Here is a 57671-nt window from a genome sequence, read left to right on the forward strand (position 1 = left end):
GGGCCTTGGTGGATGAAGGCATTGTGCGCACCGACCAGAACAACATCATCGACGTGAACGGCGTGAATGCACCCGACGGCGTAGTTGGTCCGCACCGCGAGAAGGAGGGCAGCTTCTACGCGCTGCGGGAAATATTCTCGCCCATCAAGATTGATATGAAGGAACTGCCTGCCAAGTTCAAGGGCACGATTCCGGTGGAAAACCGCTACCACTACAACAACCTGAATGAGTGCTTTTTCCAGTGGGAACTGGTGAACTACCGCCAGCCTGGCGAAGTATTCACCGGCTCGACCACCATGCAGAAAAGCCGCGCCACTTCGCCGGCCGTAGCGCCGCTGGGCCGGGGGGAGTTGAAGCTGAAACTGCCCAAAAACTGGCAGGATTACGACGCGCTGGTGCTGTCGGCTTATGACCCGCAGAAAAATCTGGTGTACAAGTGGAGCTGGAAAACCGGTACCAACACCCGCTTGCTCCGTGATATTCTGCCCGCCGCCAGCAAGCAAAGCGCGTCCGTAGCCGCCACTGAAACCGACAGCACGCTTACGCTGCAAGCGGCTGGTATTACGGTGAGCTTCAACAAGAAAACCGGCGAAATCCAGGACGTGAAAGGCAACAGCGGCGACAAGCTCAGCTTTGGCAAAGGTCCGGTGCTGGTGAGCGGCAACGCCACCTTCACGGGCCTGAAGCACCGCACCGAAGCCGACGGCGAAGTAGTGGAAACAAGCTATCAGGGCGACCTGAAAACCATGCGCTACAAGATGGACGGCAACGGCTGGCTGCGCCTCGACTACGAGTTTGCCGCGCAAGGCGACCTGCCGTTCACCGGCATCAGCTTCACTTATCCCGAAAACTACGTGTTGGGCGCCAAGTGGCTCGGCAAAGGCCCGTACCGCGTCTGGAAAAACCGCCTCCAGGGCGTGACCGAAAACGTGTGGGAAAACGCCTACAACAACACCCAAACCGGCGCCGCCCCCTGGATTTACCCCGAGTTCAAGGGCTATTTCGCCGACATCACCTGGCTGGAAATGAACACCGTGGAAGGCAAATTCCTGGTCGCCAGCCCCGACAAAGGCTTGTTCGTGCGGCTGTTCGATTTCTACGGCTTGTCGGGGGTGAAGCCCTCACCGGCCCTGCCCGTCGGCAACCTGTCGTTCCTGGAAACCATCCCGCCGCTCGGCACCAAACTGGCCCTCAACATCGACGCCAACACCAAAAACCTCGGCCCCAACAGTGAGCTAAACCACGTCAACGGTCTTTCAAAACGCACGCTGTATTTCTTCTTCGGCCTGCCAAAGTCCAGCGCCGCCCCGCAGCCCTACAAGGCTCCGGCCAAGGACGAGCTGTTCTGATGGTGTCATGCTGGCGGGGCCTCACCCCCCGGCCCCCTCTCCTAGGGGAGAGGGGGTGCGTTCAACGAAATACTACTTTAGAACAGTCTGTCAATCGGCTGGCTCCCCCTCTCCCTTAGGAGAGGGGGCCGGGGGGTGAGGCCCCGCCAGCACGACTACCCGTTCAACCCGCACAGTACAGGACGGCCAGCGCAACCGGATTTTCCTTCTTGAGTCTCTGAACTCAGCGGCCAGTACCAGTTCCATTGAATCCACCCCTATTTCCTATGTCGAAAGCACCTGAACCAGTCTTGAAAACCCAGAATCCGCGTTGGAAGGCCTTGTTGCTGGGGGCGTTGCTGACCACCTCCGTGACCGTCGCTACCCAGGCCCAGAAGATGCCGAAGAAAAAGGCCGTGCTCAAAACCATGCGCCTCACCAATAGCTACTTCATGAAGAAGTGGCCGGATACGGGCAAGGAAATTGTAACCAACAAAGCGCGCCCCAGCCACATCTGGACGCGGGCCGTGTACTACGAAGGCCTGATGGCGCTCTATGGCATCGACAAGCAGAAGCCCTACTACGACTACGCCGTGGACTGGGGCACCAAGCACCAATGGGGCCTGAACAACGGCGTTTCCACCCGCAACGCCGACAACCAGTGCGCGGGCCAAACCTACATTGCCCTCTACGAAATAGACCCTCAGCCTGAGCGCATCCGCGACATTAAAGCCAGCATCGACCTGATGGTGAACAGCCCCAAGGTGGATGATTGGTGGTGGATTGACGCCCTGCAAATGGCCATGCCCGTGTACGCCAAGCTCGGCGTGATGTACAAGGATACTGCCTACTACGAGAAGATGTACCGCATCTACAACTACTCGAAAACGGTACACGGCGGCAACGGCCTCTACAACCCGCAAGACCAGCTCTGGTGGCGCGACAAAGACTTTGTGCCGCCCTACAAGGAGCCCAACGGCGAGGATTGCTACTGGGGCCGCGGCAACGGCTGGGTGGTAGCGGCCCTGGTGCGCGTGCTCGAAATCATGCCTAAAGACGCCCCGCACCGCGCTGAATACGAGCAGATGTACCTGAACATGATGAAGGCCCTGCCGCCCCTCCAGCGCCCCGACGGCTACTGGAACGTGAGTTTGCATGACCCCACGCATTTCGGGGGCAAGGAAGTAAGTGGTACCTCGTTGTTTATCTACGGCATGGCCTGGGGAATCAACAACGGCTTGCTCGACGCCAAACAGTACCAGCCCCTCATTGCCAAAGCCTGGACCGCCATGGCCAAGGAATGCGTGCACCCCGACGGTAAGTTGGGCTATGTGCAAGGCACCGGCAAAGAGCCCAAAGACGGCCAGCCCGTCAGCTACACCAGCACCCCCGATTTCGAAGACTACGGCCTCGGCTGCTTCCTGCTCGCCGGCAGTGAGATTTACAGAATGAAGTAAGGCCAAGCTCCAGCTTGCTGAATCGTTGCTGAAGCTGGAATTAGAGCTAAAACTAGAAGACTAGTTCCCCTCCTCAGATGAGGAGGGGTTAGGGGTGGTTGAAACATCAGAACAACCCATCATAGCCTATCTAGCTCTAGCCTTTTAGCTCTAATCATACCACCCCCAACCCCTCCTTGAAAAAAGGAGGGGAGCTAGTTTCCTAGCTTATAAGTACCCACAGTCTTTCCAACCTATGAAAAATTCCCTCGCGCTTTCCCTGCTTTTCGCCGCCGCGCTAACCCAAAGCAATGCCCAAGCGCAGGCGCCAAAATGGCCGGAAATCACCCAGCAAACCAAGCCCTGGACGCGCTGGTGGTGGCAAGGCAGCGCCGTGAATAAGCCGGACCTGACGCGCCTGCTCACCCAATACCAGCAGGCCGGGCTGGGCGGCGTGGAAATCACCACGATTTACGGCGTGAAGGGCGCGGAAGACCAGTTCATCAACTTCCTGGAGCCGAAGTGGATGGATATGCTCGGGCACACGCTCACCGAAGCCGGCCGCCTGGGCTTGGGCGTAGATATGGCGCAGGCTTCCGGTTGGCCGTTTGGCGGGCCCTGGGTGAGCCAGGAAGACGCCTGTAAGTACGTGGCCTCCCAAACCTACTCGGTGAAGGGCGGCGAGCAACTGAAAGAGCCGGTGCGCTTCGTGCAACAGCCGTTGTTGCGCATGATTGGCCCGCGGGTCGACATCAAGCAGCTGGTCGAGCCGATTGTGAAGAACCCCGATTTGCAGCTCCGCGCCTTCGACCAGGTGCGCTTCGAGAAGCCGCTGCCCTTGCAGGCGCTCATGGCGTATTCCGACAAAGGCCAGACGCTGGATTTGACCAGCAAAGTTGCCGCTGATGGCAAGCTGAACTGGACCGCACCGGCCGGCAACTGGACCCTCTATGGCGTGTTCCAGGGCTGGCACGGCAAGATGGTGGAGCGCGCCGGCCCCGGCGGTGAAGGCGACGTCATCGACCACTTCTCGAAAACCGCCACCGACAACTACCTGCGCCACTTCGACCAAGCCTTCAAAGGCCGCGACGTGAAACCCATCCGTGCCTTCTTCAATGATTCCTATGAAGTAGACGACGCGCAGGGCGAGGGCAACTGGACGCCGCAGCTGTTTGCCGAGTTCCAGAAGCGCCGCGCCTACGATTTGCGCCAGCACCTGCCCGCCTTGTTCGGTAAGGCCTCCGACGACGAAAACAAGCGGGTGCTGTCTGATTACCGGGAAACCATATCGGAGCTGCTGCTCGAAAACTACACCAAAACCTGGGCCACCTGGGCCAAAACCCACGATGCGCTAATCCGCAACCAGGCCCACGGCTCCCCGGCCAACATCCTTGACCTCTACGCCGCCACCGACATTCCGGAAACGGAAGGGGAGGACCTGGTGCGTATCAAATTTGCCTCGTCGGCGGCGCACGTTACGGGCAAGCCGTTGACTTCGGCCGAGTCGGCCACCTGGGAAAACGACCATTTCCTGTCCAAGCTCTCGGATGTGAAAAAGGCCATGGACCGGATGCTGCTCGGCGGCGTCAACCACACGTTCTACCACGGCACCAACTACTCGCCGCAGGCGGCGGCGTGGCCCGGCTGGCTGTTCTACGCCGCCGTGCATTTCAACCCCAACAACACATTCTGGACTGATTTCGGCCAGCTCAACAAGTACGTGGCGCGGTGCCAGAGCTTCATGCAGGCCGGTAAGCCCGCCAACGACGTGCTGGTGTACCTACCCATCTACGACTCGTACGTGCGGCCCGGCAAGGTGATGTTGCAGCACTTTGATGGCATCGAGCACGGTTTCAAAGGCCTGCCTGTGGAAGAAGCCAGCCAGGTGCTGCTCAAGCGCGGCTATGGCTTCGACTACATTTCTGATAAACAGCTGCTCGGCGTGAAAGCGGCGGGCACTACGCTGCAAACCGGCGGCGCCAGCTACCGCACCATCCTGGTGCCCGATGCCAGCCTGATGCCGCTGCCCACCCTGCAACAGCTCGTGAAGCTGGCCGAAGGCGGGGCTACCATCGTTATGGAAAACCAGCTGCCCACCGACGTGCCCGGTCTCGGCAGCCTCGACAGCCGCCGCAGTGCCTTCCGCAAGCTGCTAAGTGAAATCAAGCTTACGGCCAGCAAACAGGCGGGCGTGCAACAGGCCACGGTGGGCAAAGGCCGCATTCTGGTGGGCAAAGACGTAGACCAGCTGCTCACGCAAGCCGGCCTGAAGCGCGAGAAAATGGTGGATAGCGGCCTGGAGTTCGAGCGCCGCCGCCACGCCAAGGGGCACTACTACTTCGTGGCCAACTGGGGCGACAAGGCCATGAACGGCTGGCTGCCGCTGCAAACCGCGGCCAAGTCGGTGGCCCTCTACAACCCCATGACCGAAAAGCTCGGTATGGCTTCCGTCCGCCCGGCGGCGGGCGGCCTGCCGGAAGTGTACGTGCAGCTGGCCCCCGGCGAATCGTGCATTCTGGAAACCAACGAAGCGGGCACCACCGGCCCCGCGTATGCCTACCAGAACCCAACCGGTGCGCCGCAGCCGCTCAATGGCACCTGGAACATTCAGTTTGTGTCGGGTGGCCCAACGCTGCCCGCGCCCATCAAAACCCAGAAGCTGGACTCCTGGACGACCATAGCGGGTGAGGCCGGCCAGAAGTTCTCGGGTACGGCCACCTACACTACCACCTTCCCCACGCCGCAGGGCAGCAGCAGCGGCTACCTGCTCGATTTGGGCCGCGTAGCGCAGAGTGCCCGGGTGCAGCTCAACGGCAAGGAACTCGGCACGCTCATCGGGCCGGTGTATCAGGTGTTTGTGCCGAAAGAGCAGCTGCAAGCCACCAACAACCTCACCGTGACGGTGAGCAACGGTATGGCCAACCGCATCATCGACATGGACAAAAACCACGTTGAGTACCGCAAATTCTACAACGTGAACCTGGCCGCCAAGCTCAAGGAAAACCGCAACGAGCAGGGCCTGTTCACCGCCGAGAAGTGGACGCCCCAGGAGTCCGGCCTGCTCGGCCCCGTCACCCTGACGCCTACCGCCGCCCAGCCGCCGAAGGTGCAGTAGAATTACTATGCCAGAAGCCCGCAACTTTCGCGGGAACTATCATCCACCCAACCTCCCTGACAATGGAAGAAATAGCCTTCACCATGCAACTCAAACCGGGCAATCTGGCTGAGTACGAGCGTCGGCACAACGAAATCTGGCCGGAACTGACCGAGGCTTTGCAAGCCGCCGGTATCTACGACTACTCCATCTATGTAGACTCGGCCAGTGGCACCCTATTTGCCGTGCAGAAGCGTACTCCCGGCCACACGGCCGACGAGCTACCGACGCTACCCATTATGCAGAAATGGTGGGCCTACATGGCCGACTTGATGGAAACTAACCCTGACAACTCACCAGTAGTAAAACCATTGGAGCGGCTGTTTTATCAAGCTTAGTGAAAAAAAGTAAGTACTAACTTTTTTTCTAAATATCAGGAGGGTGCGGGAGGGTTCCGCAATGAGGTTTCGACAGCTTTGGATGTGAGTGAAGATTATTTCAACTGACGCGTGGCGAAACTGGGAATTGCGGCCGTGGGAATCCGTCTTACCCTGAGATGCCACGCGTCACGTTGAAAATTATAGCGCGGCTGAATGCTATGCTCACTCATTAGAGGCTGACATAGGTGGTTTTGTACCGGTAAAATGTTCTGCGTCAAGTGCTAATGCATCAGGAAATCGGTAATACGGTCAAAAGATATAGAAGACTACTAGCTGCGCTGTATAACGCCAGCATAGGATTTTAAGAGTGAAGAAAAGTGAGTTGAAGAAGCTACTCCCGCTTGGGAGTAGCTTCTTTTTTTAACAAGTAAGGGAGTACAGAGCGCATGATCTACGCTCCATACTCCCCCTATCAAAATTCTCTACTTACTACTTAGTACAGCAATACCACCAAGCTGCGCGCCCCGTGCGCCCCAATCACCAACGACTGCTCGATGTCGGCCGTTTTGGAGGGACCCGCCACGAAGGCCCCGTAGCCCCCGGTGGATGGCAGTTGCGCATACGCCTGGTGCATGGTGGCTACAATGCGCCGGTGGTCGAGCACCAGTACCAAATGCTGCGTAATGGTAGGTAGTGCGCGGTGCATCATGTTGGCCTCGGGCAGCCAGATGGCCCCGTTTTCGGCCACTCCAATTTCGCCCGCCAGCACTGCCAAATCCACATCGGCTAGCACTTCGGTGGTTGTCAGCGCATCCACGGGCAGCGTGCCGGAAAATAGGGTAGAGGCCGAAATGCGAGACTCGGGGAATAGCTGGGCCAACACTGGCTGTAGCTGTTCGGGGCCGTCGAGCCATATTACCTGGCCGCCAATGCCGGTTAGCACTTCCGTAAACCGCTCGGCCGAGGCATCACCGCCAAAGTCGGGGACGGTGGGCAGCAGGGTTTCCTCTGGTTTGTTGGCGCGGGCCGCCGCCAGAATTTTCTCGCGTGAACTACTCAAGGGGGTAGTGAAATTGTGAGGTGGTGAGATGGTGAACTGGTGAGTTTGACGTTCGGTTTGCGCAAATAGTGCCTCTTAAACATCAAACTCACCAATTCACCATCTCACTATTTCACCTCTTGTTGCTGATACCATTCGTGGAAGCTTTGCTTGGGTGGCTCCGGCAGCTCACGGGCCACGGCCCACACATTGAAATGGCGGGCGTGGGTGAGGCTGTAGGGCAGAAACTTGATGCCGTGCCGCGCCAGCTTACCGCCGATGCCGAGGGCGCGGGGGCTGGTCAGGAAGCGGCCCATCAACTTCATGCTCCACTTCTTGGAGGCCGGTATTTCGTTGGCTTCGGCCAGCACCTGCCGCCACTTGTAGAGCTGCGTATGAATGTCAATCTTGACCGGGCATACATCCGAGCACGAGCCGCACAGCGTGGACGCAAACGGCAACGAGCTGTGCTTCTTCATGTCGATGTTCGGCGACAGGATGGATCCAATCGGGCCGGGCACGGTGGCATCGTAGGAATGGCCGCCGCTGCGCCGGTATACCGGGCAGGTATTCATGCAAGCGCCGCACCGGATGCACTTCAACGACGCCCGAAAATCAGGCCGCCCGAGCTGCTTGGTACGCCCATTGTCCACGATGACGATGTGCATCTCCTTGCCGTCGGCGGGCTTGGTGTAGTGCGAGGTGTAGGTGGTAACCGGCTGCCCGGTGGCACTGCGCGCCAGCAGCCGCGTAAACACCGACAAATCGGAGAGGCGCGGAATCAGCTTCTCGATACCCATGGCCCCAATGTGCACGTGGGCCAGGTTCACGCCCAGGTCGGCGTTGCCTTCGTTGGTGCAAATGACGATGCCACCGGTTTCGGCCACCGCAAAGTTGACGCCCGAAATGGCCACTTCCGCCGCCAGGAACCGCGCCCGCAAGTGCTGGCGGGCAGCCTCAGTCAATACCTGTGGGTCCACTTCGCCTTTGGCGGTACCGAGGTGCTGAAAGAATGTTTCGCCTACATCTTCCTTCTTGAGGTGAATGGCGGGCAGGACCAAGTGGCTCGGGGCCTCGTCGCGCAGCTGAATGATTCGCTCCCCCAAATCGGTATCCACCACCTCAATGCCGTTGGCAATCAGGTGCGGATTCAGGTGGCACTCCTCGGTCAGCATCGACTTGCTCTTGACGATGCGCGTGGCGTTGTGCTGCCGGATGATGTCGAGGATGATGGCGTTGTGCTCATCGGCATCGGCGGCCCAGTGCACGTGCACGCCGTTGCGTTTGGCTTGCTCCTCGAATTGCTCGAGGTAGAAATCCAGCTTGCTGAGCGTGTGGTTTTTGATTTGGGAAGCTAGTTCGCGCAGGTCCTGAAACTCGGGCACGGCGTACACGGCCTTGTCGCGCTTGGTGCGCACAAACCAGAGCGTTTCGTCGTGCCAGGTGGTCCGGTCGGCATCCCCAATAAACTTAGCGGCGCGGGTGGCGTGGTTCATGAGATGGTTCCGTTAAGAATTTCGGCGGCGTGCATCACGCGCATCGGCAGCTTGCCGCGCCGTACTATGCCTTCCAGGTGCATCAAACACGACATGTCGCCGCCGGTAAGCACGCTGGTGCCGTTGCGCAGGTGGTCGGCTACCCGGTCCTGGCCCATGCGGGCCGAAATGGCGGCTTCCGACACGCAGAACGTACCGCCAAAGCCGCAGCACTCGTCGTTGCGGTCCAGGTGGGTCAGCTCGATGCCGTCCAAAGAGCCTAATAGCTGCCGCAGCTGCCCGTCGCGTACCGGCGTCATCTCCGATTCGTTGGCTTGGTGCAGGCCGCGCTGGCCGTGGCAGCTCAGGTGCAGGCCCACCCGGTGCGGAAACGAGCCGGGTATTTCTTTCACGCCGAGCACGTTGTAAATGAAGTCAATCAGGTCGTAGGCCGAGGTGCGTACTTGCTGCACGTCGGGCGTTTGTTCCAGCTTGTCGAAGTGCTTGCGCACGTGGTACACGCAGCTGCCGGAGGGCGCCACCACGTAGTCGTACGCCGCGAAGGTATCAACGTAGTGCCGGTAAATGGGCAGGGCGTCCCGCTCGCAGCCACTGTTAGCCAGTGGCTGTCCGCAGCACGTTTGTGCAGCCGGAAACTCCGCTTTCACGCCCAGCTTCTCCAGGAGCTGCAACGACGCAATGCCCACCTGCGGGTAGAACTGGTCGACGTAGCACGGCACGAATAAGGCGACTTTCATCTGATGATGGTTAATTGTTTTTTGTTGACAGCAGAACGTCATGCTGAGCTGGTCGAAGCATCTCTCCCGCGTTATCCGTACGAAGACGTTCGGTAGAGATGCTTCGACAAGCTCAGCATGACGTTCTGCTGGTTGTACTACCAGTTTTGCACTATCAACTAGTTGAACAGCAATTGGGTTTTTTTCCAGGCCTCGCCTTGCTCTAAATGCACCAGAGCACCGAGGGCCGTAGCCTGTGGTACTTCCAGCGTGCGGATTTCGGCTTTCGGGAAGTTCCAGCTCAGCGTTTGCATGAATAGCGGGTTGCGGGCAAAGCCACCATCTACGTAGATGATTTTCTCGCCCTGCCACACCAAATGAATGGATTCGAGCAACAGGTTGATGAGGCCGTGCATGAGGTGCTGATAGGCATCGGAAGCTGTGCGGAAACCGGTGATGTCCCATTCGGCGGCGGGCTCATCGGGGAACGGGCCGGTGCCGGCCATGCACGCCGGTTTGAAGCTGGCCGAAGCCTCGTCGTAGGGGCGGGCCAGTACCAAGGAGTGGTAGAAGTCGGGCTTGACGTGGAAGTGAGCGGCAATGCGCTGCACCTGGTAGTCGTGCTCCCGGCCCAGGAATACGCGGGCGGCGCGCATCGGCTGGCCGCGGGGCGTCAGGAAGCTGAGGCTGTCGCGGCGCAGTAGCTCCGGCGTGAGGGGCTGGCTGTTGAACGGGTTGATGGTAACCGACCAGGTGCCCGTCGAAACCAATACAAACGGCTCGTCGGTTTCGGCCAGGTAGGGCATTACGGCCGCTGAGCTGTCGTGCATGCCCACGCCCACCATAATACCATCCACTACCGAGGCAATAGAATCTTTAGTGAGCGGCGCCAGCTTCTCGTCGATGCCTTCGCGGCGCACCCACTCGTGGTATTGGCCCTGCTCGAAGTCCCAGAGGTTGGTGTGGCAGCCTACTGAGGTGAAGTCGCTGAACTTCTCGCCCGACACCAGGTACGACATATACTGCGGCAAGTGCAGCGAGGTATGAATGCGGGCGTACTGCTCGGGCTTGGCGTGTTTCAGCCAAAACAGCTGCATACCCGAGTTGAGCATGCCCATCTGCGGCGAGCAGGTTTCAGCGGCCAGCTCTTGCGGCGACTGGGCCAGCATGTCGTAGAACTTCTTGCTGATTTCCTCCGGCATCGGCTTGAGGTAGTTGTAGAGCGGCAGCACCGGCTGGCCGTCGGCATCGAGGTGCACGAAGCTGGCCCCGTACGCCGTGAAGTTGACGCCCTTCACGGTGTAGTGCGGGTGGTTGCGCAAGGTGTGCCAGTGGTCCTGCACCCACTGGGTCAGGCGGGGCAGATGGTCGCACACGAACCCGTCGTCGTCGAGGGCATCGGTGCACACGTGCTGCTGCTCGTCAATAATCTGCCGGTCTTCGTCGAACAGAATCAGTTTCTTGTTGGTCTTGCCAATGTCGAATACTGCGTAGATACTCTTCTTTTTCGTGGCCATGAGTGCTGGGCTTACAAACCGGTAGACAAGCTGAGTTTGCCGCGCTGCTGAATAAGCTGCTCACGGATGCCCGCGGCGCGGTAAGCGGCCACCGGGCGCAAGGCGCCGCCGGCCCGCTTGTAGGCCTCGGCCACCAGCGGCCGAACATCAGTCAGGAAGGCGTCGCGCATGATTTCTTCGGCCCGTACCACGTCGTTGTTCTCCTGCGCCTCATACAGGGCGGTGCGGTCTACCAACAACGCCTTGGCGTAGGCGCTGAGGATGTTTTCCACGGATTGCAATAGGTCTTCCAGCGGGTCCTTCACGTTGTGGCTGGCGTCAATCATGTAGGCCACCGTCGGGTTGCTAATTGATTGGTCGCGGGCGGCGTCTACCAGCTCGTTGAAAATGAGGAACAGCTGGAACGGCTTGCTGCTGCCGGTGGTCAGGTCGTCATCGCCGTACATCGAGCCGTTGAAGTGGAAACCACCCAGGCGGCCAAACTGCTGCAAGCGGCCCACAATCTGCTCGATGTTGGTGTTGGGCAAGTGGTGGCCCAAATCAACCAATACGTTGGCGTTCTTGCCCAACGACTGACATAGTGAGTACGACGTGCCCCAGTCGGGAATAACGGTGGAGTAGAAGTTCGGCTCGTAGGGCTTGTACTCAATCAGCATGTTCCAGTCACTGGGCATAGCCTCGTAGATGGCCGCCAACGATTCCTGCGTGCGCAAGTACGCGCGGCGCAGGTGTTGCTGACCAGGGAAGTTGGAGCCATCGGCCAGCCATACGGTCAGGGTTTTGGCGTTCAAGGCCTGGCCGTGCCGGATGCAGTCGATGTTGTGCTGAATGGCCTGCTGACGGGCACCTTCTTCGGTGTTGCTCAGCGAGCCGAATTTGTAGGAATAATGCTGGTCTTTCTGGTCCTGGAAGGTGTTGGAATTCACCGAGTCAATCACCAGTTTCTGCTCGCCCAGCTGCTGCTGCAAACCCGCAATGTCCTGCGGAATATCCCACGGAATGTGCAGCGAAATCGAGTTAGACGAGCCGTTGAGCTGGTGCAGCAACCCCACGTCGTTGATTTTCTCTTCCAGGTTGCGTGGCTCGCCACCCAGCGGGAACCGCCCAAACCGCGTACCACCCGTACCCAAGGCCCAGCTCGGAATAGCCACCTGAAAATCGACGAGCTGCTGCACCACTTGGCTGGCATCCAGCTGGCGGCGGCTCAGCGCATCGGACAGGAAGTTGAACTGGAGCGTATGTTCTTCCAGCAAGGGCTGGTTGAGGTCTTGAATGCGGGATTCAGAAAGCATATGGAAGAAGTGGTAAAGAGCGAATCAACTCGTCGGGCTTAACCAGAGAAGTCGGATTCATTCTGGAGTGGCGGGATAAGGATTGAGACAACAAAGTAGCGCTTCAACCCCTCACAAACTGTTATGAACTCTCCTGTGCGTCGTGTTTTTTCCTGGAATCAGCCTGTAGCGCTAAGCTCCGGCTCGGCGACGAGTGGATGTGGTACTGGGTCAACGCGTAGGAACTCGCTCCGCTCGTCGCCGAGCCGGAGCTCAGCGCTACAGGGAACCCCGACGGACAGTGTAAAAAGGGTTTTTGACTTTGACGCGTTGCTTTTCCAACAGGAGGGTAGCGGCGGTGCGGCCCATGGCCTCGAAATCGGTGGTAATAACGGTCATGTTCAGCAGTTCTTTCAGAGGCGTTTCGTTGAACGAAATGATGCCTACTTCGCGGCCAAGCAAGTAGCTGGTCTGGCGCATCTTCTTCACCAGCTCCACTAAGTCGGTTTCTCGGATAACAACGTAGGCCGTACCTACTTGCAGGACCTCACTCATGGCGTTTTCCACCACCGCAAAGGTTTTGTTGTGCAATAGGCAGAATGAGCGGAACCCCCACGGTAGCTCCTCGGGGTGGTTGGCGTCGGAGGGCAGAATGAGCACCAAGCGGGAATACTTTTCCAGTAAGTCGGCGGTGTTTTCCAATGCCCCGAAAATGTCTTTATCGAAGTCCTGGAACACGCGCAGGCAGTCGTGCTTGAGGTCGGGAATGTCCTTGTCGAGCAGCACCAACTCCTGCGACGGAATGGTGTTCAGAATGTTCTGGTAGGTGGCTTTGGGCGTGTCCAGCGTGAAGTGCGGCATCACCACGTAGTAGTTGTACTTGCCCAGGCTTTTCTCGATGATTTCCTGAAACAGATTCACGTTGTAGTGATGAATCTGGAGGTCAACGGTAGCGGCCTCGCCCAAGGCTTCGAGGAAGGCGTAGTAGATGATTTTCTTGTAGGAACTCAGCTTGTTGAATACCAGCAAAATCTTCAGCTTGGTGTTGTCGTTGGCCTGCACGTAGTAGCCCTTGCCTTGCACCGACGTGATAAAACCCCTTTCCCGTAGCTCGCGGTAGGCTTTTTCCACCGTGTCGCGGGCCAGATAATATTCCACGCTCAGCTCGCTGATGGAAGGAAGCTGGTCACCATTTTTCAGTAGGCCCCGCTCAATATCGGTAATCACCGACTGCACAATCTGCTTGTACTTCGGGGTTTTGTCGAGGGGCTTCAGCTGAAGCTTGTAGAAATTAGGACTAATCAATGTTGCTCGGTGCTCAACTAAACCGACGCCAAGGTTCCGGTCGCGGGAAGCTGATTTATAAATCATGGTGGAAAAGGACTAGTGGGAATTTGAAAGGGCAGAGTCGGCTATTCCATGCAGAGAGTTATAAGGTGTGGTAGGGCGGACATGGCAAACGGGTCTTGCGGAAACCCAATGAAACTACCAGCGCTGGCATCAGGTCATGAAGGCCGAGCTTGTTGCAAACAGACAATGGAAATGAAGATCAGATGCTTGAAAATACTGAAAGCAACTTGCTTTAGCAGTGAAAATGCCAGTTTTCCTCGGCAAAAATCAACGGGAACGTTGCCGGAAATAATGATTGGTTATGAGATACTAGCGGATCTATGCTGGATATTATCTGGATTAGCCGACTGAGCTGCTAGAATGGCAACAAAAAACCCGACAAACTGAAAAGAATTCAGTCTGTCGGGTTCTGGTAGAACGGCTATTCGGTAGCCGCTTTAATTTCCGGATTCATCGGCTGCAAGAGCCATCCGGAAACAGAAGCTGCGTCTTTGGCTTAGCGCACGAAAGCCATAGCTACGCCGCCATCCACGTTGAGCACGTTGCCCGTCGATTTGCTCAGCGAGCCATCCACGAACACGCGCACTGCTTTGGCAATGTCTTCGGACAGCAGCTCTTCGCCTAGCAACGTCCGCTTGGCGTAGTGCGCGGGCAGCTCTTCCACCGAAATGCCGTACGCCTTGGCGCGACCCGCAGCCCACTCGCCTTCCCAGATTTTAGAGCCGCGCAATACGGCATCGGGATTGACGGTGTTCACGCGGATTTTGTCGGCACCCAGCTCGGCGGCCAGCAGGCGGCTCATGTGCAGCTGAGCGGCTTTAGCGGTACCGTAAGCTACGTTGTTGGGGCCGGCTACCAGGCCGTTCTTGCTGGCAATGTTCACGATGTCGCCACCGAGAGCTTGCTGGCGCAGGATGGTTACAGCGGCCTGGCTTACCAGGAACTGACCTTTCACAAGCACGTCGTTGAGGATGTCCCAATCGGCTTGCGTGGTGTCGGCGAGGGGCTTGCTGATGCTCAGGCCGGCGCAGTTGACGATGATGTCAACACCACCGAACTGGAGCACGCTGGCCCGCAACGATTCGGCAATGCTGTCGGCATCCGTCACGTTGATGGACGCGGTGAGGGCGCTGTCTTTGCCGAACTGCTTGCGCAAATCAGCCTGGGTTTCTTCCAGCCGGTCACGGTCTACTGCTACTACACAGGCGCCGAACTTCAGCAGCTCTTCGCAGATGGCTTTGCCAATGCCGCCGGTGCCGCCCGTCACGTAGGCCACCTTGCCCGACAGGGCTTTAGGCGGGGCCATACGCTGCAACTTGGCTTCTTCCAGCAACCAGTACTCGATGTTGAAGGCTTCCTGCTCGGCCAGGCCGGTGTACTCACTTACCGCCTCAGCGCCTTTCATTACGTTGATGGCGTTGGTGTAGAACTCAGCGGCTACGCGGGCCGTCTGCTTGTCCTTGGCGAAGGTGAACATGCCCACGCCGGGCCACAGGATAACCACCGGGTTGGCGTCGCGCATGGCCGGCGAGTTGGGGTGCTTGCTGCGCTCATAGTACGCGGCATAGTCCTGGCGATACGCCGCAAACTGCTCCTGCAAGTACTCCTGCACGGCGGCCAGGGGCTGGTGCATGATGGCCTCGTCGAGAACCAGCGGACGGATTTTGGTGCGCAGGAAGTGGTCGGGGCAGGAGGTGCCTTTCTGGGCCAGACGGGCCAGGTCGTGCGAGTTTACAAACTCCAGCACGCGGGCGTCGTCGGTGTAGTGGCCCAGCATGCGGCGGTGGCCCGAGGCCAGGCCGCGCAGTACGGGCATTACGTCGGCAGCCATGCGGCGGCGGGTGGCTTCATCGGGGCCGTTTTCCAGCTTCACGCCACCGAAAACCGGACCTTTTTTGCCGTAGTTGGCTTCCAGGTACGTGGCCGCCATTTCAATCACCTCCAGGGTGTTGATGTACGACTCGTAGCTGGTGTCGCCCCACGTAAACAAGCCGTGGCCGCCCAGAATCACGCCACGCAGGCCGGGGTTTTCGGCTACGATTTTTTCGAGCTGCAAGCCCAGGTCGAAGCCGGGCTTCTGCCACGGCAACCAGCCCATGGTGTCGCCCCAGATTTCCTTCATGATCTGCTCGCCGTCCTTGCTGGCGGCAATGGCAATCAGGGCATCGGGGTGCAGGTGGTCGATGTGCTTGAAAGGCAGCAGGCCGTGCAGCGGCGTATCAATGGAAGGCGTGGCGCACTTGGGGTCGAAGAGGCAGTACTCGAACAGGCCCACCATTTCGTCTTCGTGCTCCAGGCCGCGGTAGCGGTTTTTCAGCGCGTGGAGCTTGTCTACGTACAGGTTGGCGCAGCCGGCTTTGGTGAGCGTGCCGATGTCGCCGCCCGAGCCTTTCACCCACATTACCGGTACCGACTCACCGGTAACGGGGTCGGTTTCCGTGATTTTGCAGGAGGTATTACCACCGGCGTAGTTGGTGAGCCGCAAGTCGGCACCGAGCAGGTTGGAACGGTAGAGGAAAAGGGCTACTTCGTCGCCGGCGAGTTCAGCCGCCTTCGTCTCATCCCATAGGTAGCTGACGTGCTGAAAGGTGAGCGTTTTTTCCATAGTGGTGCTTCTGATGAATTTGCCAGAAAACAGTAAATAATTACTTTTCAGCAAAGTACCGGGTTGGCGCTAGGCTAAACCTCCTGCACTCTCCTGCTTGCCAGTAAAATAATTATTAGCCTTGCTGCATGTTTAAAAGTAAGTCTTCACTAGCCGCAGGCTTTTCTGATCTGTTCAGGAGAGCACAGGACAGTGTACGACTATAGGTAAAGCAGATTTGTTGAAAATCGTACGACTATGGCAGTAATCTGGGGAGTTATTTTTCACGCGTTAGGCGGCTTTGCCTCCGGCAGCTTCTACCTACCCTACAAGAAGGTGAAAGGCTGGTCCTGGGAAAGCTACTGGCTGGTAGGCGGCATCGTATCGTGGCTGCTGGTGCCGTGGCTGCTGGGCTTCCTCACCATCCCTAACCTGACCACCGTGCTCAGCCAGACAGACGGCTCGACGCTGTTCTGGGTGTATTTCTGGGGCGTGCTCTGGGGCTTCGGGGGGCTGACCTTCGGGCTGGGGATGCGCTACCTGGGGCTGTCGTTGGGCATGGCCGTTATCATGGGGCTGTGCGCGCTGGTCGGGACGCTGGTGCCCCCCATCTGGGGCGGTACGATTGTGCAGCTACTGAGCACGGCCTCGGGGCAGGTAACGCTGCTGGGGCTGCTGGTGTGCTTGGTGGGCATCCTGATTTGCAGCCGGGCCGGCATCATGAAAGAAAAGTCGTTATCGGCGGAGCAGAAAAGCGAGTCGATTGCCGAGTACGATTTGAAGAAGGGCCTGCTGGTGGCGGTGTTTTCGGGCATCATGAGTGCCTGCTTCGCCTTCGGGCTGGAAGCCGGCCAGAAGATTGCCGATTTGGCCGTGCAGCAAGGCGCCGACCCGCTGTATAAGAACAACGCCATTCTGGTGGTAATTCTGCTGGGCGGCCTCACCACCAACGCGGTGTGGTGCCTGTACCTCAACCTGAAAAACAAAACCTACACCGACTACCTCAACCCCTCGTACCCCGCGCTGCGCAACATCTTGTTCTGCGCCACGGCGGGTACGCTCTGGTACTTTCAGTTTTTCTTCTACGGCATGGGCGACACCCGGCTGGGGGTGTACCGCTTCTCGGGCTGGACACTGCACATGGCGTTTATTATTGCCTTCAGCTCGATGTGGGGCATCTACCTGCACGAGTGGCGTGGGGCCAACAAGGCTACTATGCGCACGGTGTCGTTCGGTATCCTGACGGTGGTGCTGTCCACGATTATTGTAGGCTACGGCAACTACCTGGGCTCGGAAGCTACTGCAACAACTACTAACACTCCAGCCATAGAAGTAGCCGCGCAGCCATAAGCGTAGTAAGAAAGCAAATAACATGATGTATCAGGAAAGCAGCCCGGCCTTAGGTCGGGCTGCTTTTGTATATAAGAGAGATTAAAAATAAGTTAAATAAGCAGGTAGGTGCGGGAGAGAGTGGGGTGAGTGTTGCCATACTTTTATATCTCTTCTATGATCGGAGTGACTTACTCTCACAATTACTGCCTCTTATGAAAAAACTGTACGATCTGGCTAGGCCCCTGTCTCCGCTGGCCATCATACTTGCCGCGCATTCGGCGTATGGACAAGCGCAAACGTTTTCGGGGAAAGTAACTACCGCCGATAAAAACGAGCCTTTACCCGGCGTGACCGTCGTGCTGAAAGGTACTACTATCGGCACGGGTACTGGAGCTGATGGCTCCTTCTCGCTGAGCGTACCCAATGGTACCGGTACGCTGGTAGTATCTTCTATTGGCTATATAACGAAAGAAGTGCCACTGACCGGCAGTCTGGTGCTCAACATCAGTCTCAGTGCCGACAATAAGGCTCTGGATGAGGTAGTGGTAGTAGGCTACGGTACCCAGAAAGCCGGCAACGTAACCGGGGCTATTACCGGCATCACGGCTAAGGAAATAGAGGAGCGCCCCGTCAACCGCATTGAAAACGCACTGGTAGGTCAGATGCCCGGCGTATACGTGCAAACGCCGTCTGGGGAGCCGGGCGCGGAACTGCAAATTCGGGTGCGTGGTGCTGCTTCCATCAATGCCTCCAACGAGCCGCTGTACGTGGTAGACGGTGTACCCGTAGAAAACCTGCGCGGAATTAACCCCACCGACGTAGCCAATATTGAAGTACTGAAAGACGCCGCTTCGGCAGCCATCTACGGTTCGCGCGGTTCCAACGGTGTAGTATTGGTGACTACCAAGCGCGGCAAGAAAGGTACGCCCAAGCTGCAGTTCTCGGGTTTTACGGGCGTGCAGGTAGCCGAAAGCAGGCTGGATGTGCAGTCGGCGGAGGAGTGGATTCAGATGCGCAAGGAAGGTATTGACCTGGATTGGCTGGCGCAGAACCCTATCAACCGAGCCGAGGACTCCAGGGCTACGCGCATTCAGCGCCTGAGCGTAAACGGCGTGCCCCCCAGCCAGACCAACATTATCCGCTATACCCACGACCCTAAATGGGCGTATGGCCAAGACAGCCTGGCATACATCGACTGGCAGGATGCTATTTTTCGCAAGGCCATCATGCAGCAGTACACGGTAGGTGTGTCGGGCGGCACCGACAACGTGAACTACAACGTGAACGGCTCTTACCTGAACCAGAAGGGCATTATCATTGGCAGTGACTTGCAGCGGGCCACGCTACGCGCCAACTTTGATGCTCAGATTCGCAAGGGCATCAAACTGACGATGACCTTGGCTCCCAGCATGGAATGGAGCAGCCTGGGCCGCGTAGATGGCACGGGTGGCCAAGCCCTGAATGCCGCGCAAATGCCGCCGGTGGCGCCCAAAGAAGCTGGCATATACGTAGGGGCCGACCCGTTCGTGACGTATGCTTGGTCGGGGCGCTATATCAGCCCGGTGGCTGTGATGGAGCGGACCCAGGCCAACGGTACCCGCACCCGCCTCAATGCCAATATGGGTTTGAATTTCGACCTCTATAAAGGCCTGCAGCTACAGTTACTGGGTGCTATGGACAACGGTTACTTCCAAGACCAGATCTATACGCCAACCAACGCCAGCCGGGAGTGGTTTGGGGCCGCGGAAGGCTCGTTGAGCAACTCGCGCTACTCCCAGACTTTCAACACGCGCTACCTGTTCCAGAGCGTACTGAACTACACCCGCAGCTTCGGCGACCACCGCTTGAGCGCCATTCTGGGCTACTCGGTGGAGCGTACCAAAATTGATTTTTCGCAGCAGGAAAATGGGCAGCTGCCTAACGACGCTACCTACTTGTTCGACCGGGCCAACTCCACGGTCAACCGCAGCTACATTACGGCCGGCAAGGAGGCGCTGCTGTCGTATTTCACCCGGGCGCAGTACGATTACAAAGAGAAGTATCTGGTTTCAGCCAGCTTGCGGCGCGACGGCTCTTCAAAGTTTGGGGCCAACCGGCCATTCGGCTATTTTCCGGCCGTATCGGTGGGCTGGCGCGTATCCAGCGAAGACTTCATGCAGGGTGTAACCTTCATCAGCGACCTGAAAGCACGGGCCAGCTGGGGCGTAACGGGCAACAACCGTATTCCCAACAACTCGCAGTTTGCTACCCTGGGCATTAGCAATTACTCGCTGAACGGAACGAGCATCAATGGCTACAGCCCCAGCGGCTTTCAGAACGACGACTTAGGGTGGGAGCAAACGGCCAGCTTCAACTACGGCCTCGACTTCAGCGTGCTGCAAAACCGCTTGCAGGTAACGGCCGACTACTACACCAAGAACACCACCGACCTGTTGTATCAGGTGCCGTTGTCGTCGCTTACGGGGTTCACCCGCACATTCGTCAACATTGGAGAGGTGTACAACCAAGGGGTGGAGTTGGGCCTGAACTCGCGTAACCTAGTGGGGGCAGTTGGATGGAATACTGGCTTCAACGCCTCGTATAACACCAATGAGGTAAGAAAGCTCGACTACGATAATACGCCCGTTCAAACCGGCCAAAGCCCCGGCGGGTTTGTGAGCATCTTGCAAGTGGGCTTGCCCGTCAACTCCTACTTGCTTTATGACGCCATTGGGGTATACCAGACCCAGGCCGAAGTAGACCGTGACCCAAAGCTGGCCAACACCCGCGTAGGCGACATCAAGTACCGCGACGTAAACGGCGACGGCAAAATCACGGACGCCGACCGTACCATCATGGGCAACCCCACGCCTAAGTTTATTTTCGGGGTTAGCAACAACTTTACTTACAAGGGGTTCGACCTGAACGTGCTGGTAAATGCGCAGCAAGGTGGTGAATTGTACTCGCTGATTGGGCGCTCCATCGACCGGCCCGGCATGGGCTACCTCTACAACCACGCTTCTAAGTGGAACAACCGGTGGAAGTCGGAAGCAGAGCCCGGTGATGGCAAAACGCCAAGCATCACGGCCCAGAACAGCTCCCTGCTTGATTCGCGCTGGCTTTACAAGTCCGACTATATCCGCATCAAGAACGTGACGCTGGGCTATACCTTGCCCAAGAGCCGGGTGTACAGCAGTGCCCGCGTGTATCTGGCGCTGGAAAACGCTTATATCTGGCACAACTACACCGGCGGCTTCTCGCCAGAGGCACTACAGACGGGTGGCTTCGATAACGGCAGCTACCCCCAGGCCCGCACCTATACGGTTGGCTTCAACCTGGCGCTGTAGCCCTCATTCCCACTCCAACCGATAGTTCCATGAAAGCTTTTACCCGATTCATTTGCACTGCTGCCCTGGGCTTGTCCGGAGCGCTGGCTTCCTCCTGCAAGGAAGATATTCTTTACATCCCGCCCGTCGCCAATAACACGGTTGACGAGTTCTATAAAAACGAAACCCAGGTCAACCAGGGCGTGATGTCCATTTACAATGGCTGCCTGTCGTTGCCCGAAAATTCGTACTGGTTTCTGGCCGAGTTCCGCTCCGACAACGTGGCCGCTGATGTGGCCACCGTGCAGCGCGACTATAGCGACGTAAGCAACTTCAACGCTACTTCGCAAACCCAGCAGCTGCAAGCCACCTGGACCGACCTGTACGAAATAGTATATCGCTCCAACGTGTTGCTGGAGCGCATTCAGCCGTTCACGTTTGCCCGCGTCGAGCAATTCAAAGGAGAAGCCCGGTTTTTGCGCGCCTTGGCCTATTTCGACTTGGTGCGCTACTGGGGTCCGGTGCCAATCGTAGACAAAACCCTGACTATTGAGCAGTCGAAAACCATACCGCGCGCCCCCGTTGCCGACGTGTATAAGTTCATCATCGATGACCTCACCTTTGCGGCCGAAAGCCTGCCTTCCACGTATGTTGTTACAACGGGTTCTGCCACCGATGCCTCCAACAAAGGCCGGGCTACCAAATGGGCGGCCAAAGCCCTGCTAGCCAAGGTATACCTGACCATGTATGGCTATCCGTTGCGCCAGGCCAGCGCTTTGCCCCTGGCCAAGCAGCAGCTCATGGACGTGTATGCCGCCGCTAGTCCCACTACGTTCTCGGTGGCGCAGAACTTTGCCGACCTGTTTAAATCGGCCAACGACAACCGATACTCCGTGTTTGAAATCCAGTATCAGTCGGGCAATACGGGCTTAGGCAACCCCATTCCCTGGCAGCAGGGGCAGGTGTTTCCCACGTTCTGGTCGCCATTCACGGCATTCGCCGCCGACTTCACGCTGCCACCCGCTTTGTTTGGTGCTAACTGGCCGAAAATCGACAAGCGCAAGGCGGCAACTCTCGACTCGGTTATCCGCAACCCAACCACTGGTGCTATTGTAGCTGGGCGCCCTCAGTTCACCAAGTTTCTGGAAAAGGGCGTTACGGGGGTGCAGAGCCGGACCGACTACCCCAACAATTTCCCCATTATTCGCTTCGAGGACGTGGTGCTGATGTATGCAGAAGTGTTGAACGAGGAAGCCGGCAGCCCACCCGCTATGGCCCTTACACTCATCAACCAAATCCGGACTCGTTCGGGGCTGGCAGCCTTCACGGCCACTTCGCCTGAGGCAGCCACGAAAGACGCTTTCCGGGCGGCGGTGCTAAAAGAGCGGCGCTACGAGTTTATTGCCGAAGGCCAGCGCTGGCACGATTTGGTGCGCACCGGCAATGCCATTTCGGTGATGACTGCCTTCAAGCGTGCCACCACGGGTACTACTCCCACCGGCGGCGCCAACTTCCGCCAGCTCGACGAACACGACCTGATCTTCCCGATTCCAATTCTGGAGCTGCGCATCAATCCCGGTTTCTGGGAGCAGAATCCGGGCTACAACTAAGTTGCAGCATGTAGTTCAACGGGCGGCTTAGCAAAAGCTGCCCGTTGTTATTCAAGCCGTTCCCGGCAACTGTTTTCTCTTGCGTATGATAAATCGATTTTCTGTAGTGCTGTGCATTGCTGGCCTGATAGGGGCTGGAAGCCAACTGCCGAAGTGGAGGGCACCCGTAGCCCCGCAGCGCCAGCTGGAGAAGCTGGGCCGGGGTGTGGTAGCCGTGCGGCAGGAGGGCGGCGGGGTGTTCGTGAGCTGGCGGCTGCTGAACACCGACCCAGTTGGCGCGGCATTTCACGTCTACCGCCAAACGAAAGCCGGTAAACCCACCAAGCTGACCAGCCAGCCAATTACAGCTAGTACCAACTGGGTGGACAAAACCGCCGACGCTACTGCCTACACGTATTCGGTACAACTGGTTAATGCCAAAGGAACCCGCTTCACTTCACAGGACGCGCCATCCGAGCAGGCTGCCGTATGGGCACAGAACTACCTCCGGGTGCCGCTGAAGCGTCCGGCTGGTGGGTCGGTGAGCAGCGGCACCGCCGAAACCAGCGAGTACACCTACAGCGCCAACGACGCCTCGGTGGCCGACCTGGATGGCGACGGGCAATACGAAATCGTGCTGAAATGGGAGCCGTCCAACAGCCGCGACAATGGTTCCAATGGCATTACGGGGCCCGTGCTGCTGGATGCGTACCGGCTGGATGGCACGCAGCTCTGGCGCATCAACCTGGGCCGAAATATTCGGGCGGGGGCACACTACACGCAGTTTCTGGTATATGATTTTGATGGTGACGGCAAGGCCGAAGTGGCCTGCAAGACTGCGGACGGTACCACGGATGGCAAAGGCACGGTCATTGGCGACGCCAGCAAAGACTACCGCTCCCTCACCGTACCCACCACTGCGCCAGCCGTGCCGAGTACCCGCGACAAAACCTACGGCCGGGTGCTGGCAGGCCCCGAGTATTTCACGGTATTCAACGGCCTGACCGGCGCCGCTATGGCTACGGCTCCGTACGTGCCCAGCCGCGACCCGCTCGATGGCTGGGGTGGAATTGGGGGCAACGGCGGCAACGACAACCACGGCAACCGCGCCGACCGAATGCTGGCCGCTGTGGCCTACCTGGATGGCGTGCACCCGAGCGCCATCATGTGCCGGGGTTACTACGGCCGCTCGGTGCTGGCGGCCTGGGACTGGCGCAACGGTAAGCTCACGCAGCGCTGGGTGTTCGACTCGCAAAACGACAAGAACCCATTTTCGGGCATGGGCAACCACGGGCTAAGCGTGAACGATGTGGACTTCGATGGTAAAGATGAAATCGTGTACGGCTCGATGGTGGTAGATGACAACGGTACCGGCCTGTTCAGTACCGGCTTGCGCCACGGCGACGCCTTGCACGTCAGCAACCTCGACCCCAGTACCCCCGACCTGGAAGCCTGGGGCGTACACGAAAACGAGGAGGTAGTGCCCGGCCACGAAAACGGCCCCGGTGCCGCCCTCTACAATGCCCGAACCGGCAACGTGCTCTTAACCAAGCTGCCTGGCACCGACGTAGGCCGGGGCATGGCCGCCGACATCGACCCGCGTTACCCCGGCGCTGAGCTATGGGCCAGCAACGGGGAACTGGGGCTGCTTTCCTGCCAGGGCGAACGGATTGGTCCGGCTCCGCGGGCTATCAATTTCGGTATTTGGTGGGATGGGGACTTGCTGCGTGAACTGCTCGATGGAACTACCATTGCCAAGTGGGACTACCAGGCGGGCACTAGCCGGCCGCTGCTCGATGGTAAGCCGCTCGGGGCGGCGTCCTGCAACGGTACCAAAGCCACGCCCTGCCTCAGTGCCGACCTGTTTGGCGACTGGCGCGAAGAAGTGGTCTGGCGCAACGCCAACAACGAGGAACTGCTGATTTTCACGACCACCATTCCCACCAACCACCGCTTCGTGACGCTCATGCAGGACCCGGCGTATCGGGTGGCGGTAGCGCGCGAAAACGTGGGCTACAACCAGCCGCCGCACCCCAGCTTCTACCTGGGCGAAGGCATGAAATCCGACGCAGCAAAACTTGGCAAGTAATTTTCTAGGTGCCGCATAGGCCGCAACAAGCAACCTTCTGAAACTGAATCTTTATTCTTTGCACTTATGACCAACAAAACCTGCGTGGTCCTGCTGGCCTTGCTCTGCGCGCTGGTGGGCTTCGTGAAGCCCACCAAGCCCACGCTCTACCTCATCGGCGACTCCACGGTGCGCAACACCAACGCCCCGCAGGCCGGCTGGGGCAGTCTGCTAAGCAGCTACTTCGACACCACCTGCATCAGTGTATCCAACAATGCTATGGCCGGGCGTAGTACCCGCACGTTCGTTTCGGAAGGGCGCTGGGACAAAGTACATGCCGCCCTCAAGCCCGGCGACTTCCTGATTATGCAGTTTGGCCACAACGAAGGCAGCGTGCCCGATACCACCAAAGCGGGCCGACGCGGCGTGCTGCGCGGCACCGGCGAAGAAACCAAAGACCTGGTTTGGCCCGATGGCCGCCAGGAAACGGTGCACACCTATGGTTGGTACCTGCGCAAATTCATTCGGGAAGCCAAGGCCAAAGGCGCTACGCCGCTGGTGGCGTCTATGATTCCTCGCAACGAGTGGCAGGACGGCAAAGTGAAACGCGCCGGCAACGACTTCGGCAAATGGGCCGCCGAAGTTGCCCAGCAGGAAGGCGTCGCCTTTATCGACCTGAATAGCCTCACAGCCAATAAGTACGACAAACTCGGCCCCGATGAAGTGAAGAAGTTCTTCCCCGGCGACCATACGCACACCAACGAAGCCGGGGCCCGTCTCAATGCCGAATCGGTGGTGGATGGCATTCGAGCCAACAAGAAAATTGCCCTCAATAAATTCCTCGCTAAGAAGTAAGGCGAATTAAACTTCATCGAGTTAAGGCGTCATGCTGAGCGCAGCCGAAGCATCTCTACCGAACAATGACAGCACAACGAAGCGGTAAAGATGCTTCGGCAAGCTCAGCATGACCACTTACTTCAAATAACTCAAGACATCAACTAACCGCATGCAACGCACTAAATCCATTGTTTTCTACAGCTGCCTGCTGCTTCTTGTAGGCCTGTTTTCGTTTGCTGGGGGGCCGCGCAACGCTCAGAAACCAACGCTGTTTCTGATTGGCGACTCGACGGTGAAAAACGGCAAAGGCAAGGGCGACGGCGGCCTGTGGGGTTGGGGAAATTTCTTGCCGGCGTACTTTGATACCACCCGTATTTCGGTGGTGAACAACGCCCTGGGCGGTACCAGCAGCCGCACGTTCCGCACGAATGGGTTGTGGGAAAAGGTGCAAGTGAACATCAAGCCCGGCGACTTCCTGATTATGCAGTTCGGCCACAACGACAACGGCCCGCTGGCTGATACGGCGCGGGCCCGTGGCACCATCAAAAGCAACGGCGAGGAAAGCCAGGAAATCTACAACCCCATCAAAAAGCAGCAGGAAGTGGTGCACAGCTACGGCTGGTATCTGCGCCAGTTTATTGCCGAGGCCAAAGCCAAAGGGGCTACCGTGTACGTGTGCTCACCCATCCCGCGCAACACCTGGACGGCTGGCAAAGTCAACCGCTCAGTCAACGACTACGGCCAATGGGCATCCGAGGCGGCCAAGCAAGGCGGCGCCTATTTCATCGACCTCAACAAGATTATTGCCGACAAATACGACCAGGAAGGTGAGGCCAAAGTGCGCAGCACCTACTTCAACACCACCGACCACACCCACCCCATCGAAGCGGGTGCCCGCCAAAACGCCGCTTCCGTGGCCGATGGCTTGCGCAGCATCAAGAAGAATCCGCTGGCGAAGTACATGGTGAAGGGTAAGTAGCGGGCTTGCTTAACTGGTAGAGCATACCAACCAAAACGTGTCATTCCGACGCAGGAGGAATCTGAGTAGTAGCGTTAAACGACTACATCCAGATTCCTCCTGCGTCGGAATGACACGTTTTAGCTGATTCGTAACCCCTTGTAAAGAAGCGTTTTGTGCTAGCGTCAGATGCTTGCGTAGGCAGTACCTACTTGGTGAGCTGCACCGAGCTGTCGTTGATTTCGGTGGGGTGGAGCTTCAGGAGCCGGATGATTTCGGCGCCGGCCAGCACCACCGGGCCGTAGCCGTGGGCGGCGTACACGTTCACGGGGCGGTAGTAGTAAAACGCGGGGTCGAAGCCCATGCCGGTGCCCACGCAGGTACCTTCCACCTGGCCCTTGCTGTTGACTTTGGTGCTCACCGCATTCCAGGCCAGCAGCGCCATGGGGCCATAGGCTTTGGCATCGAGCCAGCCCTGGTTTATGCCGTGGGCAATGGCGTAGGCGTAGATGGCCGTGGCCGAAGTTTCGAGGTAGGAATCGTTGCGGTCCAGGAGCTGGTGCCAGAAGCCGCTGCCGGCTTGCAGGGCGGCCAGGCCTTTGGCGTGGGCTTTCAGCTGCGCCAGAATGGCCGGGCGGCCGGGGTGGTTTTCGGGTAGCACATCCAGAATATCCACGGTGGTCATGAGGGCCCAGCCGTTGGCGCGGGCCCAATGAAACTCGGGGTGCACGCTCATTTCCTGCACCCAGCCGTGCATATACAGGCCCTTCTGCTGGTTGAACATGCGCTGCGAAAACTGGCCGTATTGCTTCACCACTTCGTCGTAGTAGCGTTGCTCACCCGTCAGCTTGCCCATTTGCGCCAGCGCCGGCAAGCTCATGTACATATCATCAAGCCAGAGCGTGTTGGGCTGGGGGCGGTTGCGGGCCAGGGTACCATCCGAAAGCCGGAATTCCTTGGTCATGATGTAGTTCACGAACCCATCAATGAGCGGGCGTAGCTCGGTGGCGTTGAGCCCGGCGCGTTGGGCCCTAATCATGGCAGCCGTCAGGGCTCCGCCGTCGTCCAGCGCATGCGGGTTCATATAGCCCCGCATCGGGGTGGGTGCTTTCGGGTTGGTGGTTTGAAAATCCCGGTAATACGGGGCCAGCTCCGACAGAAACTTCAGGCGGCTGAAGGTGTAGTCGGTGTATTTTTTGTCGCCCGTAACTTCGCCGGCCAGCAGCATACCCGAGTACGTCACGCCCCACTCGTAGCTGGTCAGGCGGAAGTCGCCGGGCTTGATGATGGCGTTGGGGTTGAACTTGGCGCGGGTGCTGATGGTGGCGTTGGTTGTTTTATCGACTAGCTCAGCAGGTGTGGCGGCGTTCAGGTAAGTGTACACCCGGTCGAGCACCTGCTTCACTTCCTCGGGCTTGGTTTTGCCGTACGGCACCGGGTAGTCGGGCTGCAAGAGGTGCAGGGGCGTGGTGGTATCGTTGGTTTTGGCGGGCGTTTTCTGGGCCAGCAGCGGCGTGGTAGCCGCCAAGGCCAGGCCAAGCAAACCAGCAGTTATATACGGAGGATAAGCTATTTTCATGAGGCGGAGAACGGTGGGAGAGGAGTTTCGTGCTTTGTTGAGTAGGGTGCGGGGCTTGTCCCCGCCCAGCACTGAACAACTGGCTCTGTGGCCGTGCAATGACGGGCGGAAACAGGCCTAGCACCCTAGTTGCCATTAATTGCCATCGGGTTTCACCACGGTGGTGCGGGGACTTTCCGCCCACTGCCACTTGGTGGGGGCGTCGGGGTGGGCGGGGTCGAAGGCGGGTACATCGGTTTCGAGGAAGCGCGCCAGTCCCAGCTTGTTGGCTTTGATGCCTTCCACCACGCACTTCGCTATTTCGTAGGCGCCGTAGGTGTTAAAGTGAGTATTGTCGGCCAAGGGTTTATCCTGGCCGGGGTAACTGTTGGCGGGGTAGTGCACCAGTGCTTTCTTGGACTCTTCCACGCCCAAGGTTTCGTAGAGCGTGGTGGTCATGGCATTCAAGTCAATTAGGGCCACACCTTCCTGCTGGGCCACTTTGCGGGCCGCATCGGGGTAGTCGCCGAGGCTGTTCACGTTTTTGCCGGTGGCCTCATCGAAGTTGCGGCGGGCCGTGGACGTGACGATAACCGGGATACCGCCTTTCTGCTTGGCTTCGCGCACGAAGAGTTGCAGCCGCTCGGTGTACGACTTGTACGCGCCATCATTGGGACCTTTTTCCTTCTGGTCGTTGTGCCCGAACTCCACAAACAGGTAGTCGCCGGGCTTCATCACGCTTAGCACTTTGGTGAGGCGGCGCGAGCTCAGGAAGCTGCCCAAGCTCAGCCCCGATTCGGCGTGGTTGGCCACGGCCACGCCCGGCTTGAAAAAGCGCGGAATCATCTGGCCCCAGGAAGCCCACGGTTCTTCTTCCTGGTTGACCACTGTGGAGTTGCCGGCCAAAAAAACCGTGACGGCGCCAGGGGCAGGCGTTATTTCCAGCGCGTTCAAGCAGGTGTTCGAGCCGTTGAATTCCAGCGTCAGTTTGTCGTCCCAGTCCAGTTTGGTGGTTTCGCGCGGCTTGAGGCCCACGGTCAGCGTATCGTTGATGCGGCGGCTTTTCAAGTTCACCGTAAAGGTTTTCGTAACAAACTCGCCGGGCTTGGTGTCAGTCTTTTCCAGAAGCAAGCGGCGCGACTCGGCCTTTATCATCGTGGAAGTGGCTTTTTTAGCGTCGCCCAATGTTACGGTTACGTTGTAATTGCCTTCCGGCAAATCAACCGAAAAATAGAACGGCTTGCTGCTGGTCACATAGTCGCCTTTCAGCGCGTCTTTGCTCTTGCGCTCCACGGCCGTAACGGTGGTGCCCAGGTCGAAACCGTAGCCTCTTTCCGTGGAATACGTGGCCGAGGGCAGCACTTGCCGGTAGCCGGGCGCCACGCTACCGGCCCCAAAATCAAACTTATAGCTGGTTTTGCCAGACTGGGCCAGGGCTCCGGTAGTGGAGAGCAGCCCAAGCAGAATAATACGCAGGGGAACAGTTGGCTTCATGGAAGAGCAGTGGGTGATACTTCTAAAAGTACCAGCCGCTACGCAGGGCTCCTGCCTGTACTGTCATGCCTGATGCAACCACGGGCGAGTGTAACTTGTATGGGTACAAATAGGGAATTGACTACAGCAAAAGCGTAGATTCGTTGCGGAAAGCAATATTTGCACTGCCCGCCCCCTCATTTTACCTCCCAGCAGCAACTCTCTACCTACACGTTATGGCAAGTCATCGGGCCTCCATGAAGGATTTGGCGAAGACATTGAACCTGTCGGTGTCTACCATTTCGCGGGCTTTGTCCGGCAACAAACAAATCAGCGAGGAAACCCGGGAGCGGGTAGCTACGCTGGTTAAGGAAATGAATTTTCAGCCCAACCGTTTGGCCTCCGGCCTGCGCAAGGGCCGCAGCGGCACGCTGGGCGTGCTGGTGCCGCACATTACCGGGCACTTCTTTCCCGAAGCCGTGCACAGCATTTCCACCGAAGCCACCAAGGCCGGCTACCGAGTGATGATCTGCGAATCCAACGAAGATGAAAAGCAGGAAAAGCGCAACCTAGAGCTGCTGCTTAACTCGCAGGTGGAAGGCGTGCTCGTGTCCCTGGCCAACACCACCCACGATTTCCGCCACTTTCAGGCCGCGCAGCAGCAGCAGGTTCCGCTGGTATTCTTTGATAGAGTGCTGGAAGAACCCAACATCAGCAGCGTCGTCCTCGACGATTACCAGGGCGCTTACCAAGCCGTGAGCCACCTTATCGAGCAGGGCTGCACCCGTATTGCACACATCACTGCCGACCCGCACCTGAACGTGTACCGCCACCGCCACCGCGGCTACCTCGATGCGCTAACCGCCCACGGCATTGCCTTCGATGAGCAGCTGGTGCACCACTGCGACATGAGCATTGCCGACGGCCGGGAAGCCATGCACAAGCTGCTGGCCCTTGATACGCGCCCCGACGCCGTTTTCGCCTCCAAAGACACCGCCGCCATTGGCGCCATGCAGGTAGCCAAAGAGCACGGCCTGCGCATCCCCGACGACCTGGCTTTGGCCACCTACAGCAGCGAGAAACTTTCGATGCTGGTGGAGCCGCCGCTAACCTCGGTGGACCAGCAGTGCGCCGCCGTGGGCAAGGCCGCCGTGCGCCTCCTGCTCGATATGATGAGCGAAGAAATACAGCCCGCCAACGCCCGCCAGATTATCCTGATGCCCTCGTTCATCGTGCGCGAATCGTCGTTGCAGCGCGAGGCGTAACCGGGTGGCGGTGCGGCTTCCCGGCGCCAACCCGGACCGCCCCGCTGTTTGGTTAAAGCGGGGTGCGCACAAACTTCATGTAACCTACAGCCCCGTTATGCAGTCTTTGAGGATGCACACCAACCCTCACTGCTATGACGACACCTGCTGCCTCACAACGCCTTGCCAATCAAATAGCCCTGGTTACGGGCGGAAGCTCCGGAATTGGGGCTGGCGTGGCTAAAGCCCTGGCCGCCGAAGGCGCCACCGTCATCGTCAACTATGCCCACAGCGCCGACGACGCCGAACAGGTGCGCCAGGAAATTGAACAAGCCGGCGGCAAGGCCATTACCATTAAGGCCGATGTGAGTAAGGAAGAGGATGTGCTGGCCATGTTCGACCAGATTCGTAAGGAATTTGGTACGCTGCACATTCTCATCAACAACTCCGGTATTCAGGTGGACGCGCCCTTCCTGGAAATGACCCTGGAGCAGTGGCAAAAGGTAATTGACGTGAACCTGACCGGGCAGTTTCTGTGCGCCCGCGAAGCCGCCCGCGAGTTTGTGCGGCGCGGCCCGCAGCCGGAAATTTCCAGAGCCACCGGCAAGATTATCTGCATGAGCTCGGTGCACGAGGTCATTCCGTGGGCTGGCCACGTCAACTACGCCACCAGCAAAGGCGGCATCATGCAGCTCATGAAATCCACGGCCCAGGAGCTGGCGCCGCACCGCATCCGCGTCAACAGCATCGGGCCGGGTGCCATTGCCACGCCCATCAACGAGTCGGCCCGCGACACGCCCGAAGAAGAAAAAAGTTTGCTCACCCTCATCCCCTACGGCCGCATCGGGGAGCCCGCCGACATTGGCAGCGTAGCCGTGTGGCTGGCTTCCGATGAGTCGGACTACGTGACGGGCATCACCCTGTTTGCCGACGGTGGCATGACGCTGTACCCCGGTTTCGCCGACAACGGCTGATGCAGTGGACCTCACCCCCTAGCCCCCTTTCGCCGCTTGATGCGCGGAATAAAAGAGAGGGGGACTAGAATCAGCTTCTAACCCTAAAAAGCTAAAAGCTATTCCCCCCTCTCCCCGAGGAGAGGGGGCCAGGGGGTGAGGTTTTCCCGCCAAGTACAATCTTAGTACCTACTATTCAGGCTGATGACGCGAGAACAGGAACGACAACGAACGGCCCAGGCTGACGAAGCACCGTGGCACCAATTCGGGCCCTATATAAGTGACCGGCAGTGGGGCACCGTGCGCGAAGACTACAGCCCCGACGGCCAGCCCTGGACTTACACCACCCACGACCAGGCCCGCAGCCGCGCCTACCGCTGGGGCGAAGAGGCCATAGGCGGCATCTGCGACCAGAAGCAGCTGCTGTGCCTGGCGCCCGCCTTCTGGAACGGCAACGACCCCATCCTGAAAGAGCGGCTATTTGGGTTGAGCGGACCCGAAGGCAACCACGGCGAGGACGTGAAGGAGCTGTACTACTACCTCGACAATACGCCCACCCACTCCTACATGCAGATGCTGTATAAGTATCCGCAGCACACCTTTCCGTATGAGTGGCTGGTGCATGAAAACGCCCGCCGGGGCCGCCAGAAACCAGAATTCGAGCTGAGCGACACCCAGATATTCCACGACAACCGCTACTTCGACATCTTCCTTGATTACGCCAAGGCCGATCCGCTGGACTTGCTGCTGCAAATCACGGTGCACAACCGCGGCGCCCAGGAGGCCCCGCTGCACGTGCTGCCGCAAGCGTGGTTCCGCAACACCTGGGACTGGGGCTACAACAGCTACAAACCCCAGCTCAGTGCCTGCCCCGGCGGCCACATCGAAATCGACCACGCCAGCCTGCCCGACCTCAAGCTGTTCTGTGAAGCCCAGGACGGGCAAATGCCGGAGCTGCTGTTTTGCAACAATGCCAGCAACCACCAGCGGCTCTATGGCGAAGCCAACCCCGAGCCCTACTGCAAAGACGGCATCAACGACTACCTGATTCAGGGCAACCACGAGGCCGTAAGTCCGGAGCGGTGCGGCACGAAAGCTGCCGCCCATTACGTGCTGCACGTGCCCGCCGGTGAAAGCCGGGTGCTGCGGCTGCGGCTGGCCTCGCCCACATTGGCCGAGCCGTTTGCCGACTTCGAGCAGATTATGAAGCTGCGCCGGCAGGAAGCCGATGAGTTCTACCAGGAGCTGCAACACGACCTGACCGACGCCGACGCCCGCAACGTGCAGCGCCAGGCCCTGGCCGGCATGCTCTGGAGCAAGCAGTTCTATTACTACGATGTGTGGCAATGGCTCACCGGCGACCCGGCCCAGCCCAAACCGCCCGAACAACGCTGGCAGGGCCGCAATTCCGACTGGATCTACCTCAACAACATGGACATCGTCTCGATGCCCGACAAGTGGGAGTATCCGTGGTACGCGGCCTGGGATTTGGCGTTTCACTGCGTACCGCTGGCGCTGGTTGACGCGCATTTTGCCAAAGAACAGCTCCTGCTGCTGACGCGCGACTGGTACATGCACCCCAACGGGCTGCTGCCGGCCTATGAGTGGAAGCTCTCCGACGTGAACCCGCCGGTGCATGCCTACGCCACCTGGCGCGTGTACCAGATGGACCGCAAGCGCAACGGCACCGCCGACACCGAGTTTTTGCAAACCATGTTTCACCGCCTGCTGCTCAACTTCACGTGGTGGGTGAACCGTAAGGACTTGAATGGCCGCAACGTGTTTGAGGGCGGCTTCCTGGGCCTCGACAACATCGGGGTGTTTGACAGGAGCGCCCCGCTGCCTACCGGGGGGAAGATAGAACAGGCCGATGGTACCAGCTGGATGGCCATGTTTGCCTTGAACATGATGCGTATTGCGCTGGAGCTTTCGCACAACAACCCGGTGTACCAGGACATGGCCAGCAAGTTCTTCGAGCATTTCCTCTACATCGCCTATGCCATGGCCAACGTGGCGGAGTTGCAGCTGGATATGTGGGACGACGAGGACGATTTCTACTACGACGTGCTCAACGTGAAAGGTATCCGGACCCCCTTGCGCGTCCGGTCGATGGTGGGGCTGATTCCGCTGTTTGCGGTGGAAGTGCTGGAAACCGATGCCCTGCAAAGCGCCCCCGAGTTTGTGAGCCGCATGAACTGGTTTCTGGAAAACCGGCCCGAGCTGGCGGCGCTGGTATCACGCTGGCAGGAGCCCGGCAAGGGCCAGACCCATTTGCTGTCGTTGTTGCGTGGGCACCGCATGAAAAAGCTGCTGCGCCGCATGCTCGACGAGGCCGAGTTTCTGTCGGACTACGGCGTGCGCTCCGTATCGCGCTACCACAAAGATCATCCGTTTGTCTTCGAAGACGCCGGTGGTACCAATGCGCGGGTTGATTACGAGCCCGGCGAATCCAGCACCGATTTGTTTGGCGGCAACAGCAACTGGCGCGGCCCCATCTGGCTGCCCGTCAACTTCATGCTAGTGGAAGCCCTGCAACGGTTCTACCACTACTACGGGCCCGATTTCAAAGTAGAATACCCCACCGGCTCGGGGCAGTTCTGCACCATCCTGGACGTTTCGCAGTCGTTGACTATCCGGCTGACCAATCTGTTTCTGCGCGACGACAACGGGCGCCGCCCGGCCTTCGGCGACGATAAGCAGCTGCAGCAAGACCCGCACTTCCGCGACTACCTGCTCTTTCACGAGTACTTCCACGGCGACAATGGCAAAGGCCTCGGCGCCAGCCACCAAACCGGCTGGACCGGCCTCATTGCCAAGCTCCTCCAACCCCGCCTCGGCGAATGAGTTTTCAGTTGCGAGTTGTCAGTTGCCAATTCTTTGTTGTTTGGCAACTGACAACTGGCAACTGACAACTCACAACTGACCAACTATGTCCGACTGGCTCGACCTTACCACCCCCATTTCCGACGGCATGGCCTACTGGCCCGATAACGCCCCGGTCCACATCAAAAAAACGCTCAGCATCCAGCGGGGCGACGCCGCCAACGTGACGGAGGTAAGCATGAGCGTGCACACCGCCACCCACGTAGATGCCGCCCTGCACTTTCTCGACGACGGTGCCGACGTGGCCGCCCTCGACCTGAATACGCTGATTGGCCCGGCGCACGTGGTAGCCATTCAGGACCCGCAGTTCATCACCCGCGCCGAGCTGGAAGGCCTGTTGTTGCAGCCCGGCGCGCGCCTGTTGTTCAAAACCCGCAATTCCGACCAGGAGTGGGCCCAGCAGCCCTTCAACCCCGATTTTGTGCGGGTGCGGGCCGATGCGGCCGAGTGGCTGCGCGAACAGGAAGTGGCCTGCGTCGGCGTCGATTACCTGTCGGTAGGCCCCGCCGATACGCACAATATTCTGCTTGAAGCCGGCATCAGCATCATCGAAGGGCTGGCGCTGCAAGACGTGGAGCCGGGCCAGTACGATATGGTGTGTTTGCCCCTGAAGATTGTGGGAGCCGACGGAGCCCCAGCCCGCGTCATTGCCCGGAAGCGGGAGGACTTCGGGCCGCAGAAATAAGGCTGAGCAGGAGCGGGAAAGCAAAATCTGGTCTGCCGGCTTGGCACCGGGTTTGTGGCTGCGCCTGAGTATGAGGGGTATAGAAGGCGGTGCGCAGCTTACGGTAAAACCCAAGCGCTTTGCGTTTCAACCTTTTCAGGAAAAAGCCTTATCATCAACTACGCCAAGCGCGTTTCCTATCTCCTGTTTCGGAGCCTTTTTGCGGCTTCCGTTGTTGTTTCCTCGTGACTGATTCCTCTACTCCGCGGCCCGCCTTATTGCGCGTGCCCTACGACGATTACCGGGCCCTCCCAGCTATTGCCAACTCTGATTTGTCGCGGCTGCGCGACGCGCTATACGGCCGGCCGCCCCGCCCGGCATCCTCCCTTGGCGCGCTCGGGCTGGGCACCGCCTTCCATACGGCGCTGCTGGAACCCGACTTGTACGAACCCGGCCTGCCCGGCATCAACGATACCCTGATTTGGTGGATGGTGGACGGCGTGAAGCTGAACCCGGAAGTGAATGCGCTGCTGGAAATTGGTACGCCCGAGCCCAGCTGCATCTTCACCGAGCCCACTACCGGCACGCTCTGCAAGCTCCGCGCCGACCTTGTCGTGGACCAGCCCGGCCAGCCCTACACCATCATCGATTTCAAAACCACCCTGGCCCGCGACCAGGACCACTTTATTGCCCAGTGCAGCGGCTACGACTACGACCGGCAAGCCGCGTTCTACTCTGATGCGTTGAATGCCGACCGATTTATTTTGGTAGGCGTGCAGAAGGTGGAGCCGTTCGGTTTGTTCGTGTTCGAGGTGCCGCCCCACATGCTGGCCGAGGGCCGCGCCAAATACCTGCGGCTGCTCAAGCTCCTGCACCCCGATACGCTGGTGCCCAGCGCCGTAGCCGGGGCCATCCGGGAAGTGCGCGACTCGTTGCAGGGGGAGGGGTAGCGTAGGTGCTGCGTCTGGCTTTTTCAGGCAAGGCGGCGCAAATAATCCATGGAATCGTTTGGAATAACCCAACCCGCTTTCTATACTTGCGTAAACCTCGGGCAAAACCAACAACCGAATGCGTCTTTTCTGCAATAATATTCCTTCTAATAACTCGACCAATAATTTGGTTCGGGCACGGAAGGCTATTGCACCATCGGAATAAAAATCACTCGCTGATTTCCTTTGAAAGCCTTCCACTAACCCGGAAGGCTTTTTTTATGCTCTTATTCATCACGATTCAACGATACAGAAACTAAGCGGCTACCAGACAGCCGACGAAAACAGCTGAGAGGCGCGGATTCTGCTGCAAAGCAGGAAAATACGCGCCCAAAACAGCGCAGGTGGGGAAGCAGGTTTGGCGGCCGTAGCTTCTTCACCTGTTTTTTTGTGCCCAACTGAAGCTATGTGCTGACCGGATTGCAAGCTTCAATAAGGACAACAGCGCACCTATTTCAATGACTCTAGCACCCGTTGAGCTACATCGGCCCCGCTTACCAAAGCGGCTTCTACGGTTCCGATGTAGGGGCCATCGTACACACCTTCACCGGCCACAAACAGCGTTTGGGCAACGGGTGTAGCCAGGGTGGCGCGGTTGGTAGCAGCTCCTACGGGGGTGTAGGCGTAAGCCCCCAACGCATACGGGTCGGCGGCCCAGTTTACCACGCGGTGCGCCCCAAGCTGGCTGCGCAGGTACGCCGCGCTGCTGCCCAGCAAGCCCGCCAATGACGCCAGCGCCTGCGTCAGAATCTCTTCGTCGGGAGTGTGCTGGTGGCGGGTGGCAGCAGGGCCAGCCAGCCAGCCCGTGAGCAACGGCCGCGCATCGGGCAGCTGCGACCACCACGTAGGGAAAGGCGCATCCGAAAACAAAAAGCTAAGGTCAGGCTTTGGCTGGGTGAGGTCGGCGGAAGACTGCTGCCAGATGGTGCTTTTGAACTCCAGCAGCACCTTGATAACCGCCCCGAAGCCCAGCTGAGCAGCCGCGGCACGGTGTTCAGGCAAATCGGGCGTGATGCGCAGATGGCTGGCGCTGTCGGCTGCGGCCTGCCAGATGCCCAGCGGCACCGTGAGCACAATTTGCCGCGCCCGAAACCCGCGGCCATCTGCCGTTTGCACGGCCACCTGGCCCGGCTGCCAGCGGATTTCCTGTACCGGCGTATTCAGGTGCAGCTGCCCACCGGCTTGCTGTAGCTGCGTGGCCAGCTGGTCGATCAGCTCGCCGTAGGTGCCTTCGGGGTGCGGTGAATCATCGAAGCCGCCACCGCCTAGCTCATCACGCAACGCAAAGGAGCTGGCGCGGTGCGCATCAGCGGCATCGTACCCTTCAGCAAAGCGTGTGACCTGCTCGCGGAGCGGAGCGTAGGTTTCGGCGCTGAAATGCTGGTTGAGAAAGTCTGCCAGGGGTACGTCCTCGGTCAGCGCGTGCAGGCGTTCCAGCAGCTCTGGCAGGTTCTGAATGAAGTCTTCCGACGCACGGGTTTCGCCCTGCACCACTTGGTAGCTGGTACCGGTGGTAGGAATACTGGCGCGGCCCGCTTCGGCCAGCAGGCTGCGCGTGAGGGGTACGGCGCCGTGCAAAAACTCGGCTCCGGCTTCCGTGGGTGCTGAAAAGCCGGCCTCAGTGAAGGTCTGGATTCGGCCGCCGCAACGGCTGCGGGCTTCCAGAACGGCTACCGTCTGGCCGGCGCGAGCCAGCGTGCGGGCCGCCAGCAAACCAGCCGCCCCGGCCCCAATTACAAGCATATCTACTTCTCTCATCAGCTAACCTACCGGCAGCCGGGCTAAATGTTGGGCGCTTTCCTGATGAAGTTAGCTTTGTGGTTGAGCAGTAGATGATTATAGCTAAGCACAAGGGTATTAAGCAGCTGAATAAAAGCGGCGCGGCCTGGCTGGATTCCGCAAGAAAAAGAGCCAGGTAAGCAACTTGTTTTAAATATTAAAATTCTATAATATTATACTGTTGCAAGCCTCGTGCTATGTGTCAGGCCGGCGCGAACTGAATGTGGGTTCGCGCACTACCCCTTCTTCTTATGGCAGCATTACCCAAACAATATCAGTGGTTGGCCAACGAAGCTGGCCCGCGCATGATCAAAGAGGCCTTGGCCGAGCTGGGCACCGTGGAAAAGGCAGGGGCCGCCAACAACCCCGTTATCCTCAACTGGGCCAAGGAAACGGGCGAGAAAAACGTAGCGCAGATGTACGTAGCCGACAGTATTCCGTGGTGCGGCCTGTTTATGGCCGTGGTAGCCAAGCGGGCCGACAAAAAACTGGTGAAAGACCCGCTGTGGGCGCTGAACTGGGGCACCTTTGGGGTGTTCACCAAAACGGCTATGCTCGGCGACGTGCTGGTGTTTGTGCGGCGCACCGCCGACGGCAGCCGGGCTGGCCACGTGGGTTTGTATGTGGGTGAAGACGACACGGCCTACCACGTGCTCGGCGGCAACCAAGGCGACTGTGTGTGCGTGGCCCGCATGGCCAAAAACCGCCTCTACGCCGCCCGCCGCCCCGATTATAACCTGCAACCCGATAACGTACGGGTAGTGAAACTAGCTGCTACCGGCTCCTTGTCGCACAACGAAGCCTAAGCCGCCGAAAACCCATCTGAATAATTCAGACGAAGATTCCCAGCGACTTAGGCTCATATTCAATTTAGCGGCGGCCCTCTTTTGTGCCTGGTAGTTTTAGAACACGGTAGAGACGCGACACTTGGCGTCTCTACCGTGTTCGTATAACGTGTAGTTTACAGGACGGGGGCAGTGCTGCTTGGCTTGGACCCCGGCTTACCCTTGAAACATGGGTTCGTCGGCGGAGGGGCCGTAGATGGGGGGCACGGGCACGTCGAGCAGGCGCAGATACACACTGAGCTGGCCGCGGTGATGAGCCATGTGGCTGATGAGGTGCCGGATGATTTCGGCGCGGGTTTGGCGCAACAGCACCTGCTCGCCACTACACAGGCTCCATAGCTGCTCGAAATCGGAAGGGGTAGCGGCGGTAATAGCCGCTTGGGCGGCAGCGCCATGGGCATCAAGGCGCTCCAGGAGTTGCTGGGTGGTTGTGGGCTGCTCCTCGGCGCTGGTTTCAAACTGCATGACATCTATTTCGGTAGTATGCAGCGTGTTGGCAATGCCACCCATCAGGTCGGTGAGGTGCGCGGTCAGCACGCCCAGCGTCATCGACTTGGGGTGGGGCTGCCAGCCGAACTGCGCTTCGGGTACCCGCGCCAGCACGCGGCGGGTGGTTTGTAGTTCGTCTTCGAGTTCGGGCAGCAGGGTGTGGGCCAAGTGGGCCAGAGTTTCGGTAAGCATAGCAGGAAAGGATTTGGTTGATGATACCCCAAACCTAGCGGCGCCCACTGACAGCCCTATGTCAGCAGGAAATGCCAGCACCCAACTATTTTTGCCGGTACCCGCTTCCGCGCTACTCCGCCACTACTCCTTCCCGAAATACTCGTACGTCGCTCGCGCCAGCTCCCGCATCCGCTGCTGCAAAGTAGCCGGCGAAACCACCGTAACCTGGCCGGGAAAAAGCATCAGCCACCGGGCCAGATAGTCGGGGCGGCCGGTCAGGAAGGTGATTTCCAGCCAGCCATCGGTCAGTTGCTGCTCGTGCGCCCACCCGAAGTAATACTTGTTTTCCTCTACGTGCGGCATGGCTTCCGGCGCAAACCGCACTACCGTCCGGTGCTGCTGCCGCTGCTCAGCCAGCTGCTGCCAGTACGACTGCAACGTTTCGGGGCGTGGCTGAAACTGCTCGTCGCGCAGGTGCAGCTGCGCAATCCGGTCGAGTCGGAAGTCGCGGTACTCCTGGCGCAGGCGGCAGAACGCCACCACGTGCCAATACTGCCCGAAGTAGATGCCAATCGGCTCCACGTCGCGCCGGGAGGCCACGCCCTGGTAGCCGGCCCGGTAGTCGAGAGCCACCACCTGATGGTTGGCTATGCCGGTGAGCAGTAGCTGGTGGGTGTTGGGCGTAAGGGGTACGGCCGTATTGGGCTGCCGGCTGGCCAGAACGGTGATGCGCGGACTTACCTGTTCCAGATAGTCCCGGTCGGGGCGGCGTAGTACGGCCCGTAGCTTGTCCATGGCGCCCCGGCTCAGTTCGGCGGTGTGGGCATCGGTGAGCTGCACCGCCAACTTTTCGGCGGTGATAAGGGCCGTGGCTTCTTCACGGGTGAACATGACCGGCGGCAACCGGTAGCCATCGGCCAGGGAATAGCCCACGCCTGCTTCCCCGCACAGCGGCACGCCGGCTTCCTCCAGGGTGCGTAAGTCGCGGTAAATGGTGCGCAGGCTCACGCCAAACCGCTCCGACAACTCCTGCCCTTTCACCAAGCGGCGGGACTGAAGCTGCACCAGAATGGCGGTAATTCGGTCGAAACGGTTCATAGCGCCGCCAAAATAGCGGTTACCACTGACGCCGCCGCCGAAACTTACCTGGCTTTTCGGTAGGCTGTTGCTGGCGGCAAGCCACCAACCCTGGGTTTTAGCTCGGGTCAGCCGTAATATCATCCACCCTAAAGCCCGATGCTTCCAGCTGCTTCCGGATACCTTCCGGCCCCGGATTGGCGGCGTGGCTAACCGCTACTTCCACTTCGCCGTTGTCGATTCGATCCACTATCAACCCCAGGTTGGTAAGCTGCTCGCGCACCTCACTAATGCTTTCGGGAGTAGATAGATTGCCGATTTGCAACATGTAGCGCAACAACTCAGAAGGAGTGACGCCGGGGGTGGGAGTGGAGGCTGACATACTGCGCAGGAGTAAGAGTGGAAACGCGGTAACGCCAACTAACTAAGGAGCAGTAGGTTGGCGCTAGGCAGCAAAGCTATTGTTGGGGGTGGCAACTACTACGCTTGATGCCTTAATGGTACCGGCGGCGTCGCAATAGCATACTACGTATTCTGGCTGCAACCCGGACATGCTGGGCGCATGATCAAAGTAGGGGCTGCATGCGTTGCGGGCCACACACTGCCAAGCCTGCTGGGGCTGCCGGCGGTAGACGTAAGCAAAGTAGCCGGGCATCATTTCAAAATCGAGGCGGCGGCCCGCTGAAACAGGATGAGGATGCGAAGAAGCGGCAGTGGTAGAAGTGAGCATACAGGAGTGAAATAGGCAGTGAGAACCGAAATAGTGGCGAGAACAGGAAATTCGAACGGTAATATAGCGCCTATCTATTTTGAATGCGTCACGGATTCGTATGAATTTTTCATGTGATAATCCTGCTTTCTGCTTTTCATAGTAAGAGCCAGAGTGGAAGCGGCAATCGGCTTTAGAATATCAGTTGTTGAGGGGCTATTGGCTTTGGCCTGCTTGTCGGGGCTGCTTTGTACGACCACGAAGCAAGCCCGGCGCTTGGCGGGGCTTGCTTGTGTGTCATCCACCGGAGGCAGCAAAACCAGGGCAAACCACAGAGTACAGGAGGGCGGCGTTGAGCAGGTTCACGTCCTTACGTGCCTTCCACCAGCCGCCGTTTGTATGTCCACTGCCCGTTCTCTCAAACCCACTCGCCACTGCTATTGGTTGCTTGTTTTGTTGCTCCTGGCAAGCACCGCTACGCACGGGTGGGCCGCGCCGCCCGCCAGTGCGCGCCACAAGTACAACTTCAACCCCGCCTGGAAAGTGTACGTGGGCGAGGCCACCGGAGCAGAAGCCGCCAGCTTTGATGATAAGCGCTGGAAATCAGTAACGCTGCCCTGGGCCTGGAACGAGGACGAAGCGTTTCGCAAGGACATTAAAGACCTGAGTACCGGCATTGCCTGGTACCGCAAGCACTTCCGGCTACCCAAGTCGGCGGCCGGTAAAAAGGTGCTGGTGGAGTTTGAAGGCGTCCGCCAGCACGGCCAGGTGTACGTGAACGGCCAACTGGTGGGGGAGCACGAAAACGGCGTGATGGCCTTCGGTTTCGACATCACGAAATACCTGAAGCCGGCCGGTCAGGATAACGTGCTGGCCGTGCGCACCAACAACGACTGGGACTATAAAGAGAAAAAAAGCGGCCAGAGCTACCAGTGGAGCAACCGCAACTTCAACGCCAACTACGGCGGCATCCCCAAAAACGTGTACCTGCACGTAGTAGAGCCGCTGCACCAAACCCTGCCGCTCTACGCCGGCCTCGGCACCACCGGCGTGTACGTGTACGCCCAGGATTTCAATATTCCGACCCGCGAAGCCACAGTTACCGCCGAAACGCAGGTGGTAAACGAAGACGCCAGTGCCCGCAGCTTCGCGTATGAGGTGCAGGTGGAAGACGCCGCCGGCAAGCCAGTGAAAACCTTTACCGGCCCGACTACCACCTTGCAGCCCGGCGAAACCAAAACCGTATCGGCTAGTGCCCGCCTGAGCGGCCTCAACTTCTGGAGCTGGGGCTACGGCTACCTCTACACCGTGCATACCGTGCTGAAAGTGAACGGCAAGCCTACCGATGTGGTAACCACCCGGACCGGCTTCCGCAAAACCGAGTTCGGCAACGGCCTGGTGAAGCTCAACGACCGGGTGCTACAGATGCACGGCTACGCCCAGCGCACCAGCAACGAGTGGCCCGCCGTGGGGTTGAGCGTGCCGCCGTGGCTGTCCGATTACAGCAACGGCCTGATGGTGGAAAGCAACGCCAACCTGGTCCGCTGGATGCACGTCACGCCCTGGAAGCAGGATGTGGAATCCTGCGACCGGGTGGGCCTGCTGCAAGCCATGCCCGCCGGCGACGCCGAAAAGGACGTAACCGGTCCGCGCTGGACCCAGCGCACCGAGCTGATGCGCGAGGCCATCATCTACAACCGCAACAACCCCAGCGTGGTGTTTTATGAGTGCGGCAACGAGAGCATCAGCGCCGAGCACATGTTGGAAATGAAGGCCCTGCGCGACCAGTACGACCCGCACGGCGGCCGGGCCATCGGCTCCCGGGAAATGCTGGACATCGACGTGGCCGAGTACGGTGGCGAAATGCTCTACATCAACAAGAGCGCCAAGCACCCGATGTGGGCCATGGAATACTCCCGCGACGAAGGCCTGCGCAAATATTGGGACGAGTTTTCGCCGCCCTACCACAAGGAAGGGGAGGGGCCGCTCTACAAAGGGGCCAGCGCCGCCGAGTACAACCACAACCAGGACGCCCACGCCCTCGAAAACGTGCGGCGCTGGTACGACTACTGGCACGAGCGGCCCGGCACCGGCCAGCGCGTCAGCTCGGGCGGCGTCAATATCGTGTTCAGTGACACCAACACCCACTACCGCGGTGCCGAAAACTACCGCCGCAGTGGCGAGGTAGACGCCCTGCGCATTGCCAAAGACGGTTTCTACGCCCACCAGGTGATGTGGGACGGGTGGGTGGACCCCGAGCAGGCCCGCACCCACATCATCGGGCACTGGAACTACAAGGACGGGGTGAAGAAGGCCGTGTTTGTGGTGTCGAACGGCGAGAAAGTGGAGCTGCTGCTGAACGGTAAGTCGTTGGGATTTGGCGCGCCGAGCCACCGGTTTCTGTACACCTTCAAGAATGTGCAGTGGCAGCCCGGCACTCTGCAAGCCGTCAGCTATGATGCCCAGGGCCGGAAAGCCAGCGTAGCCGAACACCAAACCGCCGGCGCCCCCGTGGCCCTCAAACTCACGCCCATTACCAGCCCCGGCGGCCTGCAAGCCAACGGCGCCGACCTGGCCCTGGTGCAAGTGGAAGTAATGGATGCCCAGGGCCGCCGCTGCCCCACTGCCCTCGACATGGTGAGCTTCCAGCTGGCCGGCCCCGCCGAGTGGCGCGGCGGCCTCGCCCAGGGCCCCGACAACTACATTCTGGCCAAGAGCCTGCCCGTGGAAGGTGGCGTAAACCGGGTGCTGGTGCGCACCACTACGCAGGCCGGCACCATCAAGCTAACGGCCACGGCCGACGGCCTGAAACCTGCCGAAGTCAATCTGAAATCCAAGGCCATGCCGCAGAAAAACGGCTTGGCGGAGCAGCTGCCCGGCATTGAGTTGCCGGGTAGTTTACAGCGGGGGCCCACGCCGGCCACGCCGTCTTTCACTGTGTCGCGCGTGCCGGTGGCCATTAGCAAGGTAGCGGCCAGCTCCAACGCCGCCAATGCCGCCCTCAGCTATGATGACAATGAGCTGTCGGAGTGGATTAGTGAGAGAGGCCAGCCCGGCGCCTGGATTCAGTACCAGCTGGCCCGCCCCGCCGCTATCAGCGAAGTGGCCCTCAAGCTCACCGGCTGGCGCTCCAGCATCTACCCGATTCGCATTCTGGTGGATGGCAAAGAAGCTTTCCGGGGCAACACCGAACGGAACCTAGGCTATTTCACGGCCGTCTTCCCGGCCCAGACCGGCCAAACGGTGCGCATCGAGCTGACTGGCAAAAGCAGCAGCCAGGATGCCTACAACATCACCGAGCTAGTGCCCGAGAAGGTGCCCACTGCCGCCACCGACAAGCCGGGCCCGGTGGGTACGTTGGGCTTGGTGGAAGTGGAACTGTATGAGGCCGCAGCAGGCCAAGCGCGGCCGTAGCGGCGCAGTCTGCCCGTCGGCAACCGGCGGGCGGATTTTTGGATGATTTCTTGCGCAACTACTTTCCGTGCTTATATTTACGGCACGCTCCTTCACCGGAGCACTTATCAAGAAAGGCGGAGGGACAGGCCCTATGATGCCTTAGCAACCAGTAGTGATACCAGGTGCTAAATCCTGTTCCAGGGCAGCTTCGGCTGGTTTGGGAGAAGATAAGTTGAAAGATGCTCATCGAAACAGGATGCTGCTCTTCTGACTTGTCGGGAGGGCTTTTTTTATGCCTTTTCGATAAGAGTTCTTGATGAAGTGCTTACGGGGTAAAGAAGCGGAATTTGTGTTGTCCACCTTATTCCTTGCTGCCATGACCGTTGCCGTTTGCCCTCCCCGCGCCGTTTCCACTTCCTTCCTTGCCGGTAGCCGTGCCGCCACAGTCCGGCAGGTATCGGCCGTAGTTGCCGACCGCCCCGTTGCCTGCAAAAACAGCCAGCAGGTTGCCAGCCCGCAGCAACCTGCTGGCTGTTGTTTGCCGGAAGAGCTAACCGAGAAGTTCGCCCACCTCTGGCACTTGGTAGGCAACACGCCGATGCTGGAGCTGCACTACCGCTACCAGGGCCAGTCCGGCCGCATCTACGTGAAGTGCGAGCATTACAACCTCACCGGCAGCCTCAAGGACCGCATGGCCCTGCACATTTTGCAGGAAGCCTACAAAACCGGCGAAATCAAGCCCGGCAACACCCTAGTGGAAGCTACCAGCGGCAACACGGGTATTGCCTTTGCGGCCATTGGGCGGGCACTGGGCCATCCGGTCCGCATCCTGATGCCCGACTGGCTGAGCGCCGAGCGGGTGAACATCATCCGCAGCCTGGGCGCCGACATTACGCTGGTCAGCAAAGCAGAGGGCGGCTTTCTGAGGAGCATCCGGCTGGCCGAGGAGCTGGCGGCGGCGCGCCCCGACGTGTTCTTGCCCCGGCAGTTTGAAAACCACCTCAACGCCGAGGCCCACGCCCGCACCACCGGCCCCGAAATCTGGCAGCAGCTCCACCGCCTCGGGCGCACCCCCGATGCCTTTGTGGCGGGCGTGGGCACGGGCGGCACCGTAATGGGCGTGGGCAACTACCTGCGCAGCCAGAACCCAGCCGTGCGCATTCACCCGCTGGAACCCGCCGAGTCGCCGACGCTGACTACGGGCTATAAAGTGGGCTCCCACCGTATTCAGGGCATTTCCGACGAGTTCATTCCGGCGCTGGTACACCTCGATAAGCTCGATGAAGTGGTGCAGGCCAACGACGGCGACGCCATTCTGATGGCGCAAAAGCTGGCCACCCAGCTCGGCCTGGCCGTAGGTATTTCGTCGGGGGCCAACGTCATTGGGGCTATCCGGCTAGCAACACAGTTGGGGCCAGAGGCTACCGTGGTAACGCTGCTCTGCGACAGTAATAAGAAGTACCTCAGCACCGATTTGCTGCGCGAAGAACCCGTGCGGGCCGGCTATCTGGCGCCCGAGGTGAACTTCACCCGCTACCAACCCATCAGCCGCCTGGCCGCGCAGTAGTTGGCGCCGGCACGGCGCTACTCCTTCCAGGGTTGCTCGGTGGAGAGCGGGAAATCTGTAAAAAACTACCGGGAGCTAGTGGTGGAACTGCATCTACTCCTGAACTTACTCCGCCAAACTGCTCGAACGAGGCAGGCCGTCACCTGGCATAGCTGCGGGCAAGGCGGTGAAATAAAGTAGTTGGATGGATTTTTCGGTATGCAGATAGTAAAGTGGGTTGTCGGGGCGGTGTTGTTATGGAGCGGTAGTATGGGGCCGCCGGCTATGGCGCAGCAAAGTGCTGCGCCCATAGCCGTAGCCCCCGATTTTGGACCTGCTGTTTTTCCGGTGGTGCACCAGCGTGTGGGCGCAACTATTTACACCGACACCCAGGATGCCGAAGTGGTGCGCGTAGCCGCCGAAGCACTAACTCAGGACATCAGCAGCCTGACTGGCATCACACCCACCCTGCGCCCGGCTACCGAACCGCTGGCACCCTATGCTATTATCGTCGGTACGCTGGGCCACTCCGCGCTGATCGACCAGCTGGCGGCCAGCGGCACCAGCCAGTTGCGTCAGTTGCAGGGCCAATGGGAAACGTTCAGCATCAGCGTGGTAGACCAACCATTTGGCAAGCCCGGCAAAGCGCTGGTGGTAGCCGGCAGTGACCGGCGCGGCACCGCCTTTGGCGTGTTCGAATTGTCGCGCCGACTGGGCGTTTCGCCCTGGTCGTGGTGGGCCGATCTGACGCCTATCCGCCGGGAGAACCTCTACCTGACGGCCGGCACCTATGCCAGTGCGCCACCGACGGTGAAATATCGTGGTGTCTTCCTCAACGACGAGGACTGGGGCCTGCAACCCTGGGCCGCGCAGAATCTGGATAAGGATATCAAGGACATCGGCCCTGCTACCTACGCCCGGTTGTTTGAGCTGCTTTTGCGCCTGAAAGCCAACCTGATCTGGCCGGCCATGCACCCAAGCACCAAGGCGTTTTTCAGTTACCCCGGCAACCCACGGGTGGCTGACCGCTACGCCATTCTGGTGGGCACTTCGCATGCCGAGCCCATGCTGCGCAACAACGTGGATGAGTGGCACGAGAAAACTATGGGGCCCTTCGACTACTTCCGCAACCAAGCCACGGTCTTGAGTTATTGGCAGCAGCGGGTTCAGCAGGCCGCCAAGCTAGAGGCCATCTACTCGATGGGCATGCGCGGCGTGCACGACAGCGGCATGGAAGGGGCCAAGACTCCCAAAGAGGCGGCTACCATGCTGGGCCGCATCCTCACCGACCAGCGGAACCTGCTGCAACGCTACGTCAACCCCGACGTGACCCGCGTGCCCCAGGTGTTCACCGCCTACAAGGAAGTGCTCGACGTGTACGACCAGGGCCTGAAGCTGCCTGACGACGTAACGCTGGTCTGGCCCGACGACAACTACGGCTACATCAGCCGCCTGAGCAACGCCGAGGAACAGGGGCGGCCGGGTGGCTCGGGCGTGTACTACCACGCCTCGTACTGGGGCCGCCCGCATGATTATTTGTGGCTTAGCTCCACGCACCCGGCCCTGCTGCGGGAGGAGATGATGAAAGCCCACACTCTGAAAACCAACCGGCTGTGGGTGCTGAACGTGGGTGACCTGAAGCCGCTGGAATACAACACCCAGCTGTTTCTGGACATGGCTTACCATGCGGCCCCCTTTCAGCAAAGCTCCTACGTGCCGGCTCACTTGCAGCAGTGGCTACAAGAAGCATTCGGAGCCGAGCACGCTCCGGCTTTGCGCACCATCCTGTGGGAGTACTACGACCTGGCCTTTGAGCGCCGCCCCGAGTTTATGGGCTGGAGCCAGACCGAGCCGACAACGCCCACCCGGCGCACCACCTACAACCACTTCTACTACGGCGACGAAGCCCAACGCCGCCTCGACCGGTATGCCGCCCTGGAGCAGCAGGTCAGGCAGTTGCGCAGCCAGATGCCCGCAGCGCGGGCCGATGCTTTTTACGAGCTGGTGTACTACCCGGTGGTGTGTGCTTCCCTGATGAACCAAAAGTTCTTGTATCAGGACAAAAGCTACCTCTACGCCCGGCAGAACCGCGCCAGCGCCACCGACTACGCCTTGTGGGCCCAGCAGGCCTACGCGCAGATTGAGCAGGAAACCAACTACTACAACCAGCAGCTGGCCGGGGGCAAGTGGCGGGGTATGATGTCGATGAAGCCGCGCAACCTGCCTGTGTACCAGGCGCCCACGGCTCCCACTCTGCGCCTCGATACCACCCGGATATGGGGTGTTGCGCCGGAAGGAGTAGCTACCCTGGATTCCGCGTCAACCAGCCCACGCCAAGAGTTGCGCCTGCCTGCGTTTCACCCCTGGGGCCCGGCCAGCTACTTTCTTGATGTGTTTCTGAGCCGGCGGCAGGCAGTGCGCTGGAAAGTGGCTTCGGCGCCCAACTGGCTGACTGTTTCCAGTCGGCAGGGGACGCTCACGGCGGCTACCGGGCAGCAACAGCAGCGGCTGAACCTGCGCGTGGACTGGCGTAAGCTGCCCCGGCGCGGCGAAGCCACGGGCTTTGTGGTTCTCACCGGAGCCGGCAAAACCTACCGCGTAGCCGTGCGCGCCGCCACGGAAAGCAGTAAAGTTGCGGCCACTTATTCCGGCTTCATTGAAACCAACGGCTACATTTCGCTTTTGGCCACCCACTACAACCGCAAAACCGACCTCCCGAACCGGCATTGGACGCTGGTGGAAGGAGTGGGGCGTGCCGGTAGTGCGTTGCAGGCCCAGCCGCTGCAAGCCGCGCCGCTAGATGCCGCGGCGGGTTCGGCTACTTCTGCCGCCTCAGTTGCTGTCGAGTACGACTTCTACACGCTCACGCCGGCGGCACCTACCGTGCATGTATTCACGCTGCCCACGCACCCAACCACCCAGGCCGCCAGTGTCCGCTACGGTGTGTCGGTGGATGATGGGCCCATGCAGATTTTTGATTGCAAAACGGTGGGCCGCTCAGAAGAGTGGAAGCAGAACGTGCTCAGCAATAGTGCGCATCGGCAATTCACCGCCCCGCAGCTCAGCCCCGGTCCGCACACGCTGAAGGTTTACCCGCTGGACCCCGGCGTACTACTCGACCGAATCACCATCGACCTGGGAGGCCTGCAACCAGCTTACGGCACCATTCCCGAAACCCGCTGGCCCGTTACTGCCAAATAGGAGAATAGGCCACGCCGCACAGGCTCTGAAAAGCACCTGCACTATTGATTGGTGAGGTAGGCTGCGGCTTAGGTGAGTTCTTACTCACGCGCCTACTACCACAATCGATTCAGTAGTTTATTTAGGGCAATAATGGGGCTGAGGCAGCTTGCCAAGTCGTGTCGGCGGCTATATTTGGCGCTACTGCCAGCACCGTAAACCCGTGGCAATTGCGCTGCCTGAAGCTAAAACCAGGTGCCGCCTGGTTTGGTGAAACAGTTGTAACCCGTGTTTTATGTTCGTTCCGTTGCGTTGCACCCACCAGTAGCCGACTACCACTCTAACCCCTCACCCCTTGCTGTCCAAAATTCAACCCTCGTCGTCGTTTCCCGCCTTTTCTACCGCGCTGGTAGCGGCGCTGGCGCTGTTCAGCAGCTGCGACAACAAAGCCACCACTTCTGAAACCACCGACGCTACGGCCCAGGAGTCAGCCGCTGCGGATAGCACCACGGCCACCGGCAAGAAGTACCTGGCGAAGCCCCTGATTTCAAGCATCTATACGGCCGACCCTTCTGCCCACGTCTTCAACGGCAAGATCTACGTGTATCCTTCGCACGACATTGAAACGGGGATGCCGGAAAACGACAACGGTGACCATTTCGCCATGCGCGACTACCACATTCTGTCCATGGACAGCATTGGGGGCAAGGTAACCGACCACGGCGTAGCGCTGGATACCAAGGATATTCCGTGGGCCGGCCGCCAGCTGTGGGCGCCGGATGCGGCTTTCAAAAACGGCACCTACTACCTGTATTTTCCGGTGAAGGATAAGCAGGATATCTTCCGTATCGGCGTCGCCACCAGCAAGTCGCCCACCGGCCCGTTCAAAGCAGAGCCCAAGCCGATAGAAGGCAGCCTCAGCATCGACCCCGCTGTATTTACTGATACCGATGGCAAGTCGTACATGTACGTGGGCGGCATTTGGGGCGGGCAGCTCCAGCGCTGGCGCACCGGCAAATACGACGGTAGCAAGCCCAAAGAGCAGGAGCTAGGCCCCAAGGAAACGGCCCTCGGCCCCAAAATGGCGCGCCTCTCCGACAATATGCTGAGCTTCGCGGAGCCCGTGAAGGAAGTGCAGATTCTGGGGCAGGATGGCAAGCCGTTTCTGTCGGGCGACAACCAGCACCGCTTTTTCGAAGGCGGCTGGATGCATAAGTACAACGGCAAGTACTACTTCTCGTATTCCACCGGCGACACGCACCTGCTGGTGTACGCCACCGGCGACTCGCCCTACGGCCCCTTCACGTACCAAGGCGTGCTGATGAACCCCGTAGAAGGCTGGACTACGCACCACTCCATTGTAGAAGTGAACGGCAAGTGGTACATCTTCTACCACGACACCGAGCTATCGGGCAAAACCTGGCTTCGCAACGTGAAAGTAACCGAGCTGAAGCGCAAGCCCGACGGCGGCTTGGAACTCATCAATCCGTAACCACCACAGCCACTGGCTGCACATCCGCCCCGCTGCATATGGCCCTGGTGCCGTATGCAGCGGGGCGTAGTGTTACATCTCAAGCTGGAAAAAGCTCTCGGCTCCTTTGAGGGAAGACTGCCGGATAATTAGGTCGCCGGTAACTACAAACGTGCGCGACTGAAACGCATCTTGCTGCTGCACCTGTTCCAGAAATAAACGGGCCGCGTGCTGGCCTACCCGGTAAGGGTGCAGGTTGATGGTAGTTAAGCCAGGCTCTACCAGCACCGCCAGAAACTCGTTGCCGAAACCAGCCACGGCCACGTCCTGCGGCACCCGTAAACCGCGCTGTTTCAGGGCCTGAATGATGTCGAAGGCGTTGCGGTAGTTGATAGCGAAGATGGCATCGGGTGGGTTGGGCAGGGCCAGCCACGCATCCAGAGCCGCCACCGCCGAGTCGGGTTGGAAGTCGCTGTGCACGATGTACTCCGGCCGGATAAGCTGGTGGTAATGCCGCAACGCGTTCTGATAGCCCCCAATCCGCTGCTTGCTAATCAGCAACGACTCGGGCCCGGCCAGAATGGCAATGCGCTGGCAGCCTTCCTGAATAAGATGCTCCGTTACGGCGTACGCGCCGCCCCAGTCGTCGAGCACCACTTGGGCGCTGTTCACCTCGTTGCACACCCTATCGAAATGCACGACCGGAATGCCCCGGTTGGCGTGCTGCTTCACGTGGTCGAAGTTTTCGGTTTCGCGCGAGTGGCAGATGAGCAGGCCATCTACCCGGCTGGCAATCAGGGCCTGCACGTTGCTGACCTCAGTAGCATACGACTCCTTGGACTGGCAGATAATAACCCGGTAGCCCGCCTCGGCCGCTACCTGTTGGATACCGCTAACCGCCGTGGCAAAAAATGGCCGCTCGATGTCCGGAATAACCACCCCAATGGTATTGGTTTCGCTGCTTTTCAGGCTCTGCGCTAGCAAATTTGGTTGGTAGTCGAGCTGCCGCGCCATTTCAATAATGGCTTGCCGAGTGTTGAGGTTGATGTCGGAGTGTCCGTTCAGGGCCCTCGACACGGTAGAAGGCGCCACCCCCAATACTTTGGCTACGTCGCTGATGGTGGTTTGGCGGATTTTGCGTTCGGGTAGAGGCTGTGATTTAGGATCGGTGAAATGGGAGTGGCAGGCTTTGCAGAAGAAGCGTTGCTGCCCCCGAATAAACCCGGCGCGGATAACGTCGCCAACCGAGTTGCACTTCAGGCATTTGATCATAAGAAAAATGGTATTATTGGCAAATACCACAGAAGGGGGTGGGAAGGTAAGGTAACGGGGCTGTTCGATTATTCTAAGATAATCTAACAAAAAAATAATTAAGTGCAACTATTTAATAGTCATCTACCGGAAACGTTTTCGGCAACGATTCCGGTAGTTTAATTTGGAAAACGGCTTATCTAGGCATTTTTTGTCGCTGGAAAATATTTTCTATTGCTTTACCTTCGAGAGTGAGCACTCGCTATAACTCACCAAACGCCTTATCAACCGTTTGTAGGGTTATGTATCGAAACTCACTTGGTAGAAAATAGTCAATTGTAATTTTTTAATAATTTATCATGCTGAATACAATGCGCTGGTTCGGCCCCAACGATCCAACCCCTCTGTCGGCATTGCGGCAGGCCGGGTGTGCGGGCGTCGTAACGGCGCTGCATCAGCTGCCCGTAGGGGCGGTGTGGCCAGTTGAGGAGATTCGTCAGCGCCAGCAACTTATTGAAGCCGATAACGCGCAGTACGCCCCGTTGCAGTGGGTGGTGGTGGAAAGCCTGCCCGTGCACGAAGACATCAAGAAGGGCCTGCCCACCCGCACGCAGTACATCGAGAACTATAAGGAGTCGTTGCGCAATCTAGCCGCTTGCGGAATCCATACGGTGTGCTACAACTTCATGCCGGTGCTGGATTGGTCGCGCACCAATCTGAGCTACGAGATGCCCGATGGCTCCCGCGCCTTGCGTTTTGTGTGGCAGGATTTCGCCGTCTTCGACCTGTGCATTCTGAAGCGCCCTGGTGCCGAAACCGATTATGCACCCGCTGTGGTAGCTGCTGCCCATAGCCAGTTCGCCAGCATGTCGGCCGCTGACGTAGCGGAGTTGACCAATACGGTACTGCTTGGTTTGCCCGGTTCAGAAGAGGCCTTTGAGTTGGCTGGCTTTCAGGCCCTACTCAACGAATACGCCGCCATCAACGCCAACGCCCTGCGCGAAAACCTCTATTACTTCCTGCGCGCAGTAGGGCCAGTGGCCGAGGAAGTGGGCGTCAACCTCTGCATTCACCCTGATGATCCGCCGTATCCGCTGCTGGGGTTGCCCCGCGTGGTAAGCACTGAAGCAGACTTGGCAGGTCTGCTAGCCGCGTACGACTCGCCCGCAAACGGCCTCACGTTCTGCACCGGCTCCCTCGGCGTACGCTCTGACAACGACTTGCCGGGTATGGTACAGCGCTTCGGTTCCCGCATTCATTTTGTGCACCTGCGGGCCACCAAGCGCGAAGAAAACCCGCGTAACTTCCACGAGGCCGACCACCTCACCGGCGACGTGGACATGTACGCCGTGGTGAAGGCGCTGGTGCAAGAAGAGTTGCGCCGTGCCCAAAGCGGCACCGGCAACCCCGAACTGCCCATGCGCCCCGACCACGGCCATCAGATGCTCGACGACCTCCAGAAACGCACCTATCCTGGCTACTCGGCCATCGGCCGCCTCCGCGGCTTGGCTGAGCTGCGCGGGTTGGAACTCGGTATCCGCCGCTCCTTGCTGGAAGCCGCCCAAAACCCACCAGAACGGAAAATGGCCGATTTGTCGGTGCCCCGCTTCGTTTAGCCTTCCCGTTCCTTGTTGCTGCCACGCTTTTCCCACCTTATGCTGCTTCGTTCTCTGCTACTTGTTTTGCTTTGCGTTGGGGCCCACTTGCAGGGCTACGCCGACGACGGCTACCGCTTGTGGCTGAAATACGACCAACTGGCTGATGCCAAACTGCGGGCTACGTGGCAAGCGCAAGCGCGAGGCATTGCGGTAGAAGGTTCCAGTGCTACCCTGCAAACAGCAGCGCGCGAGCTGCAACTCGGGCTGCAAGGCTTGCTGGGCCGCCCGGTGCCAGTAGCGGCGTCGGGCGGTAAGGGCTACATCCAACTGCGGGTGGCCGCCGACCCTGCGTTGGGCAAGGAAGGCTACCGGGTTGTTAGCGAGAAGAATGGCCTGACTGTAACGGGGCCTTCGGAAGCGGCGGTGCTGTATGGCTGCTTTGCGCTGCTGCGCCACGTGCAAACCGGCCAGCTACCTACCAAGCTGAACCTAACCAGCCAGCCCCGCGTGCAGTACCGTATGCTCAACCATTGGGACAACCCCAACGGTACGGTAGAGCGCGGCTACGCGGGTTCCAGCATCTGGAAGTGGCAGGAACTGCCCGAGGTAATCGACCCACGCTACCAAGACTATGCCCGCGCCAATGCCTCTATCGGCATCAACGGCGTGGTGCTGAATAACGTGAATGCCAGTGCCCGCTACCTCACCGATGAGTACGTCCGGAAGGTGGCCGCCGTGGCTGGTGTACTGCGGCCCTACGGCATTCGGGTGTATCTGTCGGTGCTGTGGGCCGCGCCCCGCGTAATTGGGGGCCTGCCCACCGCCGACCCGCTCGACCCCAAGGTGAAGGCCTGGTGGATGGCCCGGACCAACGAAATCTATAAAGCTATTCCCGACTTCGGGGGCTTCTTGGTGAAGGCCAACTCGGAAGGGGAACCCGGCCCGCAGGACTACGGCCGCACCCACGCCGATGGCGCTAACATGCTGGCCCAGAGCCTCGGCACCCACGACGGGATTGTGATGTGGCGCGCTTTCGTGTACAAGGCCGGCAGCGGCGACCGGTTCAAGCAAGCCTATGAAGACTTCCAGCCGCTGGATGGCAAATTTGCCGATAAGGTGCTGGTGCAAGTGAAAAACGGCCCGATTGACTTTCAGGCGCGGGAGCCATTTCACCCGCTGTTCGGGGCCATGCCGCGCACTCCGCTGGTATTGGAAGTGCAGCTAACACAGGAGTATCTGGGCTTCGCGACGCACCTCGTGTATTTGGGGCCGCTCATCAAAGAGTGCCTCGAAGCCGATACCTACGCCCAGGGCAAAGGCTCGACGGTGGCCAAGGTGGTAGATGGCAGCCTGGAAAAGCATAGCATCAGTGCCATTGCCGGCGTGGCCAACATCGGCTCCGACCGTAACTGGACCGGCCACCCGGTGGGGCAGGCCAACTGGTACGCCTACGGCCGCCTGGCCTGGGACCATACGCTTAGCTCCGAAGGCATTGCCGACGAATGGACCCGCATGACCCTAAGCCGGGAGCCTGCTGCCGTAACTGCTATAACGCAAGTGCTCAACCAGTCGCGCAATATCTATGTGCGCTACACCACGCCGCTGGGGTTGCACCACATCATGGGCCAGAACCTGCACTACGGCCCCGAGCCCTGGCTGGCGCAAAGTGCCCGCCCCGACTGGACTGCTGTATATTATCATAAAGCCGATGCGGAGGGGCTAGGATTCAACCGCACCGCTACCGGCTCTAATGCACTAGCTTTGTATGCGCCCGGTGCCCGGCAAGTGTGGATGAATTCCACTACCTGCCCGCTCAACTACCTGCTTTGGTTTCACCACGTGCCCTGGACGCAGCAACTCAGCACCGGCCGCACCCTCTGGAACGAGCTGACCACCCGCTACTACACCGGCGCCGACTCGGTGCTCTGGATGCAGCGGCAGTGGGAGCAAGCCAAGCCGGCCCTCGACCCAGCACTATACACCGATGTGGCGGCCCGGTTGCGCGTGCAGCACCGGGAGGCATTGTGGTGGCGGGATGCCTGCGTGCTTTATTTCCAGTCCGTTTCCAAGCAGCCCCTCCCGCCTGGGTTGCCTGCGCCAACCCGGCCGCTCACCGAAATCAAAGAACAGGTCGATATCTACCAACTGCGCTAATTCCCCGCATATCTCCTCCCTCATGGCACATACTAATTCGCTCCTTTCGCATACGCTGCCCAACGAACAGCAGCAGCAGCTGAACCCATTTTCGCTGGAAGGCAAACTGGCCTTGGTAACGGGTGGCGGTACAGGTATCGGGCTGGAAATAGCCCGCTGCATGGCTACGGCTGGGGCTACTGTGGTTATCACTGGCCGCCGCGAAGAAGTGCTCCAAGAAGCCGTAGCCGAACTCGGCAAATCGGTGCACTACCTCACCAACGACATCTGTGAGCTAGACCAGCTGGATGGCTTGGTAGAGCACATTGAGGCCACCTACGGCCCGCTGGACATCCTGGTTAACAACGCCGGGGTGAACATGAAGAAGCCGGCTTTGGAAGTAACCGACCAGGAGTTCAACCGCATCATCCACACCAACCTCAACGCCGTGTTTGCCCTCACCCGCGCCTGCGCTAAGCGTATGGTAGAGCGCGAAAGTGGCGTGATTCTGATGATTTCCTCGATGGCCGCCTACTATGGTATTGACCGGGTGGTAGCGTACGCCGCTTCCAAATCGGCGGTGGAAGGCATGGTGAAGGTGCTGGCTTCAGAATTCTCCAAGCACAACGTGCGCGTGAATGCCATTGCGCCCGGCTTCATTGAAACCGAGATGAGCCGCACCGCCATGAACTCCGACCCCGACCGCCGCGACCGAGCCATGCGCCGCACCCCCATGGGTAAGTTTGGCCAACCCCAGGACATCGGCCACGCCGCTGTATTTATGGCCTCTGATGCTGCGCGCTATATCACCGGGGCTTCTTTGCCCGTCGATGGCGGCAACTCCATCGGTTTTTGATTTCGATTTCATTTTCATTCCAAAATTCCTACACACCATGTACTCACCACTACGCAAAACGGCCCTGGGCCTGAGCTTGCCGCTATTCGCGGCTTTGGGGCTGCCCATAGCCAGCTCTCTTCTGCCAGTCGGCAGCGCTTTCGCCCAGACGGCGCAAACGATTTCCGGAAAAATAACCAGTCAGGAATCTGGCGAAGGACTACCCGGGGTAACGGTGCTCGTGAAGGGCACTACCAATGGGGTTTCCACCAATGCCGACGGCGGTTTTGCGCTTAATGCGCCCATCGGTAGTACGCTGGTGGTGAGTGCTATTGGTTTTGTTAGCCAGGAAGTAAGTGTGTCGGGCACCAACCTGACTATACGACTGGCTACCAACACCAAGGCGCTTGATGAAGTAGTGGTAGTGGGGTACGGTACGCAACGGAAAAGCCAGGTAACCGGCGCTATTTCGTCGGTAGATGAGCAGGCGTTGCGCGATGTGCCGGTGGCCAACATCGGGCAGGCACTGCAAGGCCGGGCCGCGGGTATCACCATTGCCAGCAATGGTACTGCACCAGGCCAGGCGCCTACTATCCGTATTCGGGGTAACCGCTCGTTTTCGGGCTCCAACGATCCGCTGCTAGTGGTAGACGGTGTACCGTATGATGGTAGCATCAACGACTTGAACCCCGACGACATCACCTCGCTGGAAGTACTGAAAGACGCCAGCTCCACGGCCATTTATGGGGCCCGCGGTGCTAACGGCGTAATCCTGATTACCACCCGCCGGGGCAAGAGCGGTGCAGCCCGGGCAACGTACAGCGGCTACTACGGCGCGAAAAAAGCGTATGGCCGCTTCGATATCCAGAATGGCCAGGAGTTCTACAACTACCGTCTCGAAGCGTTCCGGGCTCAGAATCCGAACTTCGACCCGGCCACCTCTACCACGTTCCTGACCACTGACGAGCGGGCCAACTACGCCGCCGGCAATACCACCGACTACCAGGACCAACTGTTGCAGAACGGCCACATTCAGAACCACTCCTTGGGGGTGAGCGGTGGCACCGACCTGACGCAGTATTCGGCTTCAGTGGGCTACTACGATGAAACGGGCATCGTACCAG

39 protein-coding genes and 1 riboswitch (2 of these 40 cut by a window edge) are annotated in these 57671 nt (G+C 59.2%); of the genes, 24 read left to right on the forward strand and 15 right to left on the reverse strand.

Annotation, left to right across the window (positions count from 1 at the left end; genetic code table 11):
- The 4 genes from J0X19_RS14290 to rhaM form a co-directional block, all read left to right on the forward strand.
- Positions 1-1349 carry the end of a glycoside hydrolase family 2 protein gene (locus J0X19_RS14290; RefSeq protein ID WP_206985056.1) on the forward strand. Its footprint begins 1522 nt before the window's first position, so 1349 of the gene's 2871 nt are visible here — the last part of the coding sequence; the start codon falls outside the window, past its left edge; it ends in the stop codon at positions 1347-1349.
- A gap of 377 nt (positions 1350-1726) precedes the next feature.
- Positions 1727-2785 carry a glycoside hydrolase family 88/105 protein gene (locus J0X19_RS14295; RefSeq protein WP_242582705.1) on the forward strand — a complete coding sequence of 353 codons (1059 nt, stop codon included), beginning with the start codon at positions 1727-1729 and terminating at the stop codon, positions 2783-2785.
- Positions 2786-3020: 235 nt separating this feature from the next.
- A complete protein-coding gene (locus J0X19_RS14300; RefSeq protein ID WP_206985058.1) occupies positions 3021-5879 on the forward strand; it encodes a glycosyl hydrolase in 2859 nt (952 codons plus the stop codon).
- A 62-nt stretch (positions 5880-5941) separates the two neighbouring features.
- A complete protein-coding gene (gene rhaM / locus J0X19_RS14305; protein WP_206985059.1) occupies positions 5942-6256 on the forward strand; it encodes an L-rhamnose mutarotase in 315 nt (104 codons plus the stop codon).
- Positions 6257-6731: 475 nt separating this feature from the next.
- On the opposite strand, the gene J0X19_RS14310 is transcribed toward rhaM, so the two are convergent.
- The 7 genes from J0X19_RS14310 to J0X19_RS14340 all read right to left on the reverse strand — a co-directional run bounded on the left by J0X19_RS14310 (position 6732) and on the right by J0X19_RS14340 (position 16232).
- Positions 6732-7298 (reverse strand): LutC/YkgG family protein, encoded by a 567-nt coding sequence (locus J0X19_RS14310; RefSeq protein WP_206985060.1) that lies wholly within the window; start codon positions 7296-7298, stop codon positions 6732-6734.
- A gap of 107 nt (positions 7299-7405) precedes the next feature.
- Positions 7406-8773, reverse strand: coding sequence for a lactate utilization protein B (locus J0X19_RS14315; protein ID WP_206985061.1), 1368 nt, complete (start codon positions 8771-8773; stop codon positions 7406-7408).
- Entirely contained in the window at positions 8770-9510 is a 741-nt protein-coding gene (locus J0X19_RS14320; protein ID WP_206985062.1) for a (Fe-S)-binding protein, read from the reverse strand. Before J0X19_RS14320 ends, J0X19_RS14315 begins: the two co-directional genes overlap by 4 nt.
- Before the next feature lie 158 nt (positions 9511-9668).
- Complete coding sequence (locus J0X19_RS14325; RefSeq protein ID WP_206985063.1) at positions 9669-11006, reverse strand: FGGY-family carbohydrate kinase; 1338 nt, start codon at positions 11004-11006, stop codon at positions 9669-9671.
- Between the two features lie 11 nt (positions 11007-11017).
- A complete protein-coding gene (locus tag J0X19_RS14330; RefSeq protein WP_206985064.1) occupies positions 11018-12298 on the reverse strand; it encodes a TIM barrel protein in 1281 nt (426 codons plus the stop codon).
- 258 nt (positions 12299-12556) lie between these two features.
- Positions 12557-13582 (reverse strand): GntR family transcriptional regulator, encoded by a 1026-nt coding sequence (locus J0X19_RS14335; protein WP_242582685.1) that lies wholly within the window; start codon positions 13580-13582, stop codon positions 12557-12559.
- 541 nt (positions 13583-14123) lie between these two features.
- Entirely contained in the window at positions 14124-16232 is a 2109-nt protein-coding gene (locus tag J0X19_RS14340; protein ID WP_206985066.1) for a bifunctional aldolase/short-chain dehydrogenase, read from the reverse strand.
- Positions 16233-16469: 237 nt separating this feature from the next.
- Between J0X19_RS14340 and rhaT the strand changes: the two genes are divergently transcribed.
- The 6 genes from rhaT (at position 16470) to J0X19_RS14370 (ending at position 26321) form a co-directional block, all read left to right on the forward strand.
- Entirely contained in the window at positions 16470-17561 is a 1092-nt protein-coding gene (gene rhaT, locus J0X19_RS14345) for an L-rhamnose/proton symporter RhaT (protein ID WP_206985067.1), read from the forward strand.
- Positions 17562-17755: 194 nt separating this feature from the next.
- Entirely contained in the window at positions 17756-20869 is a 3114-nt protein-coding gene (locus tag J0X19_RS14350) for a SusC/RagA family TonB-linked outer membrane protein (RefSeq protein WP_206985068.1), read from the forward strand.
- A gap of 29 nt (positions 20870-20898) precedes the next feature.
- Positions 20899-22458, forward strand: a complete 1560-nt coding sequence (locus J0X19_RS14355) for a RagB/SusD family nutrient uptake outer membrane protein (RefSeq protein ID WP_206985069.1) — start codon at positions 20899-20901, stop codon at positions 22456-22458.
- A gap of 85 nt (positions 22459-22543) precedes the next feature.
- Complete coding sequence (locus tag J0X19_RS14360) at positions 22544-24526, forward strand: rhamnogalacturonan lyase (protein WP_206985070.1); 1983 nt, start codon at positions 22544-22546, stop codon at positions 24524-24526.
- A 66-nt stretch (positions 24527-24592) separates the two neighbouring features.
- A complete protein-coding gene (locus J0X19_RS14365; RefSeq protein ID WP_206985071.1) occupies positions 24593-25360 on the forward strand; it encodes a rhamnogalacturonan acetylesterase in 768 nt (255 codons plus the stop codon).
- Positions 25361-25511: 151 nt separating this feature from the next.
- Positions 25512-26321, forward strand: a complete 810-nt coding sequence (locus J0X19_RS14370; RefSeq protein WP_206985072.1) for a rhamnogalacturonan acetylesterase — start codon at positions 25512-25514, stop codon at positions 26319-26321.
- A gap of 187 nt (positions 26322-26508) precedes the next feature.
- On the opposite strand, the gene J0X19_RS14375 is transcribed toward J0X19_RS14370, so the two are convergent.
- Complete coding sequence (locus tag J0X19_RS14375) at positions 26509-27879, reverse strand: glycoside hydrolase family 88/105 protein (RefSeq protein WP_206985073.1); 1371 nt, start codon at positions 27877-27879, stop codon at positions 26509-26511.
- Between the two features lie 135 nt (positions 27880-28014).
- Entirely contained in the window at positions 28015-29352 is a 1338-nt protein-coding gene (locus J0X19_RS14380) for a rhamnogalacturonan acetylesterase (protein ID WP_242582687.1), read from the reverse strand.
- A 215-nt stretch (positions 29353-29567) separates the two neighbouring features.
- On the opposite strand from J0X19_RS14380, the gene J0X19_RS14385 reads away from it, so the two are divergent.
- From J0X19_RS14385 to J0X19_RS14405, 5 genes are all read left to right on the forward strand, one after another.
- Positions 29568-30596: a LacI family DNA-binding transcriptional regulator gene (locus J0X19_RS14385; protein ID WP_206985074.1), complete on the forward strand. Its 1029-nt coding sequence runs from the start codon at positions 29568-29570 to the stop codon at positions 30594-30596.
- Positions 30597-30730: 134 nt separating this feature from the next.
- A complete protein-coding gene (locus tag J0X19_RS14390) occupies positions 30731-31549 on the forward strand; it encodes an SDR family oxidoreductase (protein WP_206985075.1) in 819 nt (272 codons plus the stop codon).
- A 183-nt stretch (positions 31550-31732) separates the two neighbouring features.
- Entirely contained in the window at positions 31733-34372 is a 2640-nt protein-coding gene (locus J0X19_RS14395; RefSeq protein WP_206985076.1) for an MGH1-like glycoside hydrolase domain-containing protein, read from the forward strand.
- 85 nt (positions 34373-34457) lie between these two features.
- On the forward strand, positions 34458-35096 hold the full coding sequence (locus tag J0X19_RS14400; protein ID WP_206985077.1) for a cyclase family protein: 639 nt from the start codon (positions 34458-34460) through the stop codon (positions 35094-35096).
- 224 nt (positions 35097-35320) lie between these two features.
- Positions 35321-36025, forward strand: a complete 705-nt coding sequence (locus J0X19_RS14405; protein ID WP_206985078.1) for a PD-(D/E)XK nuclease-like domain-containing protein — start codon at positions 35321-35323, stop codon at positions 36023-36025.
- Between the two features lie 489 nt (positions 36026-36514).
- Here the strand turns inward: J0X19_RS14405 and J0X19_RS14410 are convergent, their stop codons facing one another.
- Entirely contained in the window at positions 36515-37822 is a 1308-nt protein-coding gene (locus J0X19_RS14410; RefSeq protein ID WP_206985079.1) for a flavin monoamine oxidase family protein, read from the reverse strand.
- A 272-nt stretch (positions 37823-38094) separates the two neighbouring features.
- Between J0X19_RS14410 and J0X19_RS14415 the strand changes: the two genes are divergently transcribed.
- The gene (locus J0X19_RS14415) at positions 38095-38649 is read left to right on the forward strand and encodes a TIGR02594 family protein (RefSeq protein ID WP_206985080.1); all 555 of its coding nucleotides are present in this window, start codon (positions 38095-38097) and stop codon (positions 38647-38649) included.
- Positions 38650-38844: 195 nt separating this feature from the next.
- Here J0X19_RS14415 and J0X19_RS14420 read toward each other — a convergent pair whose 3' ends face one another.
- From J0X19_RS14420 to J0X19_RS14435, 4 genes are all read right to left on the reverse strand, one after another.
- Complete coding sequence (locus J0X19_RS14420) at positions 38845-39369, reverse strand: DinB family protein (RefSeq protein ID WP_206985081.1); 525 nt, start codon at positions 39367-39369, stop codon at positions 38845-38847.
- A 123-nt stretch (positions 39370-39492) separates the two neighbouring features.
- Complete coding sequence (locus tag J0X19_RS14425) at positions 39493-40449, reverse strand: helix-turn-helix transcriptional regulator (protein WP_206985082.1); 957 nt, start codon at positions 40447-40449, stop codon at positions 39493-39495.
- 97 nt (positions 40450-40546) lie between these two features.
- Positions 40547-40810, reverse strand: a complete 264-nt coding sequence (locus tag J0X19_RS14430; RefSeq protein ID WP_206985083.1) for a hypothetical protein — start codon at positions 40808-40810, stop codon at positions 40547-40549.
- A gap of 63 nt (positions 40811-40873) precedes the next feature.
- Positions 40874-41158, reverse strand: coding sequence for a hypothetical protein (locus J0X19_RS14435; RefSeq protein ID WP_206985084.1), 285 nt, complete (start codon positions 41156-41158; stop codon positions 40874-40876).
- Positions 41159-41536: 378 nt separating this feature from the next.
- Between J0X19_RS14435 and J0X19_RS14440 the strand changes: the two genes are divergently transcribed.
- The 4 genes from J0X19_RS14440 (at position 41537) to J0X19_RS14455 (ending at position 50751) form a co-directional block, all read left to right on the forward strand.
- Positions 41537-44551 carry a glycoside hydrolase family 2 protein gene (locus J0X19_RS14440; protein ID WP_206985085.1) on the forward strand — a complete coding sequence of 1005 codons (3015 nt, stop codon included), beginning with the start codon at positions 41537-41539 and terminating at the stop codon, positions 44549-44551.
- A 101-nt stretch (positions 44552-44652) separates the two neighbouring features.
- Positions 44653-44767: riboswitch (SAM riboswitch) on the forward strand.
- A gap of 142 nt (positions 44768-44909) precedes the next feature.
- Positions 44910-46100, forward strand: a complete 1191-nt coding sequence (locus tag J0X19_RS14445; RefSeq protein ID WP_206985086.1) for a PLP-dependent cysteine synthase family protein — start codon at positions 44910-44912, stop codon at positions 46098-46100.
- Positions 46101-46364: 264 nt separating this feature from the next.
- Positions 46365-49280 (forward strand): glycosyl hydrolase 115 family protein, encoded by a 2916-nt coding sequence (locus J0X19_RS14450; RefSeq protein ID WP_206985087.1) that lies wholly within the window; start codon positions 46365-46367, stop codon positions 49278-49280.
- 334 nt (positions 49281-49614) lie between these two features.
- Positions 49615-50751: a glycoside hydrolase family 43 protein gene (locus tag J0X19_RS14455; RefSeq protein WP_242582689.1), complete on the forward strand. Its 1137-nt coding sequence runs from the start codon at positions 49615-49617 to the stop codon at positions 50749-50751.
- A gap of 72 nt (positions 50752-50823) precedes the next feature.
- Here the strand turns inward: J0X19_RS14455 and J0X19_RS14460 are convergent, their stop codons facing one another.
- Positions 50824-52002: a LacI family DNA-binding transcriptional regulator gene (locus J0X19_RS14460; protein WP_206985088.1), complete on the reverse strand. Its 1179-nt coding sequence runs from the start codon at positions 52000-52002 to the stop codon at positions 50824-50826.
- 338 nt (positions 52003-52340) lie between these two features.
- Between J0X19_RS14460 and uxuA the strand changes: the two genes are divergently transcribed.
- The 4 genes in view from uxuA to J0X19_RS14480 are tightly spaced (at most 39 nt apart) and all read left to right on the forward strand, a layout consistent with a single transcriptional unit that may run on beyond the window.
- Entirely contained in the window at positions 52341-53597 is a 1257-nt protein-coding gene (gene uxuA / locus J0X19_RS14465) for a mannonate dehydratase (RefSeq protein WP_242582691.1), read from the forward strand.
- Between the two features lie 39 nt (positions 53598-53636).
- On the forward strand, positions 53637-55733 hold the full coding sequence (locus J0X19_RS14470; protein WP_206985089.1) for an alpha-glucuronidase family glycosyl hydrolase: 2097 nt from the start codon (positions 53637-53639) through the stop codon (positions 55731-55733).
- Positions 55734-55755: 22 nt separating this feature from the next.
- On the forward strand, positions 55756-56568 hold the full coding sequence (locus J0X19_RS14475; RefSeq protein ID WP_206985090.1) for an SDR family NAD(P)-dependent oxidoreductase: 813 nt from the start codon (positions 55756-55758) through the stop codon (positions 56566-56568).
- Between the two features lie 37 nt (positions 56569-56605).
- On the forward strand, positions 56606-57671 hold the 5' end (the start) of the coding sequence (locus tag J0X19_RS14480) for a SusC/RagA family TonB-linked outer membrane protein (RefSeq protein ID WP_206985091.1). Its footprint extends 2072 nt past the window's final position; only the first 1066 of its 3138 coding nucleotides appear in the window; it begins with the start codon at positions 56606-56608; its stop codon lies beyond the right edge, outside the window.

Source organism: Hymenobacter telluris (assembly GCF_017313265.1).
In the GTDB taxonomy this organism is placed as follows: domain Bacteria; phylum Bacteroidota; class Bacteroidia; order Cytophagales; family Hymenobacteraceae; genus Hymenobacter; species Hymenobacter telluris.

Excerpts from the sequence above, each read along its gene's own strand:
- J0X19_RS14295 (WP_242582705.1), top strand. The coding sequence starts at position 1,727 with ATGCCGAAGAAAAAGGCCGTGCTCAAAACCATGCGCCTCACCAATAGC.
- J0X19_RS14300 (WP_206985058.1), top strand. The coding sequence starts at position 3,021 with ATGAAAAATTCCCTCGCGCTTTCCCTGCTTTTCGCCGCCGCGCTAACC.
- rhaM (WP_206985059.1), top strand. The coding sequence starts at position 5,942 with ATGGAAGAAATAGCCTTCACCATGCAACTCAAACCGGGCAATCTGGCT.
- J0X19_RS14315 (WP_206985061.1), bottom strand. The coding sequence starts at position 8,773 with ATGAACCACGCCACCCGCGCCGCTAAGTTTATTGGGGATGCCGACCGG.
- J0X19_RS14320 (WP_206985062.1), bottom strand. The coding sequence starts at position 9,510 with ATGAAAGTCGCCTTATTCGTGCCGTGCTACGTCGACCAGTTCTACCCG.
- J0X19_RS14325 (WP_206985063.1), bottom strand. The coding sequence starts at position 11,006 with ATGGCCACGAAAAAGAAGAGTATCTACGCAGTATTCGACATTGGCAAG.
- J0X19_RS14330 (WP_206985064.1), bottom strand. The coding sequence starts at position 12,298 with ATGCTTTCTGAATCCCGCATTCAAGACCTCAACCAGCCCTTGCTGGAA.
- J0X19_RS14340 (WP_206985066.1), bottom strand. The coding sequence starts at position 16,232 with ATGGAAAAAACGCTCACCTTTCAGCACGTCAGCTACCTATGGGATGAG.
- rhaT (WP_206985067.1), top strand. The coding sequence starts at position 16,470 with ATGGCAGTAATCTGGGGAGTTATTTTTCACGCGTTAGGCGGCTTTGCC.
- J0X19_RS14350 (WP_206985068.1), top strand. The coding sequence starts at position 17,756 with ATGAAAAAACTGTACGATCTGGCTAGGCCCCTGTCTCCGCTGGCCATC.
- J0X19_RS14355 (WP_206985069.1), top strand. The coding sequence starts at position 20,899 with ATGAAAGCTTTTACCCGATTCATTTGCACTGCTGCCCTGGGCTTGTCC.
- J0X19_RS14360 (WP_206985070.1), top strand. The coding sequence starts at position 22,544 with ATGATAAATCGATTTTCTGTAGTGCTGTGCATTGCTGGCCTGATAGGG.
- J0X19_RS14365 (WP_206985071.1), top strand. The coding sequence starts at position 24,593 with ATGACCAACAAAACCTGCGTGGTCCTGCTGGCCTTGCTCTGCGCGCTG.
- J0X19_RS14370 (WP_206985072.1), top strand. The coding sequence starts at position 25,512 with ATGCAACGCACTAAATCCATTGTTTTCTACAGCTGCCTGCTGCTTCTT.
- J0X19_RS14375 (WP_206985073.1), bottom strand. The coding sequence starts at position 27,879 with ATGAAAATAGCTTATCCTCCGTATATAACTGCTGGTTTGCTTGGCCTG.
- J0X19_RS14380 (WP_242582687.1), bottom strand. The coding sequence starts at position 29,352 with ATGAAGCCAACTGTTCCCCTGCGTATTATTCTGCTTGGGCTGCTCTCC.
- J0X19_RS14385 (WP_206985074.1), top strand. The coding sequence starts at position 29,568 with ATGGCAAGTCATCGGGCCTCCATGAAGGATTTGGCGAAGACATTGAAC.
- J0X19_RS14390 (WP_206985075.1), top strand. The coding sequence starts at position 30,731 with ATGACGACACCTGCTGCCTCACAACGCCTTGCCAATCAAATAGCCCTG.
- J0X19_RS14395 (WP_206985076.1), top strand. The coding sequence starts at position 31,733 with ATGACGCGAGAACAGGAACGACAACGAACGGCCCAGGCTGACGAAGCA.
- J0X19_RS14400 (WP_206985077.1), top strand. The coding sequence starts at position 34,458 with ATGTCCGACTGGCTCGACCTTACCACCCCCATTTCCGACGGCATGGCC.
- J0X19_RS14410 (WP_206985079.1), bottom strand. The coding sequence starts at position 37,822 with ATGAGAGAAGTAGATATGCTTGTAATTGGGGCCGGGGCGGCTGGTTTG.
- J0X19_RS14415 (WP_206985080.1), top strand. The coding sequence starts at position 38,095 with ATGGCAGCATTACCCAAACAATATCAGTGGTTGGCCAACGAAGCTGGC.
- J0X19_RS14420 (WP_206985081.1), bottom strand. The coding sequence starts at position 39,369 with ATGCTTACCGAAACTCTGGCCCACTTGGCCCACACCCTGCTGCCCGAA.
- J0X19_RS14425 (WP_206985082.1), bottom strand. The coding sequence starts at position 40,449 with ATGAACCGTTTCGACCGAATTACCGCCATTCTGGTGCAGCTTCAGTCC.
- J0X19_RS14430 (WP_206985083.1), bottom strand. The coding sequence starts at position 40,810 with ATGTCAGCCTCCACTCCCACCCCCGGCGTCACTCCTTCTGAGTTGTTG.
- J0X19_RS14435 (WP_206985084.1), bottom strand. The coding sequence starts at position 41,158 with ATGCTCACTTCTACCACTGCCGCTTCTTCGCATCCTCATCCTGTTTCA.
- J0X19_RS14440 (WP_206985085.1), top strand. The coding sequence starts at position 41,537 with ATGTCCACTGCCCGTTCTCTCAAACCCACTCGCCACTGCTATTGGTTG.
- J0X19_RS14445 (WP_206985086.1), top strand. The coding sequence starts at position 44,910 with ATGACCGTTGCCGTTTGCCCTCCCCGCGCCGTTTCCACTTCCTTCCTT.
- J0X19_RS14450 (WP_206985087.1), top strand. The coding sequence starts at position 46,365 with ATGGCGCAGCAAAGTGCTGCGCCCATAGCCGTAGCCCCCGATTTTGGA.
- J0X19_RS14460 (WP_206985088.1), bottom strand. The coding sequence starts at position 52,002 with ATGATCAAATGCCTGAAGTGCAACTCGGTTGGCGACGTTATCCGCGCC.
- uxuA (WP_242582691.1), top strand. The coding sequence starts at position 52,341 with ATGCTGAATACAATGCGCTGGTTCGGCCCCAACGATCCAACCCCTCTG.
- J0X19_RS14470 (WP_206985089.1), top strand. The coding sequence starts at position 53,637 with ATGCTGCTTCGTTCTCTGCTACTTGTTTTGCTTTGCGTTGGGGCCCAC.
- J0X19_RS14475 (WP_206985090.1), top strand. The coding sequence starts at position 55,756 with ATGGCACATACTAATTCGCTCCTTTCGCATACGCTGCCCAACGAACAG.